37 protein-coding genes and 1 other RNA gene (2 of these 38 running past the window's edge) are annotated in these 57671 nt (G+C 35.5%); 24 read left to right on the forward strand and 14 right to left on the reverse strand.

Going from position 1 to position 57671, the window contains the following annotated elements:
* From J2X17_RS10490 to J2X17_RS10525, 8 genes are all read right to left on the reverse strand, one after another.
* Positions 1 to 2920 carry the 5' portion of a PAS domain S-box protein gene (locus J2X17_RS10490; protein ID WP_310297397.1) on the reverse strand. It extends 704 nt beyond the left edge of the window, so the window shows 2920 of its 3624 coding nt (coding positions 1-2920); its start codon is at positions 2918 to 2920; its stop codon lies off the left edge, out of view.
* Positions 2921 to 2932: 12 nt separating this feature from the next.
* Positions 2933 to 3382, reverse strand: coding sequence for a response regulator (locus J2X17_RS10495; protein WP_310297399.1), 450 nt, complete (start codon positions 3380 to 3382; stop codon positions 2933 to 2935).
* 194 nt (positions 3383 to 3576) lie between these two features.
* Positions 3577 to 4281: an ion channel gene (locus J2X17_RS10500; RefSeq protein WP_310297403.1), complete on the reverse strand. Its 705-nt coding sequence runs from the start codon at positions 4279 to 4281 to the stop codon at positions 3577 to 3579.
* Positions 4282 to 4310: 29 nt separating this feature from the next.
* A complete protein-coding gene (locus J2X17_RS10505) occupies positions 4311 to 5051 on the reverse strand; it encodes a ZIP family metal transporter (protein WP_310297405.1) in 741 nt (246 codons plus the stop codon).
* 260 nt (positions 5052 to 5311) lie between these two features.
* A complete protein-coding gene (locus tag J2X17_RS10510; RefSeq protein WP_310297407.1) occupies positions 5312 to 6742 on the reverse strand; it encodes an anion permease in 1431 nt (476 codons plus the stop codon).
* A 21-nt stretch (positions 6743 to 6763) separates the two neighbouring features.
* Entirely contained in the window at positions 6764 to 7915 is a 1152-nt protein-coding gene (locus tag J2X17_RS10515) for a porin (protein ID WP_310297409.1), read from the reverse strand.
* A gap of 441 nt (positions 7916 to 8356) precedes the next feature.
* Positions 8357 to 9250: a dienelactone hydrolase family protein gene (locus tag J2X17_RS10520; protein WP_310297412.1), complete on the reverse strand. Its 894-nt coding sequence runs from the start codon at positions 9248 to 9250 to the stop codon at positions 8357 to 8359.
* A gap of 60 nt (positions 9251 to 9310) precedes the next feature.
* On the reverse strand, positions 9311 to 10885 hold the full coding sequence (locus tag J2X17_RS10525; protein WP_310297415.1) for a tetratricopeptide repeat protein: 1575 nt from the start codon (positions 10883 to 10885) through the stop codon (positions 9311 to 9313).
* A gap of 219 nt (positions 10886 to 11104) precedes the next feature.
* On the opposite strand from J2X17_RS10525, the gene J2X17_RS10530 reads away from it, so the two are divergent.
* From J2X17_RS10530 to J2X17_RS10625, 20 genes are all read left to right on the forward strand, one after another.
* Positions 11105 to 11347: a hypothetical protein gene (locus tag J2X17_RS10530; RefSeq protein ID WP_310297419.1), complete on the forward strand. Its 243-nt coding sequence runs from the start codon at positions 11105 to 11107 to the stop codon at positions 11345 to 11347.
* 80 nt (positions 11348 to 11427) lie between these two features.
* Positions 11428 to 12654, forward strand: coding sequence for a DcaP family trimeric outer membrane transporter (locus J2X17_RS10535; protein WP_310297423.1), 1227 nt, complete (start codon positions 11428 to 11430; stop codon positions 12652 to 12654).
* Positions 12655 to 12743: 89 nt separating this feature from the next.
* Positions 12744 to 14162: an aspartate ammonia-lyase gene (locus J2X17_RS10540; protein ID WP_409025258.1), complete on the forward strand. Its 1419-nt coding sequence runs from the start codon at positions 12744 to 12746 to the stop codon at positions 14160 to 14162.
* 23 nt (positions 14163 to 14185) lie between these two features.
* On the forward strand, positions 14186 to 15253 hold the full coding sequence (locus J2X17_RS10545) for a type II asparaginase (protein ID WP_310297429.1): 1068 nt from the start codon (positions 14186 to 14188) through the stop codon (positions 15251 to 15253).
* A 36-nt stretch (positions 15254 to 15289) separates the two neighbouring features.
* Positions 15290 to 16585 (forward strand): OprO/OprP family phosphate-selective porin, encoded by a 1296-nt coding sequence (locus J2X17_RS10550; RefSeq protein ID WP_310297432.1) that lies wholly within the window; start codon positions 15290 to 15292, stop codon positions 16583 to 16585.
* 46 nt (positions 16586 to 16631) lie between these two features.
* Entirely contained in the window at positions 16632 to 17648 is a 1017-nt protein-coding gene (gene glsA, locus J2X17_RS10555; protein ID WP_310297436.1) for a glutaminase A, read from the forward strand.
* A 30-nt stretch (positions 17649 to 17678) separates the two neighbouring features.
* The gene (locus J2X17_RS10560) at positions 17679 to 18797 is read left to right on the forward strand and encodes an amidohydrolase family protein (protein WP_310297439.1); all 1119 of its coding nucleotides are present in this window, start codon (positions 17679 to 17681) and stop codon (positions 18795 to 18797) included.
* Between the two features lie 49 nt (positions 18798 to 18846).
* On the forward strand, positions 18847 to 20136 hold the full coding sequence (locus J2X17_RS10565; protein ID WP_310297441.1) for a hypothetical protein: 1290 nt from the start codon (positions 18847 to 18849) through the stop codon (positions 20134 to 20136).
* A gap of 517 nt (positions 20137 to 20653) precedes the next feature.
* Complete coding sequence (locus J2X17_RS10570; RefSeq protein WP_310297444.1) at positions 20654 to 22336, forward strand: GH39 family glycosyl hydrolase; 1683 nt, start codon at positions 20654 to 20656, stop codon at positions 22334 to 22336.
* Between the two features lie 42 nt (positions 22337 to 22378).
* Complete coding sequence (locus J2X17_RS10575; RefSeq protein WP_310297446.1) at positions 22379 to 23707, forward strand: BNR repeat-containing protein; 1329 nt, start codon at positions 22379 to 22381, stop codon at positions 23705 to 23707.
* Between the two features lie 250 nt (positions 23708 to 23957).
* Positions 23958 to 27077, forward strand: a complete 3120-nt coding sequence (gene lacZ, locus J2X17_RS10580) for a beta-galactosidase, LacZ type (protein ID WP_310297448.1) — start codon at positions 23958 to 23960, stop codon at positions 27075 to 27077.
* A gap of 176 nt (positions 27078 to 27253) precedes the next feature.
* On the forward strand, positions 27254 to 31348 hold the full coding sequence (locus tag J2X17_RS10585) for a hybrid sensor histidine kinase/response regulator transcription factor (RefSeq protein WP_310297451.1): 4095 nt from the start codon (positions 27254 to 27256) through the stop codon (positions 31346 to 31348).
* A 47-nt stretch (positions 31349 to 31395) separates the two neighbouring features.
* Positions 31396 to 32550: a glycoside hydrolase family 88/105 protein gene (locus J2X17_RS10590; protein ID WP_310297454.1), complete on the forward strand. Its 1155-nt coding sequence runs from the start codon at positions 31396 to 31398 to the stop codon at positions 32548 to 32550.
* Between the two features lie 421 nt (positions 32551 to 32971).
* Complete coding sequence (locus J2X17_RS10595) at positions 32972 to 36286, forward strand: SusC/RagA family TonB-linked outer membrane protein (RefSeq protein ID WP_310297458.1); 3315 nt, start codon at positions 32972 to 32974, stop codon at positions 36284 to 36286.
* Positions 36287 to 36297: 11 nt separating this feature from the next.
* The gene (locus tag J2X17_RS10600) at positions 36298 to 38280 is read left to right on the forward strand and encodes a RagB/SusD family nutrient uptake outer membrane protein (protein WP_310297461.1); all 1983 of its coding nucleotides are present in this window, start codon (positions 36298 to 36300) and stop codon (positions 38278 to 38280) included.
* Positions 38281 to 38694: 414 nt separating this feature from the next.
* On the forward strand, positions 38695 to 39546 hold the full coding sequence (locus J2X17_RS10605; protein WP_310297463.1) for a glycoside hydrolase family 16 protein: 852 nt from the start codon (positions 38695 to 38697) through the stop codon (positions 39544 to 39546).
* Between the two features lie 5 nt (positions 39547 to 39551).
* Positions 39552 to 40679: a glycoside hydrolase family 43 protein gene (locus tag J2X17_RS10610; protein ID WP_310297467.1), complete on the forward strand. Its 1128-nt coding sequence runs from the start codon at positions 39552 to 39554 to the stop codon at positions 40677 to 40679.
* A 286-nt stretch (positions 40680 to 40965) separates the two neighbouring features.
* Positions 40966 to 41991: a glycoside hydrolase family 43 protein gene (locus J2X17_RS10615; protein WP_310297470.1), complete on the forward strand. Its 1026-nt coding sequence runs from the start codon at positions 40966 to 40968 to the stop codon at positions 41989 to 41991.
* Positions 41992 to 42038: 47 nt separating this feature from the next.
* A complete protein-coding gene (locus J2X17_RS10620) occupies positions 42039 to 44057 on the forward strand; it encodes a DUF2264 domain-containing protein (RefSeq protein WP_310297473.1) in 2019 nt (672 codons plus the stop codon).
* Between the two features lie 113 nt (positions 44058 to 44170).
* A complete protein-coding gene (locus J2X17_RS10625) occupies positions 44171 to 46270 on the forward strand; it encodes a beta-galactosidase (protein WP_310297476.1) in 2100 nt (699 codons plus the stop codon).
* A 161-nt stretch (positions 46271 to 46431) separates the two neighbouring features.
* Here the strand turns inward: J2X17_RS10625 and ssrA are convergent.
* Both ssrA and J2X17_RS10635 read right to left on the reverse strand, forming a co-directional pair.
* Positions 46432 to 46827, reverse strand: a transfer-messenger RNA (tmRNA) gene (gene ssrA / locus J2X17_RS10630).
* 67 nt (positions 46828 to 46894) lie between these two features.
* Positions 46895 to 48097, reverse strand: a complete 1203-nt coding sequence (locus J2X17_RS10635) for a serine hydrolase domain-containing protein (protein ID WP_310297479.1) — start codon at positions 48095 to 48097, stop codon at positions 46895 to 46897.
* Between the two features lie 240 nt (positions 48098 to 48337).
* Between J2X17_RS10635 and J2X17_RS10640 the strand changes: the two genes are divergently transcribed.
* Entirely contained in the window at positions 48338 to 49540 is a 1203-nt protein-coding gene (locus J2X17_RS10640) for an NAD(P)-dependent oxidoreductase (RefSeq protein ID WP_310297481.1), read from the forward strand.
* A 193-nt stretch (positions 49541 to 49733) separates the two neighbouring features.
* Here J2X17_RS10640 and fumC read toward each other — a convergent pair whose 3' ends face one another.
* Complete coding sequence (gene fumC / locus J2X17_RS10645; RefSeq protein ID WP_310297484.1) at positions 49734 to 51119, reverse strand: class II fumarate hydratase; 1386 nt, start codon at positions 51117 to 51119, stop codon at positions 49734 to 49736.
* 379 nt (positions 51120 to 51498) lie between these two features.
* Between fumC and J2X17_RS10650 the strand changes: the two genes are divergently transcribed.
* The gene (locus tag J2X17_RS10650; protein WP_026730387.1) at positions 51499 to 51672 is read left to right on the forward strand and encodes a hypothetical protein; all 174 of its coding nucleotides are present in this window, start codon (positions 51499 to 51501) and stop codon (positions 51670 to 51672) included.
* 165 nt (positions 51673 to 51837) lie between these two features.
* On the opposite strand, the gene J2X17_RS10655 is transcribed toward J2X17_RS10650, so the two are convergent.
* Both J2X17_RS10655 and J2X17_RS10660 read right to left on the reverse strand, forming a co-directional pair.
* Positions 51838 to 54300: a TonB-dependent receptor gene (locus tag J2X17_RS10655; RefSeq protein ID WP_310297492.1), complete on the reverse strand. Its 2463-nt coding sequence runs from the start codon at positions 54298 to 54300 to the stop codon at positions 51838 to 51840.
* 91 nt (positions 54301 to 54391) lie between these two features.
* A complete protein-coding gene (locus J2X17_RS10660) occupies positions 54392 to 54736 on the reverse strand; it encodes an ArsC/Spx/MgsR family protein (protein ID WP_310297495.1) in 345 nt (114 codons plus the stop codon).
* Positions 54737 to 54849: 113 nt separating this feature from the next.
* Here J2X17_RS10660 and J2X17_RS10665 point away from each other — a divergent pair, with 113 nt between their 5' ends.
* Positions 54850 to 55782: a CPBP family intramembrane glutamic endopeptidase gene (locus J2X17_RS10665; protein WP_310297498.1), complete on the forward strand. Its 933-nt coding sequence runs from the start codon at positions 54850 to 54852 to the stop codon at positions 55780 to 55782.
* A gap of 6 nt (positions 55783 to 55788) precedes the next feature.
* Positions 55789 to 56829 carry an AMP-binding protein gene (locus J2X17_RS10670; RefSeq protein WP_310297501.1) on the forward strand — a complete coding sequence of 347 codons (1041 nt, stop codon included), beginning with the start codon at positions 55789 to 55791 and terminating at the stop codon, positions 56827 to 56829.
* Between the two features lie 100 nt (positions 56830 to 56929).
* On the opposite strand, the gene J2X17_RS10675 is transcribed toward J2X17_RS10670, so the two are convergent.
* A protein-coding gene (locus J2X17_RS10675; protein ID WP_310297505.1) for an RsmB/NOP family class I SAM-dependent RNA methyltransferase crosses the window boundary here: on the reverse strand, positions 56930 to 57671 show its 3' portion. It continues 473 nt past the right edge of the window; the window shows 742 of its 1215 coding nt (coding positions 474-1215); its start codon lies off the right edge, out of view — the gene reads right to left on this strand; the stop codon is at positions 56930 to 56932.

Raw genomic sequence — 57671 nt, forward strand, 5'->3', positions numbered from 1 at the left:
CCTGATTCATTTTCTGCAGCTCCGTATTTTTTTGTTCCAGCTCTAATGCATTCAGTTTTAGCTTGTCATCGGCTTTCTTTTTTTCTGTCAGGTCATGCGTTACTTTTGAAAACCCTATAATTTGATTTTTCTTATTGTGAACCGCTGTAATAACCACACTTGCCCAAAATAGAGTTCCGTCTTTGCGGACACGCCACCCTTCTTGTGTTGCTTTTCCGGTATCGATGGCAAGGTTTAATAGTTTTTTTGGGAGACCACTTTTTTTGTCTTCTTCTGTATAAAAGGTAGAGAAATCTTTTCCGATAATCTCCTCTGCCTTATAGCCTTTTATCTTTTCTGCACCGAGATTCCAATTTTCAACAATGCCTCGGTGGTCCAGATATAAAATAGCATAATCCTGAACTTCTTCTACCATTAAATGATAACGTTCTTCACTTTTTTGAAGTGATTCGTTCATTAAGCTCAATTCTTTGGTTCTTGCACGTACTTGCTGTTCCAGTTCTTGGGTAAACGCTTTTTCAGTATGAATATCAGTAAATGCGCCAACCCATTTTAAGATTTTATGATCTTTATCAAAAACAGGTTCGCCAATTACGGCATGCCATCTGTAATTTCCGTCTTTCCTTCTCAAACGAACATCGCATCGGTATGCTTCTCCAGTGGTTAAGCTATGGCGCAATATCCTTGCATTTTCCTCAAAATCTTCAGGATGTATCATTGCTCTCCATTCAGCTTCGCCGTCGGGATGAATTCCGGTATATTCTAGCCATTTTCCTGAGGCAAATAATGCATTTCCTTTTTCATCAGTTTCCCAAATTAATTGCGGGATACTTTCGGTTAATGAACGAAATCTTTTTTCACTTTCTTCTAATTCCTGCTGATGGCTTCTCTCGTCTGTAATATCTCTTATAGTACCAATTAACTTTTCGGGATTATTATCTTTATCATAGAACAGTGTACCTTTTCCTTGTACCCAATGGATCGAACCATCAATCCAAATTGTTCTGGCTTCATAATTTAAATATCCTGAAATAAGCGCTTCTTTAAAGGCTTTATTTCGAATGCCCATATCATCGGGATGGAGATGTTTCAGTAGTTGATCATGAGTTAGTTGAAGCTCTTCCTGATAACCGCCAACAATTTCAAGATAGCGTTGAGAATAAATAGGCTCCATGGTTTTGATATTCAATTCCCAAGTACCTAATTCACTGGCTTCAACGATAATTTTCAGCCTTTCTTCGTTTTGTTCTATCTTTTTTCGAACTTCCACTTTTTCGCTAACTTCCGTAACGGTTACAAGAATGCCCGAAATGGTTCCGTCTTCTTCTTTTAAGGGATAATAAAGAAAATCAAAATAAGAAACTTCTAATTTTCCAAAACGGTTTAACGGAATCGGAACTTCATATCCATGAAAAGGAATTCCGGTTGTTAAAACATCATGTAAAAGCGAACTTACACTTTCTTCAACTTCGGGTAAAGATTCAAATAAAGGTTTGTCAATAAAAGTATTTTCTTCTCTGTCGACCAATTTCAAATAGGCTTCATTGGCCATTTCGACCATATAATTGGAACCTCGGAGAATTGTAATTCCAACAGGAGCCTGTTTAACGGTGTTACGAAAACGTTTATCGCTTTCTTCTATTTTTTTCTTGGCAACATTCAAATCAGTCAGGTCGACTCCGGTATTCATCACGCCATATATAGCACCATTTACATCATATAAAGGTGTCAGACTGTAGTTGAAATAATAAGTATGGAGTTTTCCGTCGACGGTTAAATCGAGAGGAGTGTTTTTTGTGTGGAAGGACTGACCAGTTTCCAAAACAGTATTTATTTGTTCAAATACCAATTGATTATCGAGTTCCGGAAGCACATCTTTAAATGATTTTCCGATGACATCATTCCCTTTTCCCCAAATGGCTATAATGGAATCATTTGCCAATTCAACAATCATTTCTTTTCCAACATAAACTGCAATCGGGAACGGAGCATTTTCTACCAGCTGTCTTACTTTTTGTTCGCTTTCGTGAATTCTTTTTCTGGATAAAACTTGCGTTGTTACATCAATAGCAATTGCTACAACACCAGAGATAGTTCCGTCGCTTTCTTTAAGGGCATCGTAAACAAAATTCAAATAAAGAGTTTTAATTTTTCCGTTACGGGGCAATTGAACCGGGTGTTCATTTGCAATAAATTTTTCACCCGTGCTATAAACAGAATTGATTAAATTTTCTAAACCCTGATCTTTTGCTTCTGGTAAGCCTTCAAAAATAGGTTTATTCAATATTTTTTCTGCAGTTGTTCCCAACAATTGAATCATTTGCTCATTTGCAATTTCTACAATATGCTCTTTTCCTCTAAAAACACACATTGCTACAGGGGCCTGCATAATATTGTTTAAAAAACGGGAATTGCTTTCTTTTAAGGCGTCTGTGGTCCGTTTTTTTTGTGTAGTTTCAATAACAGTAACAAGAACACCACCAACAGTACCATCTTCTTTTCTAATGGGACTGTATGAAAAATCAAAGTAACATTCTTCAACAAATCCATTTCTGTTTAAAGGCAGCATAAAGTTTGGAAAACCAATAGGATTTCCTTCCATAACTCCAGCAAACATAGGGCCTATGATGTCCCAGATTTCAGAAAATGTTTGTCTTGTACTAATGCCTAGAGCAGCAGGATGTTTGGTAGAACCTAATATAGGACGATAACCATCGTTATACAATTGCGTATAATCGTCACCCCAGGCAATATACATTCCGAAAGGGTTTTCCAGCATAACGGCCACCATAGTACAAAGACTTTGTGGCCAGGTTGAAGGATCTCCTAATGATGTTTTGCTCCAATCTTTTGCGCGAATGAGTTCGCCCATTTCTCCACCATTTTCCAGAAAATAATGTTGCTTATTTGTGAGGCTCATTCCAATCAATATTTAGGGTTGAAGAATAAATTTCTCTCTGATTGGCTGTTTAAAATTATTTTCAGATGAAATACTCAGTGCATTTCCAATTACTTTTTTCAATTTAGAAAAATCACCGGGTTTACGAATATAGTAGGTAGCACCTTTATCGTATAATGTATCAATAAGACTATTATCTAGCGAGGTAGAAAAAATGATTATCGGAAGGTCCTTTAATTCATTACTTTCTTTTATTTCGGTCAGGCATTCATACCCATTTTTTCTGGGCATATTAAGATCGAGAAAAAGAATGTCCGGCAGATTTTCAGATAAATTTTCTGCCAACAAATCCATTAGTTCTACACCATCATTAACAGTGACAAGTTCTGTAGGAAGCAACAGTTCATCTAGTGCTTCTTTAAAAAAAGCACAATCATCTTCATCATCATCTGCCAGTAAAAGACTGTATTTCTGCTTATTCATTATGAAATCTAATTATATAAAAAACAATTTTAAGAGAATAAATATCCCGTTATTTTCTGCTAAGATAAAATTTATTTTCTTAAAGATACGCACCAATTTTTCATTTAGGTGTAATGTTTCGCATAAAAACTCATAAAAAAATCAATTTAAATAAAAACACAACCACTCTTTTTGAATGAAATCCGAATCTATTCTCAATTATTTATTTTCTCCTGCTTTGGTTTTTCGTTTCCGACATTAGAAACAAGATTTCCGATAAGAATTACCGGATACAAAATGCCTACCAATGTTTCCATTTGCACTAAAGAACGTGCAACAGGATGTAGTGGAAGAATTTCTCCATAACCTGTTGTGGTAAGTGTTATATAGCTAAAATATAAAAAATTAGCTGAAGTACTGTTGCAGTCAAATTGAGGAAGAGCCATCTGAAAAGCACCTTCAATCTTATCGTAGATAAATAAATATAAAATACACCATAAGTTGGCCACAAGCATATAAACCACAATGGAGCCTATAATACGATGCCCATTTATAGGTCCCGATTCGAAAACTCTTCGTAATATTAACGTAATCACCATTAAGAAAGTAGCAATTGTAAGTACAAAATCAATACAGGAAATAACTGGTCCGGGGACTAAAAAATTAATCCATTCAAAAATGATAAACAGCACAGGAAGAATTGTAATTAGTGCAATTTTTTTGGTATCTGTTTTTAAGGAGAAAACACCTGCGAGAAGAAATAACATCCAAAAAATATTCAGAACCACCATAAAAAATGAATAACTGCCAAGGAGCGGAACAAGAATAAAATGCATGATACAAAGTAATATTAGCATACCGCTAAGTCCGCTTTCTTTCATCCAGAATTGGAACATAAAACGATCTTTTATTGATGTCATTTTTTTTGCATTTTTTTAGATTTAAAAACTTAATGGAAATTCTCATAAACAACCAGACAAACGGAAAAAAAGAAACCAAATACTGTAAATACGCCAGCTAGTTTTCCACCGTGTTCGTAAGCTTCCGGAATCATGGAGTTGGCTAACATCATTAAAATTGCGCCACCGGCAAAAGCCTGAATAAACGAAAGCCACTCTTGCGAAGCACCGCTAAAAACTGAAAAACCAGCTAAAGTTGCCAATGCACAAAGCAACGCAATGCCAGTCCAGAGTGTTATTATTTTTCTGGAACTCCAGCCTCCCGATTTCATTCCTGAAGATCCTGCAATTGCTTCAGGTAAATTTGAAATAAAAACTGCTACCAACATGGTAAGATTACCCGAAGTTCCCTCGAAAATACCTAGCCCGATAATAATCGATTCAGGTACACCATCTAGTATAATAGCGAGTACCATTGGAATGATAAGACTGGAACTCTTAGTCTGTCCTAATTTAAGACGATTTTTTGCCCCGAAATTTGAAATCAGTTTATCTGAAAAATAGAAAAGTGAAGCTCCGGCGAAAAAACCAAAAGCCGGATACATTGTACCCCGACCCAGTTTTACGGCTTCGAAAATTAATTCATAAGAGATGGCAGAAATTAAGGTTCCGGCGCCAAATCCCATAATAACACCAATGGCACGATTGCTTAAGGAATATCGAATTGCCAATATCCCTCCAATAATGAGTGATGAGGTTGCTAGTAATCCTGTAAGAAACGCTTGCAGCATGGTGATGATTTTAAGATTTGTTACTATTTTTTTCGAATGAATCGTAAAAAAAACTTTTGTTGATCCGGGACGTGTGACCTTTTAACACATAGAAAAATAGGTTTTATGTTTTAAAAAAAAAGCTAAATAAGAAATACATTTCTTTCACATAGTCCAAATCCCGAAACTTCGGGACGAGATGTTTTATAATAAGTGAAATGTCTTTTTTACTTTACAAAATCTATGTTTCTATGTGTTAAAGAATTTTTTGTTTTTTAATTTTAAAAATATCCAATAACGCGCATCCATAACCCACCAATAACCATATAGATTAATAGCATGACAAGTCCGGTTATAAGGCCTTTTACCCACCAGCTTTTTAAATCGACATAACCGCTACCAAAGAAAACCGGTGCAGGTCCGTGGCCGTAATGTGTTAGGGTTCCGTATAATGAGCCTACAAACCCAAGCATAAAAGCTAATAATAAACCCGGAATTCCCAAAGAGATCCCAACGCCTAATAAAGCCGCATACATGGCTGCCACGTGCGCAGTTGCACTTGCAAAAAGGTAATGACTAAAAAAGTAGACCAAAATGATAATCGGGAAAGCCATTTGCCAGCTTAAGCCGCCAATTTGAGCTCGAACCTGATCACTAAACCAGCCAATAAAGCCTAATTCATTGAGTGAACTCGCCATCATTACTAAAACAGAAAACCATACGATAGTGTCCCAGGCTCCTGTTTCGCCTTTAACATCTTCCCATGTTAAAACTGATGTCAGCAGTAATATTACCAAACCAATAAAGGCTGTTGTTGTAGCATCAATAGAGAATAAATCGCCCGTCATCCAAAGAAATAATAAGATGAAGAAAGTCATTAGCATTAGCCATTCATTTCTTGAAATTGGTCCCATTTCTTTTAGTTTCTGACTTGCAATTTGTGGAGCATCTCCGGTTTTTTTGAGTTCAGGCGGATAGATTTTGTACAATACAAAAGGAATTACAAAAAAGGCAACCAAACCGGGAACTATTGCTGCCGTTGCCCACGAAATCCATGAAATTTTGATGCCCAGATTAAGAGCGAATTTTTGGCACATTGGGTTACTTGCTGTTCCTGTCAAAAACATTGAAGAAGCGATCAGGTTCATATTATAACAGTTCAACGTTAAATATGCCCCTAATTTTCGATGGGTTTCCGGCTGATCCGGCATGGACCCAAAACTCATAGACATTGATTTCATAATCGGATAAATAATTCCGCCGCCTCGGGCTGTATTACTTGGTACAGCCGGAGCCAAAACTAAATCGGCCAGACCTAAACCGTAGGCTAATCCGAGGGAACTTTTCCCGAATACCCTGATGAATAGAAAAGCAATTCTGTTTCCTAGACCTGTTTTAATAAAACCTCTTGCAATAAAAAACGAAATTCCGATCAGCCAAATTACCTTATCTCCAAAACCTTTCAGTGCTAAAGTGATTGATTTTCCCGGATCTCCGGGCGCCAGAACTTGCGTAAATGCTGTTACTGCAATGGCGATCATACACATGGTGCCCATTGGTGCCGCTTTCAGAATGATTCCGAGAATGGTCGCCACAAAAATGGCAAATAAATGCCAGGCTTCAACTTTTACACCTTCGGGAGCGGGAATAAACCAAAGAACAATTCCAACGGCTAATGTAATCAGGGTTTGGGTAATTTTTACTTCTTTCATAAAAACAGGAATTAAGTTAAACTAAAGTCGGCATTGAAGCTGAATTAAAAATAAATTACTACTATACGTCGACGTGTCAGGAATATTTTTTTCATAATTGTCAAGCGTAAATCCTAATTCGATTCGGCCTGTGTAGGCTTTACCAAATTCCAGACTTATCATTGGTGTATAAGTTCGCCTTACGTTTGAATCGATTTTGTAATTTGAATCGAGAGTTTCGTAACGGCAGGATAATTCTATGGAGGACAATCTTTTGTACGTCACGGCGTATCTCAAATTTGGTAAAAAATAAAGACCACGCATTTGATAATCGGCTACACTTACGGCTCTGCTATCAACGGGTAACGAAAAATATAAATTATGATTTGTTCCCTGCTTGTATTCCATTTGCATATCTAAACTAAGATTATCGCTAAGTTTAAAATTGCTGGTGATATCTGCGCCAACTGCAAAAACATCCTGCGTCGCAACTGTACCGAATCCGCCGTTTAAACCCAGATTTATTTTATGCTCTTTTGATAATCCGAAAACCCATCTTGCCGAATATTGTTTTCCGTTATCCTTGTCTTTTTCCTGATTTTTTCCGTTACCATTGATAATCGTGAAGGCATACATTACCGGAACTTTTCCAATATCAACTCCGCCAATAATTCCGGCTCCTATTTGAAAACTCGTCCAACCATTTTTCCCGAATTCATAATATTGATTTGAGAAATCAAATGATTTGATGATGTCTGCCGGAACCTGATCTTCGATACCAAACGGCGCTCTGAACTGACCACCAACTAAAGCTATATATTTACTAAACGTATATTTTGCGTAAGCATTCTCAAGCACTTTTCCTTTTGTATCCGACTTAAAATCGGCTAAATTGACCAAAATTACAACTTCGGTAGCGTCACTTACTTTAGTGGTTAAACCAACACGCATTCTTTTAATATCAAATGAAGTCTGTGTAACTTCTCCAGTCGTATGATGAACACCAAGCACATCAACATCATCTGTCATGGCAGCTAGAAACCTTCCCTGAAAAAGTCCTCTAAATTGAAATTGAGGATATTTTACCACACTTTCTGATGTAGTATTTTCGGTAGTTTGGGCGTTTACAATAAGAGGAAATAATAAAAAAATAAAAGCTGCATTTAATATTAAAATTATACGGATACATTCCATAAATAAAAAAATTTGTTTTTTATTATTGATCTTAAATTCGGAGTATAAAATAATAATGGTAACTATCTGCTTATCAGCATTTGAAAGCTATACTAAAGTAATAAAAAAAGTAATGCCTTGTAAAAAAAATAGCATTAAAATAGTGTTAGGATCTTTTTGGGGAATGATAATCTTTTTAGGGCTATCTGTAGAGGAGGTTTTAGTTTAAAATCGGAAAAACTTTGACTAATGTTATTCAAGTTTATCTTCAGGATGTGGGAATCTTGTATAGATTTTTTGTTCCATTTGATTTAGAAAAACAGGATATGTTTTGGTTATCCAATGTTTTAGTTGTTCAATATTTTGAATTATTTGTTTGGCTTTATTTCACTTTTTAAAATCAAATATATCTAAAATATTCGTTGGATTGCTCTTTCAAAAAGAAAGTTCTTTGATCAGGTTTTACTTCTTCTTCAATTTCAATTTAAAAAAATCAATTGTTCTTGTCCACGATAAAGTTGCAGCGGCTTCGTCGTATCTTGGTGTAGTATTATTATGAAAACCGTGGTTGACGTTTGGATAAAAATAAGCTGTATTTTCCACTTTGTCTTTTTTAAGGACTTCTTCAAAAGCTGGCCAGCCTTCATTAACGCGCGTATCCAAACCTGCGTAATGCAAGAGTAGCGGAGTGGTAATTTTTTCGGCTTCTTCTTTCGTTGGCTGTCCACCGTAATAAGGAACTGCCGCTGATAAAGTCGGAATTTTTACCGCCATCATATTTGCAATCCATCCTCCAAAACAAAACCCGACAACACCTACGTAACCATTACAATCTTTGTGTCCTTTTAAGTATTCGTATGCGGCAATAAAATCTTCGAGCATTTCTTCGCGCGTACGTTTTTTTTGAAGTTCTCGTCCCGCATCGTCATTTCCCGGATAACCTCCTAGAGGCGATAAAGCGTCGGGAGCGAGGGTAATAAAACCTTCAAGGGCAGCTCTTCGTCCAACATCTTCAATATATGGATTGAGGCCACGATTTTCGTGTACAACGATAATTCCGGGTAATTTCTTTTTGGTTTCTTCAGGCTGAGATAACAGTCCTTTAATTATTCCGCCGCCTTTTGGAGATTCGTAATTAATATATCCTGATTTGAGTCTTGGATCTGTTGGATTAATTAAAATGCTGTCCACGTAATTGGGAGTCATAAAACTCAAAAGCGAGGGAAGGGTTAAAGTTCCGACTGCGAAGATGGATAGTTTCTCAATAAATTGTCTTCTATCGATTTTATTGTGAGCATAATCATCGTATAAATCAAATACTTCCTGCGAAATATCTTCTTTGGTTATTTTTTGCATGGTTTTTAATTTTGACAACTAATTTTGAGAATAGAATTTAACGGTAAACTCGCAAAACAATCAGGCAGTTCGAATGGATCCGGTTTTCTCTAATTCGCCAATTATTTTTGTAATTATTTTTTCGGAGAGCACACAGCTTGAAAGCATATTTTTTATCTTTTTTGGTGCCTGAGGTTCTAAATTCAAAAGCTTATCTAAATATTTTTTGGCTTTATTATCTTCTTTTAGAAAGGAAAGCGAAACACATTTGAGTAGCGGAGCCCAAAAAGTTTCTTCTGAATCCATTTTTTCAGCCCAATGAAATGCATTGGCATAATCTTTTTTCTCAATATAATACAGGCAAAAACCAATATTAACCCAACACGGATAATAGGGATTTTTTTCGATTGCATTTTTCATGATACTATAGCCTTTATCAAAATATCCGGCAAAAATCAACATGCATCCAACTCCGGACACTCTGCCTGAAGCATTTGGATTTATTTTAATGCATTGTTCTGCAGAATAAAGACTGGCTTCCGGAGCTTTTTTTAACAAATTAAACCAGGTTAGCGTATGCCAGGCATGTTGACAATACGGGTTTATTTTAAGCGCTTTCATTACACACTGATGTCCCAGTTCAATATTATCTTCGTCGCTGTCTATTGCGAAAAATATTCCATCAAAATAAAATTCACCTAACATTGCCCAGGTAACGGCGTGATTGGGATGAATTTTAGTAGCTTCATCAAGACTTTTAATCGCTGTCCAGTAATTTTCCAAAGAACATTCACACTGAAATTTATAATAACTGTAAACGCCTTTCCAGATGCTTAATTTGTTTGATATTCTGTCTGGGGATATTTTAATGATTTCTTTAAAAATAATGCCATAATAGCCGCCAACTTCGCTTACGATATTCTGTACAATTTCATTCTGTATTTTTGCAATATCTTTTATATCCAGGTGATCGAATGATTTTGTCATCACGAATTCACCAGTTAACGAGTTTAAAAGATTAATCCTTATATGTAATTTTTTGTCATTGTACTGAAGACTTCCGGTAATGATAAAATCGGCATTGATTGATTTCGCTGCTTCAAGAATATTTTGATTGATTTTTGAAACCATCTCAGTTGAAAAGTAGCCTATAACCGCTACATCTTCAAAAAGAGAAAGTTCGGCACTAATTTCTTCACAAAGCATGACTGAAAAAACATCTAAATTTTGTTTAGAAGTAACGGATTTAAAAGGAAATATGGCAATAACAGGATTTGTATTCTCTGCGGGAGGAGCAGTCGGTTTTATCGCTTTTTGTGAGATAAACTGGGGTACATAACTGCCTTTGGGAATATCGATCATTAAAGAATTATTCTGACCCTGAGTCAAATAATATTCGTTTAAAATTCTTCGCAACCTTCCAGCGTGAATCCGCACGACAGCATCATCATTTGAATTAAAATCAGATGATCTGTTCAGCACATTTACAGCTATGGAATATTCCTTAATAATATGCTGGTTTTCATTAAGAGTTTCCTCGACCACATACCTTAAAAATTTGCTTAAGATGGGAGAGTTTTTTAATGAATTATATTTTAAAACAGTTTCTAGTTCGGTAAAAATTTCTTCATGAGTAATCTTTTTCAGAGCCTCCATATAAGTTGCATTAGATGAGAACAATAAGGCGGAATTTCAATCACTATAAAGTTAAAAAAAAAATAATACTTTATGATAAAATTTAGTTTTTTGTAAGAAAAAAGTATGTAAAATAAGGTTTTTCTTGCATTTAACGGTTAAATTTAACGGTTTTTAACTCTTTTTTGATAAAATGACTGTTTACATTTGATTGATTATCAGTAATTAATGAAGGGTAATATGTCGATTCCAGAGAAATTATATAGTGAAAAGCTCTCCAGTTACCAAGAATCAATCAAAGTTTTGTACTTGATTGATGATGATTTCAAATCTATGTGTGACGATTATTGCTGCAGCAAATTGAATATTGAAAAATACAAACAAAAGATGCAGCAGGATTTTCATATGAAGGTAGAGTACGAAAATCTAACAAAGGAATTAGAAGAAGATATAGTGCTTTATATTTTGAAAAACATGGAATAAGATCGTAAAACTAAACAGAATTCCCTCACAATTAAGTGATACGTATAAGTTAGAATCAGCAATTTTAAACTATAATCATTATGAAAAAAACGTTTTTAAGAGTGGCAAAGATTAGGCATCTGGCCATGGTAATTTTTCTTCTTGCAGCAAACCTGATACATGCTCAGGATAGCGATGCAAAAAAAAGTATGGAGATTTACGGATTTATAATGACCGATATTGGTTATAATTTTAATCAGATTCAGCCAGATTGGTACGATGTTGTACGACCTACAAAATTACCAGCTTATAAAGATCAATATGGAACTGACGGAAGTTATTATGCTTCAGTACGCCAGACAAGATTTGGTATTAAAAATTATTTTGATACAGGAATCGGAGAATTAAAAACGACATTCGAATTTGAATTATATGGTACTGGTGTAGATGCTGGTCAGACTACTTTTCGTTTGAGACATGCTTATGCCGAATTAGGCAAGTTTGGAGCCGGTCAGACCTGGAGCCCTTTCATGGATATCGATGTATTCCCGAATACATTAGAATATTGGGGACCAACCGGGATGGTGTTTTTCCGTAACATCCAAATTCGATATATGCCAATTCAGGGCGATACCCGTTTAACAATTGCGTTAGAAAGACCGGGAGCAAGTGCCGATCAGGGCGTTTACGCAAATCGTATCGAACTTCAGGGCGTAAACGGCAGATTTCCATTGCCGGATCTTTCAGCAGAATATCACCATGGTTTTAACTGGGGTTATCTTGAGTTAGCCGGTATTGTGAGAAAAATTGAATGGAAAGACCAAAATAACGATCAATTTGATTTATCAGGAGATGCTGTTGGCTGGGGTCTGAATTTGAGTACCAATGTAAAACTTGGAAAAAGTACTGTTTTTAAAGGACAAGTTGTTTACGGTGAAGGAATTCAGAACTACATGAATGATGCGCCAGTTGATATCGGTATCGAAAATAATCCGGGAAATGCACTAAAGCCGGTGAAAGGTGTTGCACTTCCTTTACTTGGTGTTGTAGCTTTTCTTGATCATACCTGGAGCGAGAAATTTACAAGCTCAATTGGTTATTCAATGATTGACATTGACAACACAGACGGACAAGCGAATGATGCCTTTCAAAAAGGACAATACGTTGTAGGAAATGTGCTTTATTCTCCAGCAAAAAATTGCTTGGTTGGAGCTGAATTTCAATGGGGAGACCGTGATAATTTCAACGATGGTTGGAGTACTTCTATAACAAAAGTACAGTTCTCATTTAAATACAACTTCTCTCAAATATTTTATCAAAAAAATTAATTAGAAATGCCCAAAGCGTTTCCTGAAATAAGCTACCAAGAACCTTAAAAATAGAAAACATGTGTAAAACAATTCAATATGTAATCCTGATGGGATTATACGTTGGCTCCCTAAACGCTCAAACCCGAACTGAAAAAGATCTTTTGGGTGAAAAGCAGATTCCGAACAATGCTTACTACGGAGTCCAGACAGCCCGCGCCCTCGAAAATTTTCAGATAAGCGGAATGACAACGCAGTTTTATCCTGATTATGTAAAAGCTTTCGCAATGGTAAAATTGGCTGCTGCCCGTGCTAATGCCGCTGATGGCCGACTTAAAAAAGAAAGGCTGGCAGCCATAGAAAAAGCTTGTCAGGCAGTTATAGACGGGAAATACCATGATCAGTTTCTGGTTGATTTATATCAGGGTGGTGCAGGTACTTCTGCGAATATGAATGTTAATGAAGTTCTCGCAAACATAGCGCTGGAAATGAGCGGTCATAAAAAAGGGGAGTATCAATATATTGAACCTCACGATGATCTTAATATGGGGCAATCTACAAACGATGTTTACCCAACAGCGATAAAAGTTGCTTTATTACTTCACAACGATAAATTGATAAAAGAAGCTGATTTGCTTGCTAAAGCTTTTCATAAAAAAGGAGATGAGTTTAAAGATGTCTTAAAAATGGGGCGTACTGAGGGGCAGGATGCTGTACCAATGACGTTAGGACAGGAATTTCATGCTTTTGGAAATCAGCTTGACGCTGAAATTGCAGTCTTACGTAAAACAGAAGTGTTTTTATGTGAACAAAACATGGGAGCAACAGCGATTGGAACAGGAATTACAGCTTCGCCGGGTTATGCTGAAAAAGTAGCAACTGAACTGGCAAAAATTACCGGTAAACCAATTGTGAAGAGTAAAGATCTTATTGCTGCAACGTCAAGCCAACAAGGATTTGTAATCTATTCTTCGGCACTAAAAAGTATGGCAATTGCAATGTCAAAAATAAGCAGTGACCTTATTTTCCTTGCTTCAGGACCGCGTGCAGGTATTTTCGAAATCAATTTACCGGCACTTCAACCAGGTTCTTCAATTATGCCAGGTAAAGTAAATCCAGTAATGCCAGAGTTAATGAATGAAGTATGTTTCAAAGTAATTGGTAATGACGTAACGGTAACGCTTGCAGCACATGCTGGTTTATTGCAATTAAATGCTTTCGAACCAGTTGAGGCTATCGCCATGATGGAATCGCAAGGATTATTCTTTAAAACATTTCCACTATTCAGAAAAAATTGTATCGAAGGCATTACTGCAAATAAATCAGTGTTAGATCATTACATGGAAAGAAGTGTAGGTATTGTTACTGCTCTTAATCCTGTACTTGGTTATGAAAAAACTACGGAGCTGGCTAAAGAAGCTCTTGAAACCAATAAAGGAATCTTAGAACTTATACGTGAAAAGAAATTGCTTACAGAGGATCAAATTAAAAAACTGCTTGATCCTGCCAGTTTAACCGGACAAAAATAAACATCAACTAAACATCTAATATTATGAAAATAAATATAATCTTTTGTAAAAAACTACTTGTAATAGTAGTCTTGCTGATTAGCAGCAGCGTAATCGGGCAAGCAAAACCTAAAGTATTAATATTGGCAACCGGTGGTACGATTGCAGGATCAGCGGCAAGTGGTGTACAATCTGGTTATACTTCAGGACAGGTGACTATTGATGCAATGGTGAATGCAGTTCCCGATGCCTTGAAACTTGCTGAAATTAAAGGAGAACAAATTGCAAATGTAGGCTCTCAGGATATGTCATTTGATATCATGATGAAAGTTGCAAACAGAATCAATGAATTGGCCAACAGCAAAGATGTAGACGGTTTTGTAATTACACACGGAACGGATACCATGGAAGAAACAGGCTACTTTTTGAATCTGGTTGTAAAAACAGACAAGCCTGTGGTTCTTGTAGGATCAATGCGTCCTTCGACTGCGATAAGTGCTGACGGTCCTTTAAATCTTTATAATGCTATTGCTGTCGCTGCAGATCCGAAAGCAAAAGGTCATGGAGTACTTTTAGTAATGAATGACTGGATTCACTCGGCACAATCATTAACAAAAGTGAGTACCACCGCAGTTCAGACTTTCATGTCGCCAATACGCGGACTTATAGGAACGACTTCTTACGGAGTTAATGATTTTTACCATTATCCTGATCAAAAATTTGGAAAAAATTCTGAATTCGATGTGAAAGGTGTGACAGCATTTCCTCGTGTTGACATTATTTATGCCGATGCAGATATGAAACCGGATTTAATTGACGCTTCTATCGAAAAAGGAGCGAAGGGAATTGTAATTGCAGGTGTTGGAAACGGAAATATGAACAAGGCTTCTCTGGACGCATGTGCAAGGGCAAGTAAAAAAGGAATTATCGTGGTACGAAGCACGCGCGTTGCCACTGGTTTGGTAGGGCGTAATGTAGAGTGTAATGATGATGAATTAGGACTTATTGCTTCGTATAATCTGAATCCGCAAAAATCCAGAATTCTGTTAACGGTGGCATTGCTTAAACCAAGAAAACTGGATGAACTTCAAAAGATATTTTTGGAATATTAATGCTTAAATAAAAATGCTATTTTGAAATCAAATCGATTGATAGTAAAATTTATAAACCCGCAATATCTGCGGGTTTGTTTGCTTGTTGTATTGGTGATTTTACCTTTTCATTCTTTTTGTCAGGAAACAGAAAAAAAAACAGTACCTGATGGAACTGAAGGCGATGTGCTGCAAGCTTCGGAAACAACTAAAGCTGAAAAATTGCCTTGGAACATGTTTGATACAAGTTTTACAACAATCAAATTAGGGGCTGGTTTTTTATATGAATATGCAGGATACGTGGCGGATGCAACTACTAAAAGACAAATGGACTCCATTGGCAGCGAACTTAAATATGATTTTGACGTTCGTGATTTCAGGATTTTAATTGGGGGCCAGCTTAAAACAAAAAGAACCATAACCTGGAAAGCGGGCTTTATGTACGATGGAGATGCGAAATCATGGTACGTACGTGAATCGGGGGTAATGATTGCTACTCCGGAAATATGGGGAAGTATTTTTATTGGCCGTACGAAAGAAGGTTTTTCGCTTAGCAAAGTAATGAATGGTTACTCGGGAGAATCTTTAGAGCGGCATATGGCAATTGATGCGATACCAATTCTGGGAGATGGTATAAAATGGCTCGGTTATCTTCCAAAACAGAAAATCGTCTGGAATATGGGGATTTTTGCCGACTGGCTTTCAAAAGATCAGGGATTCAGCACTTATAGCTGGCAATTTATAACACGTGCTGCCTGGCTGCCAATACATTCCGAAGAAAAACAAACAACATTACATATCGGAGGTAACTTTAGAATAGGTCAGCCCGAAGACAATAAAATCCGCCTTAAATCGAAACCGGAATCGAATACAGCACCTATTTTTATAGATACAGGTACTTTTTCGGCAAATCAGGGAACTTTTGTTGGCTGGGAGATTTATTATAGCAAAGGCCCAATGTTATTTGGAACAGAATATAGTTGGCAAATGTTTAATTCGAGCGAAAAAAATGATCCGGTTTTTCATGGTGGTGAAGTGATGGCGAGTTACATTTTTACAGGAGCAAGCAGACCTTATACTACAACAAGTGGTATTTATACTTTCATTCCGGTAGAGAAATCTGTTTTCCACGGAGGTTTAGGAGAAATCGAGGCGGTCTTACGATATTCTACTAATGAACTAAATGGCGGAACTATTCAGGGCGGACGTTTCTGGAGAATTACACCAACAGTGAACTGGTACCTTTCTAAAAACTTCAGGTTTGAGTTTGCCTATGGTTACGGAATTTTAGACCGATTTAGTTTAAAAGGTGCCACGCAGTTCTTTCAATCACGCATTCAGATTTTATTATAATAAATGTCAAACAATCAAGTAATAACAATTTTATAAAACTACAAAAATGAAAGCAAATCTACGATTAGGTATAGTACTGACAGCTTTAGCAGTATTAACTCCGTTATTTCAGGTACACGCACAAAAAGAACCTGCTTATCAGGCAGCAATTGATCATGCTTATGATAAATTTAAAGATGTTAAAGAAGGTAAAAATGCGGATTATATAAAAGAATTAGCCAATGTAGATCCGAATATTTTTGGAATTGCAATTGTGACAGCTGATGGAAAAATTTACAGCAAAGGAGATCTGGGGCAGCGCGTATCAATTCAGTCAATTTCGAAAGTATTTACGCTGGCCCGTGTTATAGAAGAGCAAGGACCAAAAGCTTTGGCAGACAAAATTGGTGTAGATGCAACCGGACTTAGATTTAATTCTATCGTAGCGATTGAGCTTCAAAAAGGAAAAGAAATCAATCCATTGGTAAACCCGGGAGCGATTGCTGCTGTGAGTTTGGTAAAAGGAAATGACTCTGTTGCAAAATGGAAAAATATTCTGGACACCCATAATGCTTTTGCAGGAACAAAATTAAAATTAAACATGCCGGTTTATATCAGCGAGGCTGGAGATAATTTACGTAATCAGGCAATTGCACATTTATTATTGGCTTATGGACGTTTGTATTTCGATCCTGTTCAGTCTACAGATGTGTACACAAAACAATGCGCCATCAACGTAAATGCAAAAGATCTGGCTGTTATGGCAGCAACTTTGGCAAATGGAGGTGTAAATCCGGTTACGAAAGAAAAAGTCGTTTCTCCAAGTACTTGTGCTTTTACAATGGGAATCATGTCAACTGCCGGATTGTATGACGATTCAGGACAATGGTTGTACGCAGTTGGTTTACCAGGAAAAAGTGGTGTAGGTGGCGGAATTATTGCGGTATGTCCGGGAAAATTCGGGATAGCTGTTATTTCTCCTCCGTTAAACGAAGTTGGAAATAGCGTTAAAGCACAAAGAGCCATTTTTGAAATCGTTAAAGAGCTAGGTGTAAACCCATTTATTGTCGAGCCTAAAAAATAATTATAGCTGATAAGGATAACCCCAGAACAAATGAATAAAATGCTAAAAAAATCGAAACTGCTTTTGGTAGCTTTTGCGTTCTGTATGCAAACGGCTTTTGTATTAGGGCAAAATGAAAAATCAAAAAATAATTATTTATTTAATGACAGCCATTTTCATTTAACAAATTATATTCAGGAAGGGATTACTGCCGCTAAATTTTTGGAAATAATGGGAAACAAGGTGGGGCGTTCAACCTTATTTGGAATTCCGTTACAACAGCAATGGTCGCACCAAAATTCGGGAGATTACAGTCCAACCTATTACTTGCAAACAGATGCTCCTTTATACTATTACTCTTTTACAGATGCTTTTATTGCTATGCAATACAAGTCTTTGACCAAAGAACAGCAGGCACGTTTTGATCCTATGATTACCGGATTTAATCCTGCAGATATGTACGCTTACAAACATATCGAGCGCGTGCTGCGAACTTTTCCGGGAGTTTTCACAGGAATAGGTGAATTTTCTATTCATAAAGAATTCGTCTCTGCAAAAGTAGCTGGAGAAGTAGCAAGTTTGACCAATCCTGCATTAGACAGTATTCTGGATTTTGCCGGAAAAGTGGGCTTGGTTGTAATACTTCATAATGATATGGATATGCCAATGGCGAAGCAAAAATCAAATCCGGTTTATCTTAATGAGATGAGAGATTTGCTCAAACGCCATCCGAAAACTACTATCATTTGGGCACACATTGGCTTAGGCCGAATTGTACATCCGGTTGGTTATGGCTCAGAATCCTCCAATGAAAGATCACCAAAACATATTGATATTGTAAAAGATATCCTTGATGATCCGGCTTTCGCCAATGTCTATTTTGATATTTCATGGGATGAGGTTGCGAAATATATTATTTCATCGCCCGAAGTCATTGAGAGATGCGCGGCCTTAATGGATAAATATCCTGACAGATTTCTTTTTGGTACTGATGTAGTTTCACCACCGGATCAAAAATTCTATATGGCTGTTTACGAAATGTACCAGCCATTATGGAAGGCCTTAAAACCTGAAACTAGTGAAAAAATTAGAAACCAAAATTATCTCAAACTTTTTGATGGTGCCCGTAGCAAAGTACGAGCATGGGAGAAGGCGAACATTAAACAATAAATTTTTTATAAGCTGATTTTGTAAATCTATTAACATTAAAACTTTTTATATGCGAGTAAAATATCTCTTAGTATTATTTTTTATATGCACTTTCTCTTCTTGGGCCCAAATCAGCAATACACCTACTGACAGTACCGAAACCAAATTACCTGAAGAAGGACATCGTGGTGGCAGTGGCTTTAAATTGGTTGATGGCAAATATGGTTCAATGACCCTTTCATTTTATGTATTGGCCCGTTATTTAAATCAAATGGGAATTGATGATAGCTACACCAATCACAACGGCGAAACAATCGCAATTGACAGACGACAAGATATTCAGTTTCAAAAATCAAACCTTTATTTTAGAGGTTGGGTTGGAGATCCAAAAATTCGATATACCGTTTTCGTCTGGACTTCCAATGCAACATTAGGACAAGGCGCACAGGTTGTTGTTGCCGGAAACTTACAATATAAATTCAATAAACATTTTGAGTTAGGAATTGGTATTAACGGACTTCCTTCTGTGCGTTCTATTTTAGGACAATGGCCAGAATGGCTGAGAAGTGATGCCAGACCAATTGCTGAAGAATATTTCAGGGGATCTTTCACCACTGGTATTTATGCCCAAGGTGAAATTACTGATAATTTATACTATAAAACAATGTTGGGTAACAACCTTAGTCAGTTAGGGGTTGATGCCGGACAATTGGACAATAAAATGGATACCTGGAGTGGGGCAATTTGGTGGACGACGGGTAATTTTGGACGAATCCCAACCTATGGCGATTACGAAAAACATCCTAAAGTGGCGACACTTCTTGGTGGTGCTTTTACCAGAAGTACGGAAAATCGCCAGTCTCAGCCAGACAATAATGCACCCGAAAACTCGCAAATCAGACTTTCTGATGGTACCGGTATTTTTGCTTTGAATGCATTTGCACCGGGAACTCAGGTAATTAATGCAAAATATCAAATGTCATCTTTTAACGGAGGTGTTAAGTATAATGGTTTTTCTTTAGATGCAGAGTTTTACATCCGTTGGTTATCAGACTTTGAATCGACAGGTCCAATTCCTGTAGAAAATCTTACTGACACTGGTTTTTCTCTTCAGGGATCGGCCATGTTGAAAGACAAAACTTTACAGGCTTATACCACATATTCCTATATAAATGGTGATTACGGAAAACCTTCGGAGGTAACTGTTGGGTTGAACTGGTTTCCGTTTAAAACCAAATTCTTCCGTATAAACCCTGAAGTAATGTTTGAAAATCATGCACCGGTTGGATATTTAAGTTATCCAACGCAAGTGGGTTCAAATGGTGTTATCGGAATGGTTAATATAGAATTGAACTATTAAGAATTAAAATCCTACTGATGTTAAAATATCTATCCTGTGTGTTTTTAGGGTTGATTTTTAGTCAGCTTGGTAATGCGAATAAACCCGGAAGTTTTGTATGTCGAAAATTCTCCTGTTGGATATTTAAGTTATCCAACGGCAGTAGGAGCAAAAGGAATTTTACGATTGTTAAATCTGGAATTGTTTTTTTAAATGATTAGTTTCTATTGAGATTCATTTTCTTTTAATTTAAAAAATAAAAAAAAGCCTGTAAAATATATATTTTACAGGCTTTTTTATGACTTATCCAGATTATAATTTCGACCATGAATTCTCATCGTAATTATTTAAGTAATTCGGAACAAAGAAATTCTGAAAAGGATGTCATAACAGAAATATTAATTTTTTTTAATTACTTTAGTTCAAAATATAAATGCATTATAAAAAAATTTGCCCTTTTTTATAAGTGTTGTTTTTACAATTATATCATCAAAAATTGATATATCCTTTACTCTAACATCTAAACCAAAGTGATCTTATGCATAAATTATTAAAATGTTGCCTGGCAGCTTTGTTCTTCCAATGTTGTATAACTTCGACCTACGCTCAAAATCCGGAAATCAAGGTAGATCTTCAAAAGGAAATTGCTCCAATGACACCCGTCTGGTCATGGTTTGGGTATGATGAACCTAATTATACTTACATGAAAGATGGCAAAAAACTTCTCAGCGAAATAGCAGCTTTGAGTCCAGTTCCTGTCTATGTGCGTACACACAGTCTGCTTGTAACAGGCGATGGTGTTGCTGCGCTAAAATGGGGTTCTACAAATGCTTATACAGAAGACAGTAATGGAAATCCGATATATAACTGGAAGATTATTGATAGCATTTTTGATACCTATGTTTCACGTGGTATGAAACCATTGGCACAAATAGGTTTTATGCCCGAAGCTTTGTCAACGCATCCTGTTCCGTACAGACATTATTGGAAACCTGGGGATCCTTATACAGATATTATTACGGGATGGGCTTATCCGCCAAAAGATTATGACAAATGGAGAAATCTTGTTTATGAATGGGTCAAACATTCGGTTGATCGTTATGGGCAAAAAGAAGTGGAAAGCTGGTATTGGGAAGTTTGGAATGAACCAAATGGTCATTACTGGAAAGGCACGCGTGAAGACTTTTTTAAGATGTATGATTACGCGGCAGATGGACTTAAGCGTGCGCTGCCTACTGCAAAAATAGGAGGGATAAATATTGCTGGTACAAGAGGAAAAGGAGCACAGGAGTGGACGAATGATTTCATAAAACATTGTATCAGTGGTATCAACTATGCGACAGGAAAAATAGGTTCACCTATGGATGCGATACTTTTTCATGCCAAAGGATCTCCTAAGCTTGTAGAGGGATCAGTTCGTATGGATATGGCACCACAATTAAATGACATTGAGACTGGTTTTAAACTCACGATGTCATATCCGGAAACAAAAGATTTGCCTATTATTATTGGAGAGTCTGACCCTGAAGGCTGTGCTGCCTGTGGTATGGCTACTAATCCAGAAAATGCTTATCGTAATGGTACGATGTATTCGAGTTATACAGCAGCATCTTTTGCAAGAAAATATATCTTGGCAGATCAGTCAAAGGCCAATTTTCTGGGTGCAGTTTCCTGGTCTTTTGAATTTGAAAATCAGCCTTGGTTTTATGGCTTTCGTGATCTTGCAACAAATGGCGTGGATAAACCAGTTTTGAATGTCTTTAGAATGTTTGGAATGATGTCAGGAATGCGTTTAAACGTTGTAAGCAATCGTATGTATCCAATTGAGGAAGTTCTTAAATCAAGTGTTCGTGGTGCTCAGTCTGATATTGGTGCTTTGGCGAGCAAGGATTTAAAATCTGCAGCAGTAATGGTATGGAATTATCATGATGTTGACAAACCAGGTCCGTCAGAAATTGTCAATGTTTCCATTGAAAATATTCCGGTGAAGAAGGCGACTTTAAGTATTTATCTGATTGACCAGGAAAACAGTAATTCCTATGAGGTTTGGAAAAAGATGGGGTCACCGCAAAATCCTACTCAGGAACAGATTGATGTTCTCGAAAAGTCGGATAAATTAAATCGTATTTCTATAAAAAAAATAAAAATATCTGATGCCAAAACTATAATACCACTAAAAATGGAGCGTCAGGCGGTTGCTTTAATAAAGCTGGACTGGTAATTACAATAATAGGAAATATTTAAAAAGAAATTTTATAAAAAAATGAATATCACTTTAAGAAGTCAATCATATAAAAAGCTAGTTGTTGCAAGTTTATTTTTAATCACAACTTTTTTTTCGTTTAGTATTAATGCTCAAATAGCTGAAAGTGAAATCGGTTTGGGCTGGAGTAATAATTCGGTTAATACTGTTATTTTTAGAAATAGTGCGCTGACTTCTTTTAAAGGAAATCAATACACAGCTTACTATGATCCTGAAGGTAAAATGGTTTTAGCTAAGCGCAAATTGAATTCAAATAAATGGGAAAAGGTAATTACTTCCTACAGCGGTAATGTAAAGGATGCCCACAACGATATTAGTATTGCAATAGATTCTGACGGTTATCTTCATGTAAGTTGGGATCATCATGATACCCATTTGCGATATGCGAGAAGTAAAAAGCCTTTTAGTCTGGAATTAGGAGAAGAAAAAGCAATGACTGGTGAAGATGAGGCTAAAGTAACGTATCCTGAGTTTCATAATTTGCCAGATGGAAAATTGTTATTCTGTTACCGCTCTGGTGCTTCCGGAAGAGGGAATATGATTCTTAAATCCTATGATGTCAAAACACAGCAATGGACTTCACTGCAAAATAATTTGATTGATGGCGAAAATCAGCGTAGTGCGTATTGGCAAATGTGCGTAGGCGAAAAAGGAATTTATATTTCGTGGGTTTGGAGAGAAAGCTGGGACGTTTCTACGAATCACGATATTTGTTATGCTTTTTCATCTGATGGAGGGGTGACATGGGAAAAATCTACAGGTGAGAAATATACTTTGCCAATTACAAAAGCAACAGCAGAACACGCGTGGGAAGTACCACAAAACAGCAGTTTAATCAATCAAACTGCGATGACGGTCGATGAGAATGGAAATCCATATATTACAACTTATTGGGATAATAACGGAGTACCACAATATAAAGTTGTCTATTTATCAAAAGGAAAATGGAATTTAATTAATACCAATTTTCATGTCAAACCCTTTACTTTAGGTGGTGGTGGAACCAAAAGAATTCCGATTTCGCGCCCTGAAATTTTAGTGAATAAATCGATGTTGTATTTGCTTTTCAGAGACGAAGAAAGAGATAATAAAATTACTCTGGCTTACACAAATTTAGAAAATAAAAAATGGGAAATACAAGATTTGAGCCGTTTTACGGTAGGACAGTGGGAACCTAATTTGGATAAAGAACTTTGGGCAGCAAAAAAACAATTACACATTTTTTCTCAAAATGTAAGTCAGGCAGATGGCGAAGGTTTGACAAAAACAGCTCCGCAGCCTGTGCAGGTTTTAGAATTAAAAAAGTTGCCTGAACTTAAAAATAAATAATCTGTTTTTTCATTTTTAAATTTAATTCTATTAAAAAAATATGGAATACTCTTTTATTTAGAGTGTTTTTGCGGTTTGTATCAAAATACCCCTTCTATTATATTGTATTGCCCCTCTTGTCTTTTTTGGCGTTATATACATTTGTAATCTACTTTTTTATTTTTCAATTCGCTGTTTTTGCATATAAGATTGATTTAAAATAAAAGGCAGGAATATTAAATTTTAAAACCGATTTTGTAAAAAGTATTAAATGAAAAAAATTGTATTAGCACTTGCTTTGTTTTTGAGTATGCAAAATAATTTTGCCCAGAGTAATGAATGGGAAAATCCTCAAATAGTAGATCGAGGAAAAGAAGCGGGCAGAAGCTCCTTTCTTTTATTCAGTAATGAGGCGGAGCTGAAAAGTAATAATCCAGAGAAATCAGAATTATACCAGACTCTGAATGGAAACTGGAAATTTAATATTGTTAAAAATCCATCGCAAAGACCTTTGGATTTTTATACAACTGAATTGGATGATTCGAACTGGAAAAATATTAAAGTACCTTCAAATTGGGAAATCCAAGGTTATGACATTCCTATATATACCAATATTACATATCCTTTTCCTAAGAATCCGCCTTTTATAGGAGGAGATTATAATCCTGTTGGAAGTTATAGACGCACTTTTACAGTTGCTGATTCATGGAATGACAAAGAAGTTATACTTCATTTTGGCTCGATTACAGGCTATGCGCGCGTATTTTTAAACGGAAAAGAAGTTGGAATGACGAAGGCTTCAAAAACTGCTGCCGAATTTAATATTACTTCTTTTTTAAAGAAAGGCGATAATTTAATTGCTGTCCAGGTATTTCGCTGGCATGATGGAAGTTATTTAGAAGATCAGGATTTTTGGAGATTAAGCGGTATTGAACGTGATGTTTATTTACAGGCAATGCCTAAAACTACCGTTTGGGATTATTTTGTAAAAAGCGACTTGGACAACCAATATAAAAACGGAATTTTTAATCTTGATGTTACTCTAAAATCTTTTGAAAATACCAAAGTAAGCAATCCAACTCTTAAAGTTGAATTGTTTGATAATCAAGAGAATGTTGTTTTTTCTGAAAGCAAAAAAGTAAATGTTAAAGAACAGAAAATCAGCTTTGAAAAAACAATTGGAAATGTAAAACAATGGAATGCTGAAACACCAAATTTATACAGATATACCATTACATTACTTGATAATAAAGGAAAAACACTAGAAATAATTTCTAAAAAAACAGGTTTTAGAAAAGTTGAAATCAAAGATGCAAGGTTGTTAGTGAATGGCAAGGTGATTATGGTCAAAGGAGTTAATATTCACGAACATGATGACGAAAATGGGCACGTTCCAAATAAGGAATTAATGGTTAAAGACCTTCAATTAATGAAGGAACACAATCTTAATGCAATCAGAATGTGTCATTATCCCCATGACAGTTATTTTTATGAATTATGTGATCAATACGGTTTTTATGTAGTCGACGAAGCAAATATTGAGACACACGGAATGGGAGCTGAATGGCAAAACTGGTTTGATAAAGCAAAACATCCGGCTTATTTGCCAGAATGGGCGCCGGCACATCTTGATCGTATCAAAAGAATGTTTGCAATCGATAAAAATCATCCTTCAATTATTATTTGGTCTTTGGGGAATGAATGCGGAAATGGTCCTGTTTTTTACGATGCTTATGATTGGTTAAAACAAGTAGACTCAACTCGTCCGGTTCAATTTGAGCAAGCGGGAGAAAATAGAAATACTGATATCGTAGCGCCAATGTATCCGGGTATTAAGAGCATGAAAGAATATGCAAATTCTGACAAAACCCGTCCTTATATTATGTGTGAATACTCGCATGCAATGGGAAATAGTAATGGGAATTTTCAGGAATATTGGGACATTATTAATAACAGTAAACGCATGCAAGGCGGATTTATTTGGGATTGGGTAGATCAGGGTATAAAGACTAAAAATGACAAAGGAGTTACATTTTGGGCGTACGGAGGAGATTTAGGCGGAGAAAAATTACATAACGATGAAAACTTCTGTTCTAACGGTTTGATTAGCGCCAATAGAATTCCGCATCCGGGGTTAAATGAAGTAAAAAAAGTATATCAAAACATTCAATTCCAACTGAATAATGATACAGATTTAGTAGTAACAAATCATTATAATTTCACCAATCTGTCAGATTATATCTTTAAATGGGAGTTAATCAAAAACGGAGTAAAAGTGAAATCCGGAGAATTTAATGTAGAAGCATTTCCAGAAGAAAGTAAAAAGATAGCTTTAGATTTAGGTGCTTTTGATGAGAATTCAGAATATTTTTTAAACGTTTATGCGTTTTCAAAAAATGATGCGCCTTTGGTTGCTAAAGGACATGAATTTGCCAGAGAACAATTTACGATTAGAAAAGGAAATTACTTCAAGAATAATACTTTGGCAAAAAGTACCGACAAATTAAAATATTCAGTAAAAAATAATGTTCTTTCGTTTGAAACTTCAACTATTGCCGGTGAATTTGATATGAAAAAAGGAGAAATTCTGAAATACGAATTAAAAAACGAAAGCAATTCGCTTATTACCAATTTCCCGACACCGTATTTCTGGCGTGCTCCAACAGATAATGATTTTGGAAACGGAATGCCAAATAAATTAGTAATCTGGAAAGAAGCATCACAAAATCCAACAGTTGTTAGTGTGAATTTGGATAAAAATACGGCGGAAGGTGTACTTGTAAAAGTAGCGTACCGATTAGCTTCGGTTGACGTACCCTATACCGTAGATTATCTGATTCAAAATAATGGTTCGATAAAAGTTACCGCATCTATCGATTTGGGTGAAAAAAAATTGCCTGAAATGCCTCGCTTTGGAATGCGTTTAAAACTAAATGGTGCTTTTGATAATTTAAGTTATTATGGAAGAGGACCTTGGGAAAATTACGAAGACAGAAATTCGGCTTCCTTCATGGGAGAATATTCAGATAAGGTCATAAATCAGTTTACGAGAACATATATTCGTCCACAGGAATCTGGTTATAAAACAGATGTTCGTTGGTTAACCTTAAAAGATGACAAAGGCCAGGGTTTAAGAATCGATGGAAATCAGCCACTTGGTTTTAGTGCATTAAATGTTTCGACAGATGCCGTCGATCCGGGGAAAAAGAAATCGCAGCGCCATCCTTCTGATTTGGATTTGGAATCTAAAGAAGCAGTTTACCTGCATTTAGATTACAGGCAAAGGGGTGTGGGCGGTGATGATAGCTGGGGTAGGTTACCACATGATCCTTATCTTTTGCTAGATAAAAAATATACTTATTCCTATGTAATTTCATTGCTTAATTTGTAGGGATTGTATGTGTTTTTGGAACTTGAAAAGACCTATGAATTATTTCATGGGTTTTTTTATTTTAAAGATTAATTTAATAATTGTATTTTTCACACGAATAATTTGTAATCCTGATTTTTTTAAGAACTAAAATATTAGATTCGGAAAAAATCATGCATAACCTAAAACTGTAAATTTTGAGCGCTAGAATTCTGTTTTTTTTACTAATTGTAATTTGCTGCGTGGCAAGACCTCAGTCTGTTGCTGAATTACCACTTCGCAATAATAGTAAAGAAAAATATAAAATAAGTTATTTAGGCATTGAAAAAGGACTGGCAAATAATGCCGTTACCTCAGTCTATAAAGATAAAAGAGGTTTGATGTGGTTTGGTACTTATGACGGAATCAGCAGATATGACGGTTATGATTTTTTGAGTTTCAGAAATGAGCCTAACGACGTAAAATCGCTTGTTAATAATAGAATTGTAGGCATATGCGGGACTCAAAACGAAATTTGGATCGGAACTAAACACGGAATTAATGTTTATAGCTACCTAACGAATCATTTTAGCACACGAAATTTTGTAGATGCAAAGACTTCAAAAAAAATGATAATTGATTATGTTATAAATGATCTTGTTGAATATAAATCAAAAATATACATAGCCACTGCAGGTAAAGGTTTGCTTTCCTGTTCTGAATCGGAGAGTGAATGCACTCAGATTCCGCTTAATGTCAAAGGAAGATTACAATGGGATTATCGCCCCGAAGGTATTGATTTTGATAAGTCAGGTACAATGTGGTGTTTTGTTCAGGGTGCGGGACTTGTGTCGATGCCAAAAGGAGCAAAACAATTGTCGGTTGTTTATCCAGATATTTTGAACGGTGGCTGTCTTTTTATTGATGGATTTTCAAATGTTTGGGTGGCCGTTGACGGTGGCTTGCTGAAATATAACATAAAAGATAAATCGCATCGTGTTTATCAAAATCAGCAAATTCAGTACCCTATTTCGGATCTGATGTTTAAACCCGATACAAAGGAACTTTGGATTGCTACAAATGGTAACGGAGTTATAAAATACAATTTTGCTTCAGATACATTTTCTCCATTAAGCACAAGTTTGGACGAGGAAAAGTTGAATAGTAACGCTATTACATCCTTATACTTAGATGGCAACAGGGTTTGGATCGGGACTTTAAGAGGAGGTGTTAACCGAATCGAAAGTAGAAAAAGCCCTTTTATAACCATTTCTAAAAATGAAAAATTAAAAAATACACTTCCGAGTGATTTTATACTTTCGCTTTGTGAACAGGATAGTGATCATCTTTGGATAGGAACAGATGGGGGCGGAGCAAGTTTATGGGATAAAAAACGAAATTTATTTATCAATTATTCTTTTGACTCAAACAATCCAAATTCATTATCTAATGATTTTGTAACGGCAATTGTAAAAGATAATAAGGGAACTTGGTTTGGAACTTACGGAGGCGGAGTTTCTCGCTTTAATGCTCAAAGTCAAAGTTTTAAAAGGTATCAGCTTTTTAATCCAAAATATAAAAATACACAGAAGAATGTTTGGGTACTATTTCGTACCAAAGAAGATGTTTTATGGGCAGCTTCACCGGATGAAGAAGGTTTGTATCGCTATAATCCATCACTAGATCAATTTGAATTCGTAGATGCTAAAATCAGGGGTATTATTTCGATGAGTGAGGATTTGAGCGGAAATCTATGGGTTGGAAATTTTACCAGCCTGATAAAACTCAACCTTAAAACAATGAAGCATCAGGAGTTTATTGTTAATTATCCTGTAAGATCTATTGTTGCGCACTCCACAAATAAATTGCTCGTGGGTACAGAAGGACGAGGTTTGTTAGTGCTGGATCCACAGACTTCAAAGAAAAGATACCTGACGCAAACCAGCGGAATTCCTAATAATTCGGTTTTAAATATCGTCAGAGATAATCAGGGTATTTATTGGTGCAGTACTTACAATGGTATTTTTGAATACAATGTAGATAAAGAAAAGATCAAGAGTTACTACGATGCTGACGGACTTCAGAGCAATCAGTTTAATTATAATGCCTCCCTTAAACTGTCAACCGGAGAAATTGTTTTTGGCGGAATCAAGGGTTTTAATATCATCAATACAAAAGTAAATAGCCAAATTCATGCTTTTCCAAAGTTGGTAATTACTTCAATAAAGGTGAATAATAAGGTTTACGATCAGTCTGGTTTTACCAGTTTTGGTATTGATCAACTAGAATTGCCTTATGACGAATCTATGTTGAATATAGAATTTGCTGCTCTGGAATATAGCGTGCCCGAAAAAATCTCATACGCCTATTTTCTCGAGGGATGGGATTCGCAATGGCATTATGTTGACAATATCAGGACTGCAAATTATTCCAGAATAACAGAAGGAGATTATGTACTGAAAATTAAATCGACAAATGCAGAAGGAGTTTGGAACTCAAAAGCAATTTCGTTGCCGATCACTATTTTGCCTCCTTGGTATAGAAGTTTATTTGCTTATTTCATATACGTTTTAGGATTTGGATTGGTAATTTATATCGTTGATAAAACGCAAAGAAAACAAGCTCAGCTTAAATATGAAGTTCAGCTTTCTCAAAATTTAGCCAAACAAGAGAAGGAATTAAACGAAAAGAAATTAACGTTTTTTACCAATATATCTCACGAATTCAGATCTCCGCTAACGATGATTATCAATCCGTTAAAAGATATAATTTATGGCCATCAGCAGCAAATTGATCCAGGCGCTTTAGAAATGGTTTTTAGTAATTCCAGAAGATTATTGAGTTTAGTCGATCAGTTGCTTCTTTTTAGAAAAACAGAAACAGAAACGGGCAAACTAAAAATTGCACATATTGATATTGTAGAATTGGCGAAAGAAGTTTTCAGCTGCTTTATACATCATGCAAAAACAAAAAATATCGATTATAGTTTTACGATTTCGGAAGAGCATATTTATGTTTATGCCGATCGTGAGAAAATAGAAATGGCATTATTTAATTTGATTTCGAATGCTTTAAAATTTACGGAAAAAGCGGATGGAGCCGTTGCTGTCAATTTGCGATGTGTTGGAAACGAGCTTATTATTAAGGTGATTGATAACGGAGAAGGAGTTTCTGACGCAGATAAAGAAAAGATATTTAATTTGTTTTATCAATCGAATCAAAATATTAAAAATAACCGCAAAGGATTTGGTATTGGTCTTTATTTGGTGAAACAGTTCGTAAACCAGCATCATGGACAGGTAAATTGTTATGACAATGAAAAAGAAGGTGCCACTTTTGAGATTAAATTACCCTTGGGAAAAGAACATTTTGGAGATGTTGAAATCAGGGAAGATTTAAGTGACAGAACCTTGTTTTTAGAGGAGGCTTTTGTTGATAAAGTGATACAGGAAGAAGTTGTTGAATCAATTGAAGAGTCTGAAATTGATGGTGATTTGGTGAAAGATGTAAAGCGAATTTTAATCGTAGATGATAACGTGCAAATAAGGAATTATTTGAAACGTATATTGAATCCAAAATATCTTGTTACCGCCGCCGAAAGTGCTGAAAATGCTTTGGAAATAATTAGAAAAGTACAGCCGGATTTAATTATTTCTGATGTCGTAATGGGAGAAATGAACGGAATCGCCTTTTGTAATTATATAAAAACTGACAAGGAATTAATGCATATTCCGGTCATTTTGCTAACCGGAGGAACATCAGAAGAAGTAAAATTTAAAGGCGCTGAGGTTGGTGCTGATGATTATATCACCAAACCATTTGATAATGATTATTTGCTGGCGCGTATTAATGGAATTCTGACACGACGCGATAATGAGCAGAATTATTTACTTAATACTGTTACTAAAAATGTTGCCAGTTCAAAATTATCTGATGAAGATAAAAAACTCATTGACAGAATTGTTGAGATTATTGATGCCAACTTAGATGTCGATAATTTTAATGTGGCAGAATTGGCAGTTGAACTGGGAATGAGCCATTCTTTGGTGTATAAAAAAATAAAGAAAATTACAGGTAAATCGGCTTTAGAATTTACGAGAAACGTTCGTTTACGAAAAGTAGCGACATTATTAATCACAACCGATTTACAAATTAGTCAGGCAGCTTCATTAGCGGGTTTTGGAGATATTAAATACTTCAGAAAGCAGTTTCAGCAATTCTACGACATGAATCCGTCAGAATTCAAAAAGAAGTATCAAAATGTAAAAGACAATAAATATATTTTGAACGAAAGCTTTTGGAAATCGACCTGATTTCATCTTAAAATAAAAAAAAAATCAAATATCTAACTTACCTAACCATGAATTTTAAAACCTCATTATTTATCCCAATAGCTTCACTTTCCTTGCTGCTTGGGAGTTGTAAAAGCACTTCGGTACGACCTGAAACTGCAATAAAAGAATCAAAAAAAGAAGTTGTCGCTCTTATCGATAGAGTAAATAGTCACTGGCAAGATACACATCCTGAATTTGGAAATGCTTTTTGGAATGTTGCCGCGTACCACACCGGAAATATGGAAGCGTACAAAGTAACTCAAAATAAAAAATATCTGGATTATTCCTTGGCTTGGGCCGAGAAAAACCAATGGATGGGTGCTAAATCTAATGATAAATCAGAATGGAAATACAATTACGGAGAAAACGATAAGCATGTTTTATTTGGAGACTGGCAGATTTGTTTTCAAACTTATATTGATTTATACAATTTTACAGGAAAAAATGATCCTCAAAAAATAGCACGCACCCGTGAAGTAATGGAGTATGAAATGAGTACTCAAGCTAATGATTATTGGTGGTGGGTTGATGGTTTGTATATGGTAATGCCTGTAATGACTAAACTTTACAAGATTACCGGAAATGAACTGTATTTAGAAAAATTACATTCTTATTTGACTTATGCCGATAGTATAATGTATGATGAAGAGGCAAAATTATATTTCCGTGATGCAAAATATATTTATCCAAAACACAAAAGTGCGAATGGAAAAAAAGACTTTTGGGCGAGAGGCGACGGTTGGATTTTTGCCGGATATGCTAAAATTATTCAGGATTTGCCAAAATCGGCCAAGCATAGAAACGAATATATTGCCCGTTTTAAAGATATGGCCAAAGCCTTAGCAGCTGCTCAACAAAAAGAAGGCTATTGGACAAGAAGTATTCTGGATCCTGAACATGCTCCGGGACCAGAAACCAGCGGGACGGCCTTTTTTACTTATGGGTATCTGTGGGGAATCAACAATGGAATTTTAGATAAAAAAACCTATTTGCCAGTAGTTGAAAAATCATGGAATTATTTAACTCAATTTGCACTTCAGGAAAATGGCGCAGTAGGATATGTACAGCCAATTGGCGAAAAAGCAATTCCGGGACAGGTAGTCGATAAAAATTCTACATCAGATTTTGGAGTAGGCGCTTTTTTATTAGCTGCATCAGAAATGTCTCGCTTTGTAAAATAATGAGAATAGTTTAAAAAATAAAAAAAGAGTTTGCGTTTACAATGATAAAATGCAGACTCTTTTTTTAACTCTTCATTAAGATAAATGGCATTGAATTACTTTAATATACTTCATCGTTAAGTGTTTTTAAAATTGTACAATGCATAATTTTAAACCTGTTTTTTTATGGGTGACATAAAAAATACCGTGTTTTTATGGGTTAATACCAGTTTGCCCCTTTTTTAATATCAAAATTACCCCCTCTAACAATTGAGTGTTACTCTATTTTTGTGATCTAAATTATATGTTAATATTTAGAAGTATGAGATCACGGTGAATTAAAAAATCCTAAGATGATTTTTAAATAGAGAACAATTATAATTTATAAACTAACCTTATTAATTAACCAAATTACAACCAAAGCATGACAAATTTTATTAAGATGAGGAAAACTCCTGATCGTGCATTCGGATTTGATTTTAAAAAGAAACTTACAATTTTTTGTGCCTTAGTTTCTTTGTCTCAAGTACAAGCGCACACTACTAATTTCAGTAGTACAACAGGGCTTGAAAATGTACAGCAGCAAAACAGTATAAGCGGACAAGTTAATGACCAAAACGGTGTTCCGTTACCGGGAGCTTCAGTTTCGATAAAAGGAACAAAGAAAGCAACCATCACAGATTTTGATGGAAAATTTACACTGGAAGGAGATGACAATTCAGTATTAGTAATATCATTTGTAGGTTATAAGACCAAAGAAATTACTGTAAACGGTAAGTCTAATATTATTATAAAATTAGAAGAAAACGCTGCTAATTTAGATGAAGTAGTGGTAGTAGGATATGGTAAAATGAAGAAAAAGGATTTAACTGGAGCAATTGTTCAGGTTAAACCGGACGCTTTGGCAAACCAAAATCCGCAAACCGTTCAGGATTTATTAAGAGGAGTTCCTGGTTTAAAAGTGGGCTATTCAGCCGATGCAAAAGGAGGAGGGTCTTTGCAGATTCGTGGTCAGACTTCTGTCTATAATCCTGATGGTGCCAACCATAATTCACCGCTTATTATTTTAGACGGAATGCAATTCTACGGTGAACTTTCAGAAATCAATCCTGATGATGTTGGTCAGATCGATATCTTAAAAGATGCATCAGCAACAGCTGTATACGGGTCTAAAGCAGCAGCAGGGGTTATTGTTATTTCTACGAAAAGAGGAAAAACGGGTAAGCCGATTATTAATGTTACTACAAACACAACGATTGTCAACGAAAGCGCCTATCGCGATGTGTATTCTGCAGATGGATATGTAAAATATCGTGAAGATTGGGAGACTGCAAAATCGTATGGTTCAAATACTGCAACAGGAAATTATGAAGCATGGGTTACAGGAACAGCAGCTGGTAAACCAGGCTATTATACAAGTCCTAACCAATTGTCTCAGTATGGAATTTCTCAGGCACAATGGTTAGCCTATCAGCCAGCTGCGCAAATTCAGGGAAAAAGCATAAATGAAGTATGGGGACTACGTTTGGGTATTACTGATGCTACACTTTTGAAGAATTTCACAGACGGAAAAACACACGACTGGTATAACAGTACTTTTAGAACAGGAATCAATCATGACAATAATTTAAGTGTTTCGGGAGCAAGTGATAAAGTAAATTACTATATGTCTTTGGGGTATTTAACTTCAGAAGGAGCAATTCAGGGTAATGATTATTCTGCAGCTCGTGCAAATATGAAAGTGGATGCTAAAATTACAGATTGGCTTGAGTTTGGAGCAAACGTTAATTTTCAGGATCGTTCTGATGGAGATATCTCTGTTGGTACCGGCACAAATTATTGGGATGCCAATATGTTAAGAAACAGCCCGTTTTCTAATTTTACAGAAGCAAACGGCGATTATGCAAGACAACCAATGGGACCAACTATCGGAGGGTATAATTATTACTATGACCGCCAATATATGGATCTTGAGAGAGGGTATACAGTGTTGAATACCATTTTCAATACTAAAGTAACTTTGCCTTTGGGAATTACATATTCATTTAATGCTGCACCACGATATGAATTCTTTTACAACCGTTATTTTCAGTCATCAGGTCATAAAGGCTGGAACCCTGCTACTATTGGGGTGGATAGAGAAAACGGTAAAAAATTCACATGGAATTTAAATAATACAATAGCATGGGATCATACATTTGCCGGGAAACATCATATTATAGCGACTTTTGTTCAGGAAGCGGAAGATCTTAAAACTTGGTCAGATCGTGTTGATGCAAATAATATTCAACCTTCAGATGCTTTAGGATTTCATAATATTGCTAATGCAACACTTGCAAACAGTACGTTTACATCAAACGACACGCATCAGACAGCCGATGCGTTAATGGGAAGACTTTTTTATTCGTATGATGATCGTTATATGATAACAGGAACGGTACGTCGCGATGGATATTCGGCATTTGGAGCTACATATCCCTATGCAACTTTCCCTTCTGTAGCATTAGGATGGAACTTTAATAAAGAAAGCTGGTTCAATTGGGATACTATGAGTACAGGAAAATTACGTTTGTCATGGGGTAAAAACGGGAATAGATCGCTTGCTGATCCATACTTGGCTTTGGCAAATTTAGGTTCAGGTACAGGAGCAACAATGGGATATATCGATGCTTCTGGAAACATTGTTGACGTGAAATATTTAGGAATTGATCGTATGGCAAATCCAAATTTGCAATGGGAAAAAACAACGGCAACAAATATTGGTCTTGATCTTGGATTCTTAAATGACAGAATTACAAGTACAATTGATGTTTACAGAATGGTTACTAATGATATGATTATGAGTCAGCGTTTGCCTGAGTTTACCGGATTTTCATCAATTGCAACCAATCTTGGAGAAGTGGAAAATAAAGGTATTGAGATAAGCCTTAACACTATCAATATGAAAAAACCAAATTTTGAGTGGACTACAATGGTTGCTTTTTCATACAACAAAAATACAATTAAGGCATTATATGGTAACATGGAAGATGTTAAGGATGCCAGTGGTAATGTTGTTGGAACAAAAGAGGCAGATGATAAAACAAATGGATGGTTTATTGGTAAACCTATTTCTCAAATCTGGGATTATAAAGTAATCGGAATTTGGCAAAAAAGCGAAGCTACAGAAGCTGCAAAATACGGTCAGCGTCCTGGTGATCCAAAAGTTGAAAACAGCTACACCGCTGACGATGTGAATGGAAAACCAACTTATAACGAGAAAGATAAACAATTTTTAGGCCAGACAGCACCTCCAATCAACTGGTCGCTTCGTAATGAATTTAAATTTTACAAGAATTGGAATTTGGCAATTAATATCTATTCGTACATGGGGCACAAATCGCTTGACGGACGTTATATGAATACTTATAACGATGGTAGTTTATATACAAATAACTACAATCCATTTGTAAATCCATATTGGACACTTGATAATCCAACGAATGATTGGGCGCGTCTTGATGCAAGAGGACCTGCAGGAGCTGGAACAGCAAAATTATACGATCGCAGTTTTATTCGTTTAGACAATATTTCGTTAGCCTATTCGCTTCCTAAAGATCTTATTGATCGCCTGCATGTTAGAAATTTCAAAATCTATGCTTCGGTTCAGAACGTTGCAACATGGGCTGCTTCTGATGAATGGAAATATTACGGAGACCCGGAAACGGGTGGACTGGCTACACGAATGTTTAATTTAGGATTTAACGTTTCACTTTAATAATTACAACAATGAAAAAATATATAAAAAATAAAATCTCAACACTTGTACCTTTAGTAGTAATAGCTGCTCTTTTGGTTTCTTGTTCAGAGGATTTTCTGGAGCCGGATCCGCTTTCGTTTTACGAACCAGAAACTACATTTACAACTGAATCTGGGTTACAGGCAGTTTTAGCAACTGCGGATAAAGGGCTTCGTAATAATTACATTCATTTTAATGCCGCTTCTAATAGTGTGCCTATCGGTACGGAATATGTTTTCTCTGATATGGCTAAATATGGAAAAACGGATAATAGCAGTACTATTTCTGATTTCGCCAATACGATTGTACCTACCGGAAGTTTTAAGAGAGATACAAATGATGATTTTTACCTTGGATTTTACTGGGTTGAAGGTTACACTGGTATCAAACATGCCAATACCGTATTGACATACATTGATAATGTGACAAGTTTAACTGAAGAGGTGAAACGTAAATATATCGGTCAGGCTTATTTTCATAGAGCATACCGTTACCTTAATTTAGTTTATCAATTTGGAGATATTCCTTTAATTACTAAAATTTTGGAAGTTCCAAAACAAAGTTATTATTCTACTAAGAAAGAAGCGATCATTGAAATGATTACAGCTGATATGGAAAAAGCTGTAGAATGGGTTCCGGAACAATCAAAATTACCTTATGTAGGTGTGGTGAACAAAGGAGCTTGTCGTCAGTTATTGATTAAGTGTTATTTAGCTTCAGGAAGATTTAAAGATGCAGAAACACAAGCAGATTTATTGATTAATCAATCTGGTTATTCTTTGATGCAAGGGGCTTTTGGAACTTTTGATCCGGGAGGAAATCCAACAACATGGACTATTAACAGAAATGTAATTTGGGATTTACACAGACCTGAAAATAAAGTTATTGCTGGAAACAGAGAAGCGATATTAGTTATGCCGAACAGTGGAGTACAGTCTTTTTTACCGTTTGCCTCGATGAGAATCTTTGGTCCAAACTGGAATTCTGCTACGGTTACTACTCCTGATGGTAAACAAGCAGCAAATCGTTTTGCCTCAAACAATGCTAATTACCAGGCTAAATATGATTATGCAAGAGCACTAGGACGTGGAATTGCTACAATTAGTGCTTCTTATTATTCACAACATCCTATGTGGGTTGTAAACGGTATCGAGGATAAGCAAGATCTTAGACATAATAGTACTGTTGGTAACTGGGTGAATATGGAAGATCTTAAATACAGTGATAAGAGTTCTACATTCTATCAGCAAAATTTCAGATTGAAAAATGGCAACACAATATTGTCAAAAGATACGCTTCGTGAGTGGTTTGATTTCCCGTTGTATAAAATTTATCTGCATGATGTTGTAAATGAAACTAATCCAAATGCAAATGATTTTCAGGGAGCGAGTACAGGAAGTAAAGCACACTGGTACTTATATCGTTTAGCTGAAACGTATTTATTACGAGCTGAAGCACGTTTTTACCAAGGAAATGTTGGTGGAGCAACTCAGGATGTAAATACCATCAGAGCCAGAGCAGGTGCATCACAAATGTACGGTCAGGTAACTATTGGAGATATTTGTGCAGAAAGAGGTAGAGAACTTTATCTGGAGGAATGGAGAAATGTCGAGTTAAAACGTATATCACATTGTCTTGCCCTCAGCGGAAAACCAGATGAATGGGGTCAAACTTACAATAAAGCCAATTGGGATAAACAATCAGGAACTGATGCTGCCGGTGGTAGTTATTGGTACCAACGTATCTCACATTACACGCTGTACAACAAATATCCTGGCGGAATTGTAGTTCCAAATGGTACGAAGTTTTATACCATGGACAAACGTAATAACTACTGGCCAATTCCAAGCAGTGCCATAACAGCTAATATCAAAGGAAAATTAAGTCAGAACTTCGGTTATGATGGTTATGATCCTAACGTTAAGGTCTGGGATAAATGGCAGGATGCCGTCGCAGATGAAAGCCAACTTTAATCATCTGTTTCATTAAAAAAAAAGTATCTGAACTGCAGTAATTTGAACTGTTTTCTTTTTACTGCAGAAGATACATTCTTTAAAGTTCTTAAACTTTAAATCTCTTATTAGTAATTTCTATAAGTGTTGACTGCTAGAGTATTATCCCTAATATGGTTATTGGGGATAATGCTGGTAGTTATTATTGCCGTAAATACTGCAATAATTAAAAATCAGCCTCCCGGAATTTATTTGCTGAAGATTCAGTCACATCTGAATCTTACAGTCCGAATTATTAAAAAATAAAGAATTGCAGACAAAAGAGAGAATTATTGGTTTGTTACTTTAGTGATGGTGAGGGATCTTTCGGGATCCCTTATTATGATTCTGAAGTCGTATCTCGTAATTAATTTTCATTTAAAAAATATATTTAAAATGAGATTTATTGGTAAGTTTTTAGCGTTGGGAACTGTCCTGACGCTAATTTTTAGTTTTGTCAATCAGAAGCAGAAATCTTCAGAAAATGAAGATTATAAATTGGTCTGGGCAGACGAATTTAATACAAATGGTCCTCCCGACGAAAAGAATTGGAATTACGAAACTGGTTTTGTAAGAAATCAGGAAAATCAATGGTATCAAAAAGAAAATGCTGTTTGTAAAGATGGTTTTTTAATTATAGAAGCCAGAAACGAAAAAAAAGCCAATCCAAATTTTGTCTCTAAAACCGATAGAGATTTTGCTAAAAACAGAGATTCCATAAAAGTTACATCATCGTGTTTAATTACCCGTGGAAAGCATTTCTGGCAATACGGACGCTTTGAAATGCGCGCTAAAATTCCGGTGGGAAACGGAATGTGGCCGGCATTTTGGAGTTTGGGTATTAAAGGAAATTGGCCTGCAAATGGTGAAATTGATATCATGGAATATTATAAAGGAAAACTATTGGCGAACGCTGCATGGAAATCAAACGAACCCAATACAGCATGGGACAGTTCAGCATTTAAGCTGATTGATTTTAAAGATAAGGAATGGGCAGCTAAATTTCATATCTGGAAAATGGATTGGGATGCGCACTCCATTAAATTATATGTTGACGATCGCTTACTAAACGAAATTAATGTTGATAAAACAACATACTCGCCAGATCAAAGTATAATTCCGTTTCAGCAGCCTCATTATTTATTAGTGAATCTGGCTGTCGGAGGAATGAATGGCGGAGAATTCACTACAACCGATCTTCCAGCAAAATACATTATAGATTATATCAGGGTTTATCAAAAAAAGTAGGTAAAATGAAATTAAAATTTTCGATAATTATAAGTTTTGTATGCTCTTTTGTTTTCTCGCAAAACAATTCTTTTGTTCCGGGAAAACAATGGAAAGATACAAACGGTATGCATATTAATGCCCACGGCGGTGGAATTGTTTTTGTTGATGGAACTTATTTTTGGTATGGAGAATTTAAAACTTCGGGTCGTTCCGGAAATACATCTTTGGAAGGAATCAGTTGTTATTCCTCAAAAGATTTATATAACTGGAAAAACGAGGGAATTGTTCTGAAAGTGGATCAGGACCCTAATTCTGAGATTACAAAAGGATGTGTTATAGAGCGTCCTAAAGTGATCTTTAATAAAAAAACAGGTAAATACGTAATGTGGTTTCATTTAGAGCTGAAAGGGCAGGGGTATAATGCCGCTAAAGCCGCAGTTGCGATAAGTGATTCTCCAAAAGGACCTTTTATATTTAAAAAATCATACCGCCCAAATAAAGGAGTTTGGCCAATTGATTTTAAGGAAGAAAATAAAACCGGTTCCGCTAATGAAGATGCTTTAAAATCATGGAGTCCGGAATGGCTGACTGCAATCAAAAACGGAATGCTCGTTCGTAAGGATTTTGAAAAAGGACAAATGGCCAGAGATATGACCGTTTATGTTGATGATAATGGCAAGGCGTATTTAATTAGTTCTTCGGAGGAAAATTTGACGCTTCATATTTCGGAACTGACAGATGATTATTTAGATTTTACCGGAAAATGGACAAGAGTTGCGCCCGCAGGTCATAACGAAGCACCGGCTATTTTTAAAAAAGACGGAGTTTATTATATGATTACTTCCGGTTGTACGGGTTGGGACCCGAATGCAGCAAGATCTTTTAAATCGAAATCGATTTGGGGGCCTTGGGAATCTTTAGGAAATCCTTGTATTGGTCCAGATGCAGAGCTGACATTTCATTCGCAGAGCACTTATATTGTTCCTGTTCAGGGAAAAAAAGACCAATTTATTTTTATGGCGGATCGATGGAATCCGAAAAATCCAATTGATGGTACTTATATTTGGCTTCCGATAAAGTTGGAGAAAGGAAAACCAGTCTTGAAATGGCTGGATCAGTGGAATTTATCTACTTTTTCGGAAAATCAATAAAAATAAAGAGTTTGAAGCATCAGTTGGTTATAATGCATAAAAATTACTTAAACATATAGAAACATAGGTTTTATGATTTTGAAACAAAGTAAATCAAAAAGAAACACGTTTCTCACACATAGTCCCGAAGCTTCGGGATGCTTTGATGAAAGTAAAACGCCTTTTTTAAGTTCAATAATTCTATGTTTCTATGTGTTAAAAATAATTAGACGCAACGGGTTATAAGTATTTCTAAAGTAATAAATTAGGACTTGTAAACAGACACAATATTTTAAAAGTTATGAAAATGAAAACACAGCAAAATTATTTTAAACAGAAATCACTTCTTGTTATTTCTCTGTGTATCTGTTTTTTATATTTTGCAGCAGCGCATGCTCAGAAAAAAAGACTAATAAGAGAAAATGTTCCTTTAGATTCCATCAGGTTAAGCGATCCGGCTATTTTAGCAGATAAGAAAACCAATATGTATTATATGACCGGTACAGGTGGTTTACTGTGGAAAAGCAAAGATTTAAAATCATGGAGCGGTCCGTATGAAGTCGCTAAAACAGATCCAAATTCATGGATGGGACCAAACCCTATGATATGGGCGGCAGAATTTCATCAGTATAAAAATAAATATTACTACTTTGCCACTTTTACAAATAGAGACAAAATAATAGATACCGTTGCCGGAAATAATATTGAGCGTCGCGCAAGTCATATTTTGGTGAGCGATAATGCTCAGGGACCGTACGTGCCCATGAAAGATGAGATTTATTTACCAGCTAATAAACCAACATTAGATGGCACTTTCTGGATCGATAAAGATGGAAAACCTTATATGATCTATTGTTATGAATGGCTGCAAAATGGTAATGGAACCATGGAAAAAATAGAACTTAAACCAGATTTAAGCGGCTCGATTGGAGAAGGAAAATTACTTTTTAAAGCAAGCGATTCCCCGTGGAGCAGAGAAAAAGATGCTAATGGCAAAGACAAAACCAATAAAGTAACCGATGGCCCTTACTTGTTTAAAACGGGCTCTGGACGTTTAGGAATGATTTGGACGAGTTGGATTTATGATGTTTATACACAGGGAGTTGCTTATTCTAAAAGTGGTACTTTAGATGGACCGTGGATTCAGGAAAAAGATCCTATTACACCGCCCAATTTTGGTCACGGAATGTTGTTTCAAACCTTTGAAGGTAAATGGTTAATGTCTGTTCACAGTCATAGAAAAGTTGGTGACAAAACAGTTAGAATTCCGAAATTATTTGAGGTTGATTTGTCCGGAGATAAATTAGTGGTAGGAAAACCTTATTTGCCGTAGGATAATTTTTTTTATTTGATAGTTAGAATTAGAAAAAAAATATAAAAATGAATAATTTGAAAATGTGGTTCTTAACCACAATGTTTAGCTTGTCTTTATTTTCGCAACAAAAACAAAATACCAATACTGTTTTCAAAATTGCCAATCCGGATTATAAATTGAGTCCGTATACCGGAATGACAAAACAGCATTGGAGAGACGCCGGACTTTATTTATTGCAAGGCGCTTTTAGTTATATTCATACTTTGGATGATCCGATGAAGTTTCCAAAACAACCCGGAAAAAGTTATCCGCAGGATGAAAGCAGAGTACCAACGGAGAAATTGGAAGGTTTGAGTAGAACGTTATTTATCGCTTCTCCGCTGCTGAAAGAAAACCCAAATCTGGTAATTAATAACATCAAAGTTGCAGATTATTATAGATATCAATTCAGCAAATTAATCGACCCAAATAGTTCTTCTTATATTACGCCAAGAGCCAAAAATGGAGGACCAAGCCAAAATTTGGTAGAATATGGAGCGATCGCCATGTCGCTGCTAACCAATCCTGAAGTGCTTTGGAAACCATTGCCACAAGAGCAAAAAAATGCCTTGGCAAAATCAATGTTGAGTTATGGCGATGGCCCTACAATCTCTTCGAACTGGAAGTTTTTCAACATTTTTGTATTAAGTTTTTTCAAAGAACAAGGATATGCGGTTAATGAGAAATTACTTGAAGAATATCTGCAAAAATGCTTAAACGACTACAGAGGTGATGGATGGTATAACGACAGTCCGGCATATGATTATTACAGTATGTGGGGTTTTCAACTTTACGGAGCACTTTGGGCTGAATACTTTGGAAACAAATATTACCCTGAATATGCTGCAAAATTTAAAAGCAATTTTAGAGATCTTAATTCGAATTATCCTTTAATGTTCAGCCGAAATGGAGAAATGATAATGTTTGGAAGAAGCATTAGTTACCGAATTGCCACGATCGCCGCCCTTCCTTTTATGGGATTAGAAAATGATCCGAAAATTAATAATGGATGGTTACGCAGAATTTCATCTGGAGTTTTAAAACAGTTTTTGGAGAATCCGGAATTTCTAAAAGACAATGTTCCGACACTTGGTTTTTACGGTCCATACGAACCTGCCGTGCAAGTGTATAGCTGTAGAGGAAGTGTGTATTGGATGGGAAAAGCCTTTATGGGACTTTTATTGCCAGATGATAATCCGTTTTGGACCGCAAAAGAAAATGAAGGCGATTGGGAAACCAAATTCAAAAAGGATGAGGTTTACAATGATTTCCAAAATGGTCCAAAGATTTTAATTACAGATTATCCGGCAATTGGAGCATCAGAAATAAGAGCCTGGTGTCATGAAAAAAAGAAAGATGACTGGCAAGGATTCAGATCAACAGAAAACTACAATCGATTAGCGTACAACAGTGCTTTTCTTTGGCAGGCAGATGGTGTCAATGGAGAAGTGGCGATGAATTACGTTTTTAAAAATGCAAAACAAGAATGGGAACCACTTCGATTATTTACTTTCAAAAGATTTGAAGACGGTGTTTATTACCGCGATGCCGTTTTGGAAACCAATGAAAATATTAAAATGAATTTGGCCGATATTCCATTAACAAACGGAATTTTAAGAATTGATAAAAACACTAGTTCGGATGCTGTTGCTATGCGATTAGGACATTATGCTTTGCCACAATTAGACAAAGAAATTACAACGACAACTAAAAAAGTTGGCGGAAAAGAAGTAACTATAATTGATAACGGAAAATACCAATTGGCTATGATTCCGCTTTTAGGTTGGGATAAAGCTGAGGTTGTAACTACTAAAGGTTTGCATCCTGAAAGTGAAACCAGTAAAGTGATTGATGTTGCAGCTAATTATAATCCGAATGAAAAGAAGTCTAATGTTTATGCGACTTTAATGTTATGGAAAAAGTCAGGAGAGAAATGGAATAAAGAGGAGTTGGTTCCTGTAAATAGTCTTGAGCAGACAAACGATACTATTTTAGTTCAGTTTAATAATGGAACCAAAAAAGTAGTGGATTTTAATAATAAATAGTCATTTTAGACCAGACAGGTATTATCCCGTCCCGAAGCTTCGGAATCGGGACTGTCGGGTCTTCTTCATAAAATTTCCCCTGAAAAATAAAGCCATTAAAATTAATCGATAATATGAAACAGCTATTAAAAAAACACCTTTCAAAAATAATATTTGTTGCATTTGGAATACTGCTCAGTATGAATGCGAGTGCTCAAAAATTCGATAAATATTTTCCCAAAAAAGACCTTACGACAGTGGGAGTTTATTACTATCCTGAACATTGGGATCCGAACCAATGGGATCGCGACTTAAAAAATATAGCCGAAATGGGTTTTGAATATACCCATTTTGCGGAATTCGCTTGGGCACAGTTGGAGCCACAGGAAGGCGTTTACGATTTTAAATGGCTTGATAAAGCATTGGCAATTGCTGCAAAATATAATTTGAAAGTGATTATGTGTACTTCAACGGCAACGCCTCCGGTATGGTTGGTTCGCAAGCATCCGGATGTGCTTGTGACGTATGAAGATGGCACAAAATCAGATCACGGTTCAAGACAACACGCATCGTTTTCAAGTAATTACTATCGTGCATATTCAATGAAAATGGTTGAACAATTAGCAAAAAGATATGGAAATGATAAACGCATAATGGGTTGGCAAGTAGATAATGAACCATCCCGTTTTTTGGATTATGGTACAGATGCCCAACAACGTTATCGTAATTGGTTAAAAGATAAATATAAAACTATTGAAACCTTAAACGAAGCCTGGGGAAACAGTTTCTGGAGTGGTATCTATAATAATTTTGAGCAGATTAATATTCCGCTTCATAAAGAATGGGGAATGAATTTACATTCACAATTAGATCATTTGCGATTTGCCGATCAGGAAACGGCAACCTTTCTTGATGAACAGGCTGTTGTAATACGCAAATATGCCACTAAAGAGCAATGGATAACTTCTAATTACAGAGCCGCTTATAGTGAAAGTTACGTTGGAATGAGCAAAGAATTTAATTTCGATTGCTATACACGTTATATGGTTTACGGAGGAAGTTTAGGCATTGGCCCGAACGGGTATCGTGTAGGTGATTATACCAGTATTGGGATGGCTAATGATTTTTTCCGTCCGCTAAAAGGGATGTATGGCTGTATGGAATTGCAGCCAGGACAAGTAAATTGGGGAAGTATTAATCCACAGCCATTACCCGGAAGTATACGCATGTGGTTATGGCATGTTTTTGCTGGGGGCAGTAAATTTACCTGTACATATCGCTATCGTGCCCCTTTATATGGTTATGAGCAATTTCATTACGGAATCGTAGGTACAGACGGTGTGACACCAACTCCGGGGGGTAAAGAATTTAGTCAGTTCATTAAAGAAATTGACACTTTACGTAAAAAATATGATGCAAAGGCAACATTACCGGATTCTTATTTAAAACGTAAAACCGGAATTCTGTTTAATGGCGATAATGTTATGGGGATTGACCTAAACAAGCAGACAAAAGAATGGAATACCATCGGGCATTTCTTAAAATATTATAAAGCCGCAAAATCTTTTGGCGCTCCTGTTGATTTCGTCAGAGACACTACTAATTTCGCAAACTATCCAGTTTTAATTGTGCCTGCCTATCAGATGATTGACCAGAAAATGATTGATAAACTAACTTTGTATGCAAAAAACGGAGGACATTTAGTAATGAGTTGCAGAACTGGAATTCAAAATAGTAAAGGTCATCTTTGGGAAGCGAAATTTTATGAACCAATGTGGAATTTAATTGGTTCTCAAATAGATTCTTATGATTTGCTAATGCCACATTCTCCCGGTACAATAAAATTTAATAATCAAAAATATGAGTGGGTTAGTTGGGGAGATTTGCTAAAACCAAATAAAGAAACAGAAACTTGGGCAACCTATGAAGGTGATTTTTACGCAGGAACTCCTGCAATTATTTTACATAAATTAGGTAAAGGTACCGTGACCTATATTGGTTTAGATTCGAAAAATGGTGAACTGGAAAAACAAGTATTAAGAAAATTATACCAACAGCAAAACATCGCCATAGAAGATTATCCGGAAGGCGTTATGGTAGATTATCGTGACGGATTTGGTATAGCGGTCAATTATTCGGATAAAATCTACAATATCAATTTACCAAATAATGTAAAAGTTATTATTGGATCAAAGGCAATAAAAACTGCTGAGGTACTTGTTTGGAAATATTAATAAGAGAAAATAATAGAATACTATAATAGAAAAGGAAGAATTTCTTATTAAACTAAATTATAAGTTTCTAAGTAATAAGTTTTGCAATATAAGCACATCGATGGCGCCTAAAACAGCACCTTAAAATAAAAAGCCTTGTAGTCAAGAGATTACAAGGCTTTTTGTGGAGTCGCCGGGAATCGAACCCGGGTCCAAACAAGCAACTAAAGAGCTTTCTACACGTTTATTTCCTGATTGGATTTTCGTTGTTAAGCTAGGTCAGGAACAACCACTCAACACTTATCTTCTTAATTTCGAAATCCACCCGAAGCTCATGGAAATCTAGGTCTATTTTTACGGTTCCCCTGTACTGACCGCCACAAACCAAGGCTTTCAAGGAGAATCCAGCTTCCCTATCTGATAGGGACGTGGCTAATCTTACTATAATTCAGATTATGCAGCTAAAGCGTAGTTATTTTCGCCGTGTAAAATTGTAAGATCTTATATTTACGAGCAAGGTCTCAATGCTCGACGTGCTTACTTTCCAATTCGACTTGCTGTCAAAACCAGTCGACCCCAAAAATGAGTTTGCAAATTTATACTATTTGAAGTTAGTTTGGTAATAAAATTTTCAGAAAAATAACATTATTCTTCGTCTTTGAAATTAAAAGGATAATCGCCAAAAATAGGGGCCAGTTTACGAACGGCGTAAGTGTTTCTGGTCATTTTATTTGATAGCGCAATAATTGTAACATGCTCTTTCATAAGCGGAATATATGATGAGGTATTTCCATGCCACCATCCATTATGAAAATAAAAATTTTGACCGGTTTCCCAATTGATCATTCTGATTCCTAAACCATAATTTTTTGTTCCTTTTCGTTCGTTGCTTTGACCTGTGTATACTTCTTTTAACAAAGCAGGTTTTAAGAAACCGGGAGCATTTCTTGCTCGGTCAAATTTTAAAAGATCTCGTACAGTTGAAAAAACATTTTTGTCACCGTAAACATTATCTAAATAATCAAAACCAATTTCAGCACCATTACCTTTATATGAAGGAACAATTGTTTTACGATCCTTGTCATCATCAAAAATATAAGTATGCGTCATTCCCAGTGGTTTGAAAATCATTTCAGACATCGCTTGCTTATATTTTAAACCTGTAATTTTTTCTATGATAAGGGCAAGCATCGCATAATTGGTGTTGCAATAACCAAAACGAGTTCCCGTTCTTGATTCTAATCCAACATTTTTTGTTGCCAAAATATTTAAGATATCCTGATTTGTAAGCTGATTATGTCTGTCCCAAACTGATTTATCGTGGTCAGTAAAATAGGCATAATTACGCATACCACTACGGTGACTTAACAGCATTCGAACCGTACAATCTTCATACGGAAAAGTTTTTAAGATTGTATTTACTTTTTGATCCAGATCAAGTTTACCTGCATTGACAAGTTTTAAAACTGCAGTTGCCGTCAGAACTTTGCTTACAGATGCAATTTGAACGGGAGTTTCTGCTGTTATTTTGGTGCCTTCATTTTTATTGGCGTATCCATTATATCTTTCAAAAATAATCTGACCGTTTCTGGCAACCAGAAAACTTCCGTTCATACTATTGTTAGGCCAGTTTTTATTGTAAAAATGACTTATTCTTCCCTGAAGTGAATTAATATAATTTACCGAAAGCCTTTTTTCAGGACCTGCGGGTTTCATTTTCGGTAAAGTATCTTCTACTGCAACGGCGGTATTTTCAGTAGATTTTATTTCTTTTCCGCAAGAGCCTAAAACTAAAATTAGGAAAAGTATTTGTGGTATATTTGTTTTTTTAAGGAGACTCATTTTCATCGTTCTTTAAAAACAAATATATAGAATTCAATATTTATGTTTTGGGTTTTTGATGTTTTCAAAAAACTCGCTTTAACATAATTTTAACTTCTTTTTTCGTTAGTCGATTGTACATCAGCTTTTAACGTTATAAAAATGTTTGAAATGAGAAAATAGCAACAAAATTTTAACTAATTTTGTTATATTTGAAACAAATTGAATTCAAAAAGTTATATTAATACCTATCCTAATCTGAGATAAATGAAATTTGGAATTATAAAAGAAAGAAAAAACCCACCTGACAGGCGTGTTGTGTTTGCACCGAATGAACTTGCAAAACTTAAACAGCAATATCATGAAGCAATAGTTGAAGTAGAAAGTTCAGATATCCGAATTTTTTCAGATGTACAATACAAAAGTATGGGCATTACCGTTACTGATGATGTGTCAGATTGTGATGTTTTATTTGGCGTAAAAGAAGTTCCGGTCGAAAATTTAATTCCAAACAAAGCTTATTTCTTTTTTTCGCATACGATCAAAAAACAACCTTATAATAGAAAATTGTTAAAAGCAATTTTAGAAAAGAATATTGAGTTGTACGATCACGAAACTATCGTTGATACTGAAAATCGTCGTTTGATTGGCTTCGGAAAATATGCCGGGATGGTTGGCGTATACAACGGAATTCGTGCTTTCGGAATAAAATTCGAATTGTTTAAATTGCCAAAAGCAGAAACGCTGGCTGGAAAAGAAGCTTTAATTACACAGCTTAAACGTATTACATTACCACCTTTAAAATTTGTTGTAACAGGAACCGGAAAAGTAGGTAGCGGTGTCAAAGAAATTTTGGATGCCATTAAAGTTAAAGAAGTTACTGTCGAGAATTATTTGACTAAAAATTACACACAGTCTGTTTATGTACAGTTAGATGTTTTAGAATATAACAAACGAATTGACGGACAGTTTTTAGACTTTAATGATTTTACTGCACATCCGGAATCTTATGTTTCGGATTTTGAAAAATTTACGAAAGTTTCAGATATTTATTATGCAGGTCACTTTTATGATAGCGCAGCACCAGTGATTTTGACGCAGGAAATGCTGAACGCCAGCGATTGTAAATTGAGAGTTGTTGCTGATATTTCGTGCGATGTAAATGGTCCTATTGCCTGCACATTACGTTCTTCGACAATTGAGGAGCCAATTTATGGCTATTTTCCACTAGAAAATAAGGAAGTTGATGTTTTTCATCCAGCTGCGATTGTCGTGATGGCGGTTGATAATTTACCTTGCGAAATGCCAAAAGATGCCAGCGAAGGTTTTGGCGAGCAATTTATGGAACATGTAATTCCGGCATTTTTTAACGGAGACAAAGATGGAATTCTGCAAAGAGCTAAAATAACTGAAAACGGAAAACTGACTCCGAGATTTAGTTATTTGCAAGATTATGTAGATGGAAAATAATTATTAATTGTAAATGGTGAATTGTTAATTAATAATTGACCTAAGAAAAAAGGGTTTTATAAAAGTTTAAACTTTTATAAAACCCTTTTTTACTATTTAAAAATAGTTAGTGGCCTAAAGATGTCATTTTCCTTAGTTCAAATGACGCAAACTAAATCAATTAATAATTCACCATTAAAAATTAACAATTAAATCAAACCATCTCCTCCGGTTTTACCCATGCATCAAAATCTTCTGGGGTTACATATCCTAAACGAACGGCTTCATCTTTTAAGGTTGTTCCGTTTTTGTGGGCGGTTTGAGCGATTTCGGCTGCTTTGTAGTATCCTATTTTAGTGTTTAAAGCGGTTACCAACATTAGTGAATTATTTACTAATTCTTTGATTCTTTTATAATTAGGCTCGATTCCTTGCGCGCAATGTTCGTCGAATGAAATACAAGCGTCACCCAATAATCTTGCTGATTGCAGAAAGTTTGCCGCCATAACGGGTTTGAAAACATTTAATTCGTATTGTCCCTGCATACCGCCAACGGTGATTGCCATATCATTTCCAATTACTTGCGCACATACCATTGTCAAGGCTTCGCATTGCGTTGGATTTACTTTTCCCGGCATTATTGATGAACCTGGTTCATTTTCGGGAATATGAATCTCTCCAATTCCAGATCTTGGCCCGGAAGCCAGCATTCTAATATCATTAGCGATTTTATTTAATGAGACAGCCAATTGTTTCAGAGCCCCATGCGTTTCTACAATGGCGTCATGCGCTGCCAAAGCCTCAAATTTGTTTTCGGCGGTTATAAAAGGGTGATTGGTGAATTGAGCAATATATTCAGCAACTTTTACATCATATCCATTTGGTGTGTTAAGTCCGGTGCCGACAGCAGTTCCACCCAAAGCGATTTCTGATAAATGTGCCAAAGTATTTTTAAGTGCTTTTAATCCGAAAGATAGTTGAGCTGCATAACCTGAAATTTCCTGACCTAAGGTTAGGGGAGTGGCATCCATAAGGTGTGTACGTCCAATTTTTACGACATCTTTGAATTCGGCTGCTTTTGCAGATAGGGTTGCGTGTAATTTCTCAACTCCCGGGATAGTGGTTTCCAGTACTATTTTATATGCTGCGATGTGCATTGCAGTTGGGAAAGTATCGTTTGACGATTGCGATTTGTTAACATCATCATTGGCTTTAATTATGGGTTCACCTTCGCCAATTGCAAAACCTTTTAGTACTTGCGCGCGATTCGCAATGACTTCATTGACATTCATATTGCTTTGTGTTCCGGAGCCTGTTTGCCAAATTACTAATGGAAATTGGTCGGCCAATTGTCCGCCAAGAATTTCGTCGCAAACGGCTGCAATTGCATCACGTTTTTCTATAGATAAAACGCCTAAGTCATGATTAGCGTAAGCGGCTGCTTTTTTAAGATAGGCAAAACCTTCAATGATTTCCGGAGGCATAGATCCTGATGGACCAATTTTGAAATTATTTCGGGAACGTTCTGTTTGTGCGCCCCAATATTTATCTGCTGGGACTTGTACTTCACCCATGGTATCTTTTTCTATTCTGTATTTCATATTGTTGTGTGTAAAATGTTTTATTAAATGTAATTTGTAATTTGTAATTTGTGAAATGTGAAATGTGAAATGTTTTGTTAACTGAAATTTATTATGAAAACGTGATTCCTAGCCCCGATAGGAGTGAAAATCCTTTTGCTTTTTTTCTTTAAAAAAGCAAAAGATTGTAACGGATAGCGGGAAATAGCTCCTGAAAAAACGCATTCACTTGTTTTTGAGATGTTTCAATAAAAATGGGAGGATTCTAGGTAAATTCTCTTATTTAAAATGAGTTTAAATATACGTATAATTGTGATTTTATAAAAATTGATTTGGTTTTTATTGCTAACGAAAAATATAAAACTTACATTTGTCCTTACATTCAAAAATTCCGGAAAACATGTTTGAATTTTCACAGTACTTAGGCTTTTTACTTTTCTTGACCATACTAACTATAGGGTTTTGGTTGATGTTTTTCTTAGTTGGTTTCGTATCTTATTGGGTTACGGGTGCAAGCTGGGAAATGTTCAAAGAGAAAAGAGCAAAAAGAAGACAAGAAGAGCAATCAATTTAATTTTAAATTGACTTCATAAAGAAAGGACCCGTTTTTACGAGTCCTTTTTTTTATGCCAAAAAAATCCAAATTCCAATAAAAAAATTCCAAATTCCAATTTAGACTTAATAATTAAGTTTTGTAAAATTGGAATTTGGAATTTTCAATATTGTAATTTAACTGATATTATCCAGGGAATTCTCCACCGCCATCACCTTCATTTCTTGGTGCTGCATTCTTTTCTCTTTCGTTTTTCGCTTTGTTGAAACGATAAGTAAACGATAAATTGAATTGACGTTTACGGAATTGCATTTCACCATAAGATGTTTGACTCTCAAGTGTTGTGTCATTTTGAAGGTAAGTGTACGATCTCATGATTCTTGAGTTGAAAATGTCGCTGATATTGAAAGCAATTGTTCCTTTGTCTTTCAGTACATCTTTGCTTAAAGCAGTGTTCATACCAAACTGACCTAAGTTTTTACCTTGAGCAGTTTTTTGCTCACCGTTATACATCGCAGTTAATTGCCAGTCGATTTTGTATGGCAAAGTAACTTTTGAACTGATTCTCGCAAACCATGAATTGGCTTGGTTATCAAGATTCTGAACTACATCATTACCATAAATATCGGTGTATGTATTTTCTCCAGTTGTTTTTACGTTGTAAAGGTTGAAGTTACTATTAAGTCTCCACCATTTGAATGGCGTGTAATTCAATGTAAATTCGAAACCAAATTTTTGTTCTTTTCCTAAGTTGATAGGTCTGCTTAAAATTACAGGAATACCATTTACTACTTCGCCATTTGGGGTTCTGACAAAGCTGAAAACATCTTTTGTATCTTCAAAGTAAGCCGAAGTATTAAAAGTTACTTTTTCCCAACGCTTTATGTATCCAATATCATATTTGTCTGTTAAGGCAGGGTCTAAATCAGGATTTCCCTGAAAGATATTAACATTACTTGAATAGTTAACCGCCGGATTCATAAAACGACCTCTTGGTCTGGTTAAACGTTTGCTATAACTGGCTGTGAAGTTACTTTGATCTGAAATTTCATAACTTGCAAAAGCACTTGGAAATAAGTTATTGTATTTTTTTGTATTGAAATCATTTGTTTCCAATAAGTTAACCTGAATGTTGGTGTCTTCCCAACGTAAACCAAATAAATAAGAGAATTTATTTACTTTAAATCCGTAAGAAGTATAAAGGGCGTTGATGTTTTCTTTGTACTCTAAAGTGTTTGACAAGTTTGAAATTGGATCACCATTGCCATCCTTAACAAAATATTCATTGTTTAGGTCGCCAAAACTTCCTTTATATCCTGCTTCAAATTGACTTCCTTTTCCTAATGGCAAAACATAATCAGCCTGAATTTGAACTTGTTTCTGAACCTGATTATTTAAGGTAGTATTGAAATTTGGCGAAGCCGTAATTTTACTGTCACTATCATCTGTATTTCTTGAAATCGATAAATCGGCAGTCAGTTTATGTCCTTTGTCGTTGAAGTTTTTAATTAAATTCGAAGTATATTCAATATTTTCGCTTCCCGTATCACCATTATTCAAACGATATGAAGATCCCGTAAAAGCATGGGCAGCATCATAATTATTATAATTAATTAAGTCTGTCGTTGTTCCTGAATTTTTTTGGTAATTGATAGCGTTTGTCCAGTACGTATTTTTCGCTACTGTCCATTCCATACCAGCTCTTCCATTAAATCCGTCAGAAGTTCTTTCTGTATCACGATCTTCATCTAAAAAGCCTTTTGGTGTACCATCGGCATTATAATAAGATGTATTTGTTAAACCCCCACCTTCGTTAGTTCTGTAGTTATAACCTGCAGTAGTAAAATAGTTTAATTTTTCTGTTTTATAATTCAAATTAGCACTTAAACCATACGTTTCAGGAAGTCCTGTTGAAGCAATAAAAGTTCCGTTAAAGCCTTGATTTTTTCCTTTTTTCAGAATGATGTTGATTAGTCCCGAACCCCCTTCAGCATCATAACGTGCAGATGGGTTGGTGATAACTTCAACTTTGTCAATTGCATCTGCCGGAAGCTGACGTAATGCTTCGGCAACATTTATGGCATTTGAAGGTCTTCCGTCGATTAAAATTCTGACATTATCACTTCCTCTTAAACTTACATTTCCTTCCGTATCAACAGAAACAGATGGAACATTGTCTAAAACGTCGCTTACAGTTCCGCCTTTTACAATCATATCCTGACCAACATTGTATACTTTTTTGTCCAGTTTTATTTCAACTGTCGATTTTTCGGCACGAACAACAACTTCATTCAATTGTGCTGCATCTTCAGATAAATTTACAACTCCTAAATTAGTGTCTCCTGAAATATTTCTTCCTTTAATTTCAGTTGCTTTAAACGAAATAAATTCAACTTTAATATCGTAAGTTCCCGGAGCAACAGCCACTTCAAATTCTCCTTTTGGATTGGTTATTCCGCCCGCAATTACTTTTGTATCATTTGGGGACATTATCGAAATAGTAGCATATTCAAGAGGTTGTTTGCTAACTTTTTCAAAAACTTTTCCAGTAACTTTTACCTTATTTTTTCCAGGAGGTGCTTGTTGTGCATAGTTGTAAAAACTCGTTAATAGAAGAACAAGTAATACAGCAAAATTGATTTTTTTCATTGTTATAAGTTTCATTTACTCTTAGACGGCAAATGTAGGTCTTGGTTTAATGAATAGAATCATAAAAAAATGTTAATTTGGTATTTTGTAATCAATCTAAAAAGGAAGCAACAAGGTCCAAATCCCTTCCAATTATAGCTTTTCCGTCTTTTATTACAATAGGACGTTCTATTAAAATCGGATTATCAGCCATCGCCTGAATGATTTCATCGTGAGTTAGTGTTTTTCCTTTGTAATTTTCAATCCATATTTTTTCTTTAACTCTTACAAGTTGAAGAGGCTGAAGGTTTAATTTGTCAAGTAATTTTTTTAAGTCTTCAAATGTTGGAACATCTGTTAAATAAGGAATAATTTCGAATTCGTGATTTGCTTGTTCCACAAAAGCAACGCAAGTTCTTGATTTTCCGCAACGAGGATTATGGTAAATTTGTATCATTTTGTTATATTTAATGAATTGTAAGATAGTTAATGCAGAAATAGGTATTTTAGCAACACCAAAAGTAAGATTTACTTATTAAAATCGAATTCTCATTTTTAAATATTTAAGTTATGTTTTTAGAACAAGGAATTAAACCTCAGAATAAATTTTGGCTATATCTTGTCGGGTCTGTTTTAATCATTATTGCATCGTTTATTGGGCAAATTCCTTTTTCTGTAGCCGTTTTATATTCTACTTTTAAAAGTAAAAAAGCTTTTCCGACGGATAATGCGGAGGTTATGAAAATTTTTGATCCAAATCTTACGCTTTTTTTGGTAATGATTTCTTTTGCTTTTGCTTTTATGGGGGTTTATTTTGTTGTGAAATATTTGCATAATCAAACACTTTTATCAGTTACAACATCCAGAAAAAAAGTAGATTGGAACCGTATTTTATTTTCTTTTTCCTTGTGGTCCTTCTTTTCTGTAATTAGTTTTTGGCTGGTTTATTTGAAGGCTCCTGAAAATTTTGTCTGGAATTTTAAATTAGTTCCTTTTTTAATTTTATTCTTGATAGGTGCTATATTGATACCAATACAAACCAGTACCGAAGAATATGTTTTTAGAGGATATTTAATGCAGGGATTTGCCAATTTAGCTCAAAACAAATGGTTTCCGCTGATAATGACCTCTCTAATATTTGGGTCAATGCACGTATTTAATCCCGAAGTAGCAAAAATGGGTTATATTATTATGATTTATTATATAGGAACCGGTCTGTTTTTAGGGATAATTACTCTTATGGACGAAGGTATTGAATTGGCAATAGGATTTCATGCCGCTAATAATTTAGTTGGTGCCTTATTAGTTACTTCAGATTGGACTGTCTTTCAGACTTATTCAATTTTTAGAGATATCTCTGAGCCATCAGCTGGGCTGGATGTTATTCTGCCTATTGTTGTGGTGTACCCCACTTTGCTTTTTATTTTTAGTAAAAAATACAATTGGAGTAATTGGAAGGAAAAATTAACAGGGAAAATTAATGTTTTAGAATCATCAAATTAAATTATTATGCTAGAGTTAACACATAAAAATGTTCACAACCACTTTAAGATAAATGGCTATCATTTAAGCGCTGCGGATTTGTGTCGTGTTGCGTATGATTATATAAAAGAAGGAGATGCAAATGAACAGGCGATAGGTGAATTTTTGTTGGATTGGTTTGATCATAAAGATTATATCGAAATGAAGACTTCAGGAACAACAGGGCTTCCTAAAGTAGTTAAATTAGAAAAACAGGCCATGATTCAATCGGCTTTGGCAACAGGAGATTTCTTTGGTTTGGAGCCGCGTGATAAAGCTTTGCTTTGTTTGCCTGTAAAATTTGTAGCCGGTAAAATGATGTTGGTAAGAAGCATAATTTTAGGTTTGGACTTAGATGTGGTGACACCAAGTACTGAGCCTCTGGCGTTAAATGAGACAAAATATGATTTTGTTGCCATGGTACCTTTACAGGTTCAGAATTCTATCGAAGCTTTAAAAAATGTAAAGAAACTCATAATTGGCGGTGCTAAAATGGATACCACGCTAGAAGCGAAACTGTTACCGTTACGTACTGAAATTTACGAAACTTATGGTATGACCGAAACTATTACTCATATTGCTGCGAAGAAATTGGGTGAAAAAGTTTTTACCGTTTTGCCAAATGTGAAAATTGCGACAGACGATCGCGGTTGTTTGGTTATTACCGTTCCTGCAATTTCGGAGGAGCCTATCGTAACAAATGATTTAGTTGAAATAATCAGAGAAAATCAGTTTATTTTTTTAGGACGAATTGATAATGTGATAAATAGTGGAGGCGTAAAACTCATTCCTGAGCAAATAGAAGCAAAGCTGATTGAGAAAATTAATTCGAGATTTTTTGTAACCGGAATTCCGGATGCTGTTTTAGGTGAGAAATTGATTTTAGTAATTGAAGGGGATAAGCAAGATTTTGAAGCAGGTTTTTTTGATGTTTTGGATAAATTCGAAAGGCCAAAAGAAATCGTTTTTGTTCCGAAGTTTAAAGAAAATGAAAACGGAAAGTTATTGCGTAAACCGAGTTTGCTTTAATACACCACAAATTACAAAAATAAAAAATTCCAAATCCCAATTTTAAAGTTGGAATTTGGAATTTTTTTATTGGAATTTAATTTTAATTTGGAATTTAAATTTAAGCTTTACGTTCTAATAATGCCATATAAAATCCATCGAAACCAGATTCTGAAGCCAGAATTTTACGGTCTTTTATAAATGTAAATTGCTTTCCGATTTCAGTTTTTAAGAATTTCTCTACTTGCTCCTGATTTTCTGATGGCAATACCGAACAAGTTGCGTAAACTAATTTTCCGCCAGGTTTTACAATTTTAGAATAGCTTTCTAAAACTTCACTCTGAACTTTACGGATATTGTCAATAAACTCAGGTTGTAATTTCCATTTCGCATCAGGATTTCTTTTTAAAACTCCTAAACCGCTACATGGTGCATCAATTAAAACACGGTCTGCTTTTTCGTGTAATTTTTTGATCACTTTTGTAGTGTCAATAATACGATATTCAATATTAAAAGCGCCATTTCTTTTGGCTCTTAATTTCAATTGTTTCAATTTGCTTTCATACAAATCCATTGCGATTAATTGTCCTTTGTTTTCCATCAAAGAAGCAATATGCAATGTTTTTCCTCCAGCTCCGGCGCAAGTATCCACAACGCGCATTCCTGGTTTTACATCAAGAAAACCTGCAACTAGTTGTGAGTTAGCATCCTGAACCTCAAAAAGTCCTTGTTTAAAAGCATCTGTTAAAAATACGTTTGCTCTTTCTTTCAAAACTAAAGCCTCAGGCTGATCTTTTAAATATTCTGTTTCAATATTTAAATCCATCAACGTATTTCTCAAGTTTTCCTTAGTTCCTTTAAGT

This window comes from Flavobacterium aquidurense (assembly GCF_031458035.1).
In the GTDB taxonomy this organism is placed as follows: Bacteria; Bacteroidota; Bacteroidia; order Flavobacteriales; family Flavobacteriaceae; genus Flavobacterium; species Flavobacterium aquidurense_C.

Excerpts from the sequence above, each read along its gene's own strand:
- J2X17_RS10600 (WP_310297461.1), top strand. The coding sequence starts at position 36,298 with ATGAAAAAATATATAAAAAATAAAATCTCAACACTTGTACCTTTAGTA.
- J2X17_RS10530 (WP_310297419.1), top strand. The coding sequence starts at position 11,105 with ATGTCGATTCCAGAGAAATTATATAGTGAAAAGCTCTCCAGTTACCAA.
- J2X17_RS10540 (WP_409025258.1), top strand. The coding sequence starts at position 12,744 with ATGGGATTATACGTTGGCTCCCTAAACGCTCAAACCCGAACTGAAAAA.
- J2X17_RS10535 (WP_310297423.1), top strand. The coding sequence starts at position 11,428 with ATGAAAAAAACGTTTTTAAGAGTGGCAAAGATTAGGCATCTGGCCATG.
- J2X17_RS10625 (WP_310297476.1), top strand. The coding sequence starts at position 44,171 with ATGAAACAGCTATTAAAAAAACACCTTTCAAAAATAATATTTGTTGCA.
- J2X17_RS10655 (WP_310297492.1), bottom strand. The coding sequence starts at position 54,300 with ATGAAAAAAATCAATTTTGCTGTATTACTTGTTCTTCTATTAACGAGT.
- glsA (WP_310297436.1), top strand. The coding sequence starts at position 16,632 with ATGAAAGCAAATCTACGATTAGGTATAGTACTGACAGCTTTAGCAGTA.
- J2X17_RS10500 (WP_310297403.1), bottom strand. The coding sequence starts at position 4,281 with ATGACATCAATAAAAGATCGTTTTATGTTCCAATTCTGGATGAAAGAA.
- J2X17_RS10575 (WP_310297446.1), top strand. The coding sequence starts at position 22,379 with ATGAATATCACTTTAAGAAGTCAATCATATAAAAAGCTAGTTGTTGCA.
- J2X17_RS10615 (WP_310297470.1), top strand. The coding sequence starts at position 40,966 with ATGAAAACACAGCAAAATTATTTTAAACAGAAATCACTTCTTGTTATT.
- J2X17_RS10510 (WP_310297407.1), bottom strand. The coding sequence starts at position 6,742 with ATGAAAGAAGTAAAAATTACCCAAACCCTGATTACATTAGCCGTTGGA.
- J2X17_RS10610 (WP_310297467.1), top strand. The coding sequence starts at position 39,552 with ATGAAATTAAAATTTTCGATAATTATAAGTTTTGTATGCTCTTTTGTT.
- J2X17_RS10520 (WP_310297412.1), bottom strand. The coding sequence starts at position 9,250 with ATGCAAAAAATAACCAAAGAAGATATTTCGCAGGAAGTATTTGATTTA.
- J2X17_RS10665 (WP_310297498.1), top strand. The coding sequence starts at position 54,850 with ATGTTTTTAGAACAAGGAATTAAACCTCAGAATAAATTTTGGCTATAT.
- fumC (WP_310297484.1), bottom strand. The coding sequence starts at position 51,119 with ATGAAATACAGAATAGAAAAAGATACCATGGGTGAAGTACAAGTCCCA.
- J2X17_RS10505 (WP_310297405.1), bottom strand. The coding sequence starts at position 5,051 with ATGCTGCAAGCGTTTCTTACAGGATTACTAGCAACCTCATCACTCATT.
- J2X17_RS10545 (WP_310297429.1), top strand. The coding sequence starts at position 14,186 with ATGAAAATAAATATAATCTTTTGTAAAAAACTACTTGTAATAGTAGTC.
- J2X17_RS10670 (WP_310297501.1), top strand. The coding sequence starts at position 55,789 with ATGCTAGAGTTAACACATAAAAATGTTCACAACCACTTTAAGATAAAT.
- J2X17_RS10560 (WP_310297439.1), top strand. The coding sequence starts at position 17,679 with ATGAATAAAATGCTAAAAAAATCGAAACTGCTTTTGGTAGCTTTTGCG.
- J2X17_RS10640 (WP_310297481.1), top strand. The coding sequence starts at position 48,338 with ATGAAATTTGGAATTATAAAAGAAAGAAAAAACCCACCTGACAGGCGT.
- J2X17_RS10565 (WP_310297441.1), top strand. The coding sequence starts at position 18,847 with ATGCGAGTAAAATATCTCTTAGTATTATTTTTTATATGCACTTTCTCT.
- J2X17_RS10635 (WP_310297479.1), bottom strand. The coding sequence starts at position 48,097 with ATGAAAATGAGTCTCCTTAAAAAAACAAATATACCACAAATACTTTTC.
- J2X17_RS10570 (WP_310297444.1), top strand. The coding sequence starts at position 20,654 with ATGCATAAATTATTAAAATGTTGCCTGGCAGCTTTGTTCTTCCAATGT.
- J2X17_RS10590 (WP_310297454.1), top strand. The coding sequence starts at position 31,396 with ATGAATTTTAAAACCTCATTATTTATCCCAATAGCTTCACTTTCCTTG.
- J2X17_RS10605 (WP_310297463.1), top strand. The coding sequence starts at position 38,695 with ATGAGATTTATTGGTAAGTTTTTAGCGTTGGGAACTGTCCTGACGCTA.
- J2X17_RS10650 (WP_026730387.1), top strand. The coding sequence starts at position 51,499 with ATGTTTGAATTTTCACAGTACTTAGGCTTTTTACTTTTCTTGACCATA.
- J2X17_RS10660 (WP_310297495.1), bottom strand. The coding sequence starts at position 54,736 with ATGATACAAATTTACCATAATCCTCGTTGCGGAAAATCAAGAACTTGC.
- J2X17_RS10525 (WP_310297415.1), bottom strand. The coding sequence starts at position 10,885 with ATGGAGGCTCTGAAAAAGATTACTCATGAAGAAATTTTTACCGAACTA.
- J2X17_RS10595 (WP_310297458.1), top strand. The coding sequence starts at position 32,972 with ATGAGGAAAACTCCTGATCGTGCATTCGGATTTGATTTTAAAAAGAAA.
- J2X17_RS10515 (WP_310297409.1), bottom strand. The coding sequence starts at position 7,915 with ATGGAATGTATCCGTATAATTTTAATATTAAATGCAGCTTTTATTTTT.
- J2X17_RS10495 (WP_310297399.1), bottom strand. The coding sequence starts at position 3,382 with ATGAATAAGCAGAAATACAGTCTTTTACTGGCAGATGATGATGAAGAT.
- lacZ (WP_310297448.1), top strand. The coding sequence starts at position 23,958 with ATGAAAAAAATTGTATTAGCACTTGCTTTGTTTTTGAGTATGCAAAAT.
- J2X17_RS10620 (WP_310297473.1), top strand. The coding sequence starts at position 42,039 with ATGAATAATTTGAAAATGTGGTTCTTAACCACAATGTTTAGCTTGTCT.